The sequence below is a fragment of the Streptomyces aureocirculatus genome, assembly GCF_000720475.1.
Taxonomy (GTDB): Bacteria; Actinomycetota; Actinomycetes; order Streptomycetales; family Streptomycetaceae; genus Streptomyces; species Streptomyces aureocirculatus.
This window is the reverse complement of the sequence record NZ_JOAP01000053.1, coordinates 1-50972: the sequence shown is the minus strand read 5'-3', so window position 1 is coordinate 50972 and position 50972 is coordinate 1. Positions and strand designations below refer to the sequence as shown.

Annotated in this window: 53 protein-coding genes and 1 riboswitch; of the genes, 33 read left to right on the top strand and 20 right to left on the bottom strand. The window is 71.5% G+C overall.

The annotated features are described in order from the left end of the window. The first annotated feature begins 253 nt into the window (after nucleotides 1-253). The 11 genes from clsA to IG78_RS50730 all read left to right on the top strand — a co-directional run bounded on the left by clsA (nucleotide 254) and on the right by IG78_RS50730 (nucleotide 10847). Entirely contained in the window at nucleotides 254-862 is a 609-nt protein-coding gene (gene clsA, locus IG78_RS0134955; RefSeq protein WP_030571517.1) for a cardiolipin synthase ClsA, read from the top strand. A 111-nt stretch (nucleotides 863-973) separates the two neighbouring features. Then, nucleotides 974-3469, top strand: coding sequence for a mannose-1-phosphate guanyltransferase (locus IG78_RS0134950; RefSeq protein WP_030571514.1), 2496 nt, complete (start codon nucleotides 974-976; stop codon nucleotides 3467-3469). An 89-nt stretch (nucleotides 3470-3558) separates the two neighbouring features. After that, nucleotides 3559-4458, top strand: a complete 900-nt coding sequence (locus IG78_RS0134945) for a DUF881 domain-containing protein (protein ID WP_030571511.1) — start codon at nucleotides 3559-3561, stop codon at nucleotides 4456-4458. Next, a complete protein-coding gene (locus IG78_RS0134940) occupies nucleotides 4455-4787 on the top strand; it encodes a small basic family protein (RefSeq protein ID WP_003988855.1) in 333 nt (110 codons plus the stop codon). Before IG78_RS0134945 ends, IG78_RS0134940 begins: the two co-directional genes overlap by 4 nt. 14 nt (nucleotides 4788-4801) lie before the next feature. Further along, a complete protein-coding gene (locus IG78_RS0134935) occupies nucleotides 4802-5683 on the top strand; it encodes a DUF881 domain-containing protein (RefSeq protein WP_030571508.1) in 882 nt (293 codons plus the stop codon). 82 nt (nucleotides 5684-5765) lie between these two features. Continuing rightward, entirely contained in the window at nucleotides 5766-6707 is a 942-nt protein-coding gene (locus tag IG78_RS46750; RefSeq protein WP_078965814.1) for an FHA domain-containing protein, read from the top strand. A 44-nt stretch (nucleotides 6708-6751) separates the two neighbouring features. Continuing rightward, nucleotides 6752-7495, top strand: a complete 744-nt coding sequence (gene ftsR / locus IG78_RS0134925) for a transcriptional regulator FtsR (protein WP_030571502.1) — start codon at nucleotides 6752-6754, stop codon at nucleotides 7493-7495. A 53-nt stretch (nucleotides 7496-7548) separates the two neighbouring features. Continuing rightward, the gene (locus tag IG78_RS0134920) at nucleotides 7549-8022 is read left to right on the top strand and encodes a bifunctional nuclease family protein (protein WP_005475662.1); all 474 of its coding nucleotides are present in this window, start codon (nucleotides 7549-7551) and stop codon (nucleotides 8020-8022) included. A gap of 225 nt (nucleotides 8023-8247) precedes the next feature. Further along, a complete protein-coding gene (locus IG78_RS0134915) occupies nucleotides 8248-8880 on the top strand; it encodes a MerR family transcriptional regulator (protein WP_078965813.1) in 633 nt (210 codons plus the stop codon). Between the two features lie 148 nt (nucleotides 8881-9028). Further along, nucleotides 9029-10525, top strand: a complete 1497-nt coding sequence (locus tag IG78_RS0134910; RefSeq protein ID WP_078965812.1) for a DNA polymerase IV — start codon at nucleotides 9029-9031, stop codon at nucleotides 10523-10525. Beyond that, nucleotides 10515-10847, top strand: coding sequence for a hypothetical protein (locus tag IG78_RS50730; RefSeq protein WP_199813340.1), 333 nt, complete (start codon nucleotides 10515-10517; stop codon nucleotides 10845-10847). Before IG78_RS0134910 ends, IG78_RS50730 begins: the two co-directional genes overlap by 11 nt. Nucleotides 10848-11255: 408 nt before the next feature. On the opposite strand, the gene IG78_RS0134905 is transcribed toward IG78_RS50730, so the two are convergent. Next, the gene (locus tag IG78_RS0134905; RefSeq protein WP_030571490.1) at nucleotides 11256-11630 is read right to left on the bottom strand and encodes a PRC-barrel domain-containing protein; all 375 of its coding nucleotides are present in this window, start codon (nucleotides 11628-11630) and stop codon (nucleotides 11256-11258) included. A 167-nt stretch (nucleotides 11631-11797) separates the two neighbouring features. After that, nucleotides 11798-11895: riboswitch (glycine riboswitch) on the top strand. Between the two features lie 188 nt (nucleotides 11896-12083). Here IG78_RS0134905 and gcvP point away from each other — a divergent pair. Continuing rightward, complete coding sequence (gene gcvP / locus IG78_RS0134900; protein WP_030571487.1) at nucleotides 12084-14972, top strand: aminomethyl-transferring glycine dehydrogenase; 2889 nt, start codon at nucleotides 12084-12086, stop codon at nucleotides 14970-14972. A gap of 112 nt (nucleotides 14973-15084) precedes the next feature. Here the strand turns inward: gcvP and IG78_RS0134895 are convergent, their stop codons facing one another. Beyond that, nucleotides 15085-15291 (bottom strand): DUF5999 family protein, encoded by a 207-nt coding sequence (locus IG78_RS0134895; protein ID WP_030571484.1) that lies wholly within the window; start codon nucleotides 15289-15291, stop codon nucleotides 15085-15087. 378 nt (nucleotides 15292-15669) lie between these two features. After that, nucleotides 15670-16254: a hypothetical protein gene (locus IG78_RS0134890; RefSeq protein ID WP_030571481.1), complete on the bottom strand. Its 585-nt coding sequence runs from the start codon at nucleotides 16252-16254 to the stop codon at nucleotides 15670-15672. A gap of 486 nt (nucleotides 16255-16740) precedes the next feature. On the opposite strand from IG78_RS0134890, the gene IG78_RS0134885 reads away from it, so the two are divergent. Together IG78_RS0134885 and IG78_RS0134875 are read left to right on the top strand one after the other, a co-directional pair. Beyond that, nucleotides 16741-18261: a glutamate-cysteine ligase family protein gene (locus tag IG78_RS0134885; protein ID WP_030571478.1), complete on the top strand. Its 1521-nt coding sequence runs from the start codon at nucleotides 16741-16743 to the stop codon at nucleotides 18259-18261. A 430-nt stretch (nucleotides 18262-18691) separates the two neighbouring features. Then, entirely contained in the window at nucleotides 18692-19492 is an 801-nt protein-coding gene (locus IG78_RS0134875) for a CPBP family intramembrane glutamic endopeptidase (protein WP_030571472.1), read from the top strand. A gap of 13 nt (nucleotides 19493-19505) precedes the next feature. Here the strand turns inward: IG78_RS0134875 and IG78_RS0134870 are convergent, their stop codons facing one another. Next, entirely contained in the window at nucleotides 19506-20345 is an 840-nt protein-coding gene (locus IG78_RS0134870) for a PhzF family phenazine biosynthesis protein (RefSeq protein WP_030571469.1), read from the bottom strand. Nucleotides 20346-20617: 272 nt separating this feature from the next. On the opposite strand from IG78_RS0134870, the gene IG78_RS0134865 reads away from it, so the two are divergent. Further along, nucleotides 20618-21244 (top strand): PadR family transcriptional regulator, encoded by a 627-nt coding sequence (locus IG78_RS0134865; RefSeq protein ID WP_030571466.1) that lies wholly within the window; start codon nucleotides 20618-20620, stop codon nucleotides 21242-21244. Nucleotides 21245-21421: 177 nt separating this feature from the next. Here the strand turns inward: IG78_RS0134865 and IG78_RS0134860 are convergent, their stop codons facing one another. Beyond that, entirely contained in the window at nucleotides 21422-21850 is a 429-nt protein-coding gene (locus IG78_RS0134860) for a type II toxin-antitoxin system Rv0910 family toxin (protein WP_030571464.1), read from the bottom strand. A 184-nt stretch (nucleotides 21851-22034) separates the two neighbouring features. Here IG78_RS0134860 and IG78_RS0134855 point away from each other — a divergent pair, with 184 nt between their 5' ends. Continuing rightward, entirely contained in the window at nucleotides 22035-22829 is a 795-nt protein-coding gene (locus IG78_RS0134855; protein WP_030571461.1) for a putative protein N(5)-glutamine methyltransferase, read from the top strand. Nucleotides 22830-22838: 9 nt separating this feature from the next. Here IG78_RS0134855 and IG78_RS0134850 read toward each other — a convergent pair whose 3' ends face one another. Both IG78_RS0134850 and IG78_RS0134845 read right to left on the bottom strand, forming a co-directional pair. Then, on the bottom strand, nucleotides 22839-23027 hold the full coding sequence (locus IG78_RS0134850; RefSeq protein WP_030571459.1) for a hypothetical protein: 189 nt from the start codon (nucleotides 23025-23027) through the stop codon (nucleotides 22839-22841). Nucleotides 23028-23188: 161 nt separating this feature from the next. Further along, on the bottom strand, nucleotides 23189-23626 hold the full coding sequence (locus IG78_RS0134845; protein ID WP_030571456.1) for a hypothetical protein: 438 nt from the start codon (nucleotides 23624-23626) through the stop codon (nucleotides 23189-23191). Between the two features lie 151 nt (nucleotides 23627-23777). On the opposite strand from IG78_RS0134845, the gene IG78_RS0134840 reads away from it, so the two are divergent. From IG78_RS0134840 to IG78_RS0134820, 5 genes are all read left to right on the top strand, one after another. Further along, complete coding sequence (locus IG78_RS0134840; RefSeq protein ID WP_030571453.1) at nucleotides 23778-25037, top strand: sensor histidine kinase; 1260 nt, start codon at nucleotides 23778-23780, stop codon at nucleotides 25035-25037. Next, entirely contained in the window at nucleotides 25022-25669 is a 648-nt protein-coding gene (locus IG78_RS0134835; protein WP_030571450.1) for a response regulator transcription factor, read from the top strand. Before IG78_RS0134840 ends, IG78_RS0134835 begins: the two co-directional genes overlap by 16 nt. 194 nt (nucleotides 25670-25863) lie before the next feature. Continuing rightward, entirely contained in the window at nucleotides 25864-26418 is a 555-nt protein-coding gene (locus tag IG78_RS0134830) for a Clp protease N-terminal domain-containing protein (RefSeq protein ID WP_051853224.1), read from the top strand. Between the two features lie 75 nt (nucleotides 26419-26493). Next, a complete protein-coding gene (locus IG78_RS0134825; protein WP_051853219.1) occupies nucleotides 26494-27513 on the top strand; it encodes an EamA family transporter in 1020 nt (339 codons plus the stop codon). Between the two features lie 459 nt (nucleotides 27514-27972). After that, the gene (locus IG78_RS0134820; RefSeq protein WP_078965809.1) at nucleotides 27973-29082 is read left to right on the top strand and encodes a DMT family transporter; all 1110 of its coding nucleotides are present in this window, start codon (nucleotides 27973-27975) and stop codon (nucleotides 29080-29082) included. Nucleotides 29083-29230: 148 nt separating this feature from the next. On the opposite strand, the gene IG78_RS0134815 is transcribed toward IG78_RS0134820, so the two are convergent. Beyond that, nucleotides 29231-29875, bottom strand: coding sequence for an FMN-binding negative transcriptional regulator (locus tag IG78_RS0134815; protein ID WP_030571440.1), 645 nt, complete (start codon nucleotides 29873-29875; stop codon nucleotides 29231-29233). A 7-nt stretch (nucleotides 29876-29882) separates the two neighbouring features. Next, nucleotides 29883-30659 (bottom strand): pyridoxamine 5'-phosphate oxidase family protein, encoded by a 777-nt coding sequence (locus IG78_RS0134810; protein WP_030571437.1) that lies wholly within the window; start codon nucleotides 30657-30659, stop codon nucleotides 29883-29885. An 81-nt stretch (nucleotides 30660-30740) separates the two neighbouring features. On the opposite strand from IG78_RS0134810, the gene IG78_RS0134805 reads away from it, so the two are divergent. Next, the gene (locus IG78_RS0134805; protein WP_030571434.1) at nucleotides 30741-32072 is read left to right on the top strand and encodes an aminotransferase class I/II-fold pyridoxal phosphate-dependent enzyme; all 1332 of its coding nucleotides are present in this window, start codon (nucleotides 30741-30743) and stop codon (nucleotides 32070-32072) included. Nucleotides 32073-32076: 4 nt separating this feature from the next. Here the strand turns inward: IG78_RS0134805 and IG78_RS0134800 are convergent, their stop codons facing one another. Further along, a complete protein-coding gene (locus IG78_RS0134800) occupies nucleotides 32077-33078 on the bottom strand; it encodes a DMT family transporter (RefSeq protein ID WP_051853222.1) in 1002 nt (333 codons plus the stop codon). Between the two features lie 74 nt (nucleotides 33079-33152). On the opposite strand from IG78_RS0134800, the gene IG78_RS0134795 reads away from it, so the two are divergent. Next, on the top strand, nucleotides 33153-34055 hold the full coding sequence (locus tag IG78_RS0134795) for a LysR family transcriptional regulator (RefSeq protein ID WP_030571429.1): 903 nt from the start codon (nucleotides 33153-33155) through the stop codon (nucleotides 34053-34055). 62 nt (nucleotides 34056-34117) lie between these two features. On the opposite strand, the gene IG78_RS0134790 is transcribed toward IG78_RS0134795, so the two are convergent. Continuing rightward, complete coding sequence (locus IG78_RS0134790; protein WP_030571427.1) at nucleotides 34118-34585, bottom strand: pyridoxamine 5'-phosphate oxidase family protein; 468 nt, start codon at nucleotides 34583-34585, stop codon at nucleotides 34118-34120. A gap of 138 nt (nucleotides 34586-34723) precedes the next feature. On the opposite strand from IG78_RS0134790, the gene IG78_RS0134785 reads away from it, so the two are divergent. Next, nucleotides 34724-35368 carry a cysteine hydrolase family protein gene (locus IG78_RS0134785; protein WP_030571424.1) on the top strand — a complete coding sequence of 215 codons (645 nt, stop codon included), beginning with the start codon at nucleotides 34724-34726 and terminating at the stop codon, nucleotides 35366-35368. Nucleotides 35369-35458: 90 nt separating this feature from the next. Here the strand turns inward: IG78_RS0134785 and IG78_RS0134780 are convergent, their stop codons facing one another. Continuing rightward, a complete protein-coding gene (locus IG78_RS0134780) occupies nucleotides 35459-35896 on the bottom strand; it encodes a Rieske (2Fe-2S) protein (protein WP_030571421.1) in 438 nt (145 codons plus the stop codon). A gap of 158 nt (nucleotides 35897-36054) precedes the next feature. Next, nucleotides 36055-36189, bottom strand: a complete 135-nt coding sequence (locus IG78_RS52300; protein WP_263972747.1) for a hypothetical protein — start codon at nucleotides 36187-36189, stop codon at nucleotides 36055-36057. Here IG78_RS52300 and IG78_RS0134775 point away from each other — a divergent pair. From IG78_RS0134775 to IG78_RS0134745, 7 genes are all read left to right on the top strand, one after another. Continuing rightward, entirely contained in the window at nucleotides 36182-36958 is a 777-nt protein-coding gene (locus IG78_RS0134775) for a HipA family kinase (protein ID WP_030571418.1), read from the top strand. The two genes, IG78_RS52300 and IG78_RS0134775, sit on opposite strands and share 8 nt — an antisense overlap. Next, complete coding sequence (locus IG78_RS0134770; RefSeq protein WP_030571415.1) at nucleotides 36955-37362, top strand: DUF3037 domain-containing protein; 408 nt, start codon at nucleotides 36955-36957, stop codon at nucleotides 37360-37362. The genes IG78_RS0134775 and IG78_RS0134770 overlap by 4 nt, the downstream gene beginning before the upstream one ends. Nucleotides 37363-37541: 179 nt before the next feature. Then, nucleotides 37542-38303: a 3-oxoacyl-ACP reductase FabG gene (fabG, locus tag IG78_RS0134765; protein WP_030571411.1), complete on the top strand. Its 762-nt coding sequence runs from the start codon at nucleotides 37542-37544 to the stop codon at nucleotides 38301-38303. A gap of 49 nt (nucleotides 38304-38352) precedes the next feature. Beyond that, nucleotides 38353-39108, top strand: a complete 756-nt coding sequence (locus IG78_RS0134760) for an SDR family oxidoreductase (protein ID WP_030571407.1) — start codon at nucleotides 38353-38355, stop codon at nucleotides 39106-39108. Nucleotides 39109-39253: 145 nt separating this feature from the next. After that, the gene (locus IG78_RS0134755) at nucleotides 39254-40846 is read left to right on the top strand and encodes an ABC transporter substrate-binding protein (protein WP_107055068.1); all 1593 of its coding nucleotides are present in this window, start codon (nucleotides 39254-39256) and stop codon (nucleotides 40844-40846) included. 90 nt (nucleotides 40847-40936) lie between these two features. Then, nucleotides 40937-41620, top strand: coding sequence for a uracil-DNA glycosylase (gene ung, locus IG78_RS0134750; protein ID WP_030571402.1), 684 nt, complete (start codon nucleotides 40937-40939; stop codon nucleotides 41618-41620). Nucleotides 41621-42057: 437 nt separating this feature from the next. Next, on the top strand, nucleotides 42058-42555 hold the full coding sequence (locus tag IG78_RS0134745; protein ID WP_030571398.1) for a hypothetical protein: 498 nt from the start codon (nucleotides 42058-42060) through the stop codon (nucleotides 42553-42555). Nucleotides 42556-42566: 11 nt separating this feature from the next. Here the strand turns inward: IG78_RS0134745 and IG78_RS46740 are convergent, their stop codons facing one another. Together IG78_RS46740 and IG78_RS0134740 are read right to left on the bottom strand one after the other, a co-directional pair. Next, nucleotides 42567-43109 (bottom strand): hypothetical protein, encoded by a 543-nt coding sequence (locus IG78_RS46740; RefSeq protein ID WP_225882339.1) that lies wholly within the window; start codon nucleotides 43107-43109, stop codon nucleotides 42567-42569. 655 nt (nucleotides 43110-43764) lie between these two features. Further along, entirely contained in the window at nucleotides 43765-44418 is a 654-nt protein-coding gene (locus IG78_RS0134740) for a TetR/AcrR family transcriptional regulator (protein ID WP_051853217.1), read from the bottom strand. A gap of 117 nt (nucleotides 44419-44535) precedes the next feature. On the opposite strand from IG78_RS0134740, the gene IG78_RS0134735 reads away from it, so the two are divergent. Both IG78_RS0134735 and IG78_RS0134730 read left to right on the top strand, forming a co-directional pair. Further along, nucleotides 44536-45774: an FAD-dependent monooxygenase gene (locus IG78_RS0134735; RefSeq protein ID WP_030571393.1), complete on the top strand. Its 1239-nt coding sequence runs from the start codon at nucleotides 44536-44538 to the stop codon at nucleotides 45772-45774. A 10-nt stretch (nucleotides 45775-45784) separates the two neighbouring features. Continuing rightward, on the top strand, nucleotides 45785-46690 hold the full coding sequence (locus IG78_RS0134730) for a Gfo/Idh/MocA family protein (protein ID WP_030571390.1): 906 nt from the start codon (nucleotides 45785-45787) through the stop codon (nucleotides 46688-46690). Here IG78_RS0134730 and lnt read toward each other — a convergent pair. The 5 genes from lnt to IG78_RS0134705 all read right to left on the bottom strand — a co-directional run. Then, a complete protein-coding gene (lnt, locus tag IG78_RS0134725; protein WP_078965805.1) occupies nucleotides 46614-48275 on the bottom strand; it encodes an apolipoprotein N-acyltransferase in 1662 nt (553 codons plus the stop codon). The two genes, IG78_RS0134730 and lnt, sit on opposite strands and share 77 nt — an antisense overlap. 104 nt (nucleotides 48276-48379) lie before the next feature. Then, on the bottom strand, nucleotides 48380-48910 hold the full coding sequence (locus IG78_RS0134720; RefSeq protein ID WP_030571385.1) for a nuclear transport factor 2 family protein: 531 nt from the start codon (nucleotides 48908-48910) through the stop codon (nucleotides 48380-48382). A gap of 72 nt (nucleotides 48911-48982) precedes the next feature. Further along, nucleotides 48983-49162: a hypothetical protein gene (locus tag IG78_RS46730; RefSeq protein ID WP_078965804.1), complete on the bottom strand. Its 180-nt coding sequence runs from the start codon at nucleotides 49160-49162 to the stop codon at nucleotides 48983-48985. A gap of 182 nt (nucleotides 49163-49344) precedes the next feature. Then, nucleotides 49345-49950 (bottom strand): DUF2165 domain-containing protein, encoded by a 606-nt coding sequence (locus IG78_RS0134710; RefSeq protein WP_030571382.1) that lies wholly within the window; start codon nucleotides 49948-49950, stop codon nucleotides 49345-49347. A 122-nt stretch (nucleotides 49951-50072) separates the two neighbouring features. Next, nucleotides 50073-50972 (bottom strand): MFS transporter (locus tag IG78_RS0134705; protein WP_488356438.1); only part of this gene is annotated, 900 nt, incomplete at its 5' end.

The window sequence follows — 50972 nt, the reverse complement described above, 5'->3', positions numbered from 1 at the left end:
AGCCTCACAGCGCCGATGGTACTGCAGGGGGGACCCTGTGGGAGAGTAGGACGCCGCCGAACTAATTTTGATAAGAAGCCGTACCCCCGAGTTCCGACTCGGGGGTACGGCTTTTTTGCGTTGCACCACCACTAAGCAGCCACGTGCCCCCCATTTCGGGCGGGGAGCCGCGCCACCCCTCTGCACAGTCGTCCGACAACTGACGGTAAGGTCAGGAGGCATCATTGGCTCGTTCCCCACAGGAGGCCCCCGGGTGGAGGTCCAGGAGACTCGCGTCCAGACGGACCGGGTCCTCACCATCCCGAACATCCTCAGCATGGCCCGCCTGGTAGGCGTACCCCTCTTCCTGTGGTTGATCCTCAGGCCCGAGTTCGGCGGGCCCAAGAGCGACGGCTGGGCGCTGCTCGTGCTCGCGCTGAGCGGAGTCAGCGACTACCTCGACGGCAAGCTCGCACGGCGCTGGAACCAGATCAGCAGCCTCGGCCGGCTCCTCGACCCCGCCGCCGACCGGCTGTACATCCTCTCCACCCTGGTAGGCCTCACCTGGCGGGAGATTCTCCCGCTCTGGCTCACCGCGGCACTGCTGCTGCGCGAGCTGGTACTCCTGGTGATGGTCGGGATCCTCCGACGCCACGGCTATCCGCCACCGCAGGTGAACTTCCTCGGCAAGGCGGCCACCTTCAACCTGATGTACGCCTTTCCGCTACTTCTGCTCAGTGACGGAAGTGGCTGGATCCACTCACTCGCTGCTATTTTCGGATGGGCGTTCGCCGGATGGGGTACAACTCTGTATTGGTGGGCAGGGATCCTGTATGTGGTTCAAGTCCGCCGACTTGTCAAGGCGGATGCCATGGCCGATTGAGTCTGCCGATATGACGGCCACCGGACTCGAAGGCCCGTGACTGGTTGAACGGGCCAAACCTGGTGGGCCGAGTCGGACAGACCGTCGTCTATCAAGGAGGACGTTACCGACATGAAGGCCGTCGTGATGGCCGGGGGCGAAGGCACACGCCTGCGCCCCATGACCTCAAGCATGCCCAAGCCACTCCTGCCGGTGGTCAACCGGCCGATCATGGAGCATGTGCTGCGCCTGCTGAAAAGGCATGGGCTCACCGAGACCGTAGTGACCGTTCAGTTTCTGGCGTCACTCGTCAAGAACTACTTCGGCGACGGTGAAGAGCTCGGGATGGAGCTCACGTATGCCAATGAGGAGAAGCCACTCGGCACCGCCGGCAGCGTGAAGAACGCTGAGGAAGCGCTGAAGGACGACGCCTTTCTCGTCATCTCCGGTGACGCTCTGACCGACTTCGACCTCACCGACCTGATCCGCTTCCACAAGGAAAAGGGCGCGCTGGTCACCGTCTGTCTGACGCGCGTCCCCAACCCGCTGGAATTCGGCATCACCATCGTCGACGAAGAAGGCAAGGTCGAGCGCTTCCTGGAGAAGCCGACCTGGGGACAGGTCTTCTCCGACACGGTGAACACCGGCATCTACGTCATGGAGCCCGAAGTCTTCGACTACGTCGAGGCCGACGTACCTGTGGACTGGTCGGGTGACGTCTTCCCCCAGCTCATGAAGGAAGGCAAGCCCATCTACGGGTACATCGCCGAGGGCTACTGGGAGGACGTCGGCACTCACGAAAGCTATGTGAAAGCCCAGGCAGACGTGCTCGAAGGCCAGGTCGACGTCGAACTGGACGGCTTCGAGATCTCCCCCGGGGTATGGGTGGCCGAAGGCGCCGAAGTACACCCCGACGCCGTTCTCCGCGGCCCCCTGTTCGTCGGTGACTACGCCAAGATCGAAGCCGACGCCGAAATCCGCGAACATACCGTGGTGGGCTCGAACGTGGTCGTGAAGAGCGGGGCCTTCCTGCACAAGGCCGTCGTCCACGACAACGTCTACATCGGGCAGCACAGCAACCTGCGCGGCTGCGTCGTCGGCAAGAACACCGACATCATGCGAGCAGCACGCATCGAGGACGGCGCCGTCATCGGTGATGAATGCCTCGTCGGGGAAGAATCGATTATCCAGGGCAATGTGCGGGTCTATCCCTTCAAGACGATCGAGGCCGGCGCGTTCGTCAACACCTCGGTCATCTGGGAGTCCCGGGGCCAGGCGCACCTCTTCGGCGCCCGCGGTGTCTCCGGCATCCTGAACGTGGAGATCACCCCGGAACTCGCGGTGCGCCTCGCCGGCGCGTACGCGACAACGCTGAAGAAGGGCTCCACTGTCACCACGGCCCGCGACCACTCCCGCGGCGCCCGGGCACTGAAGCGAGCGGTGATCTCCGCACTGCAGGCCAGCGCCATCGACGTACGCGACCTGGAGAACGTGCCGCTGCCCGTCGCACGGCAGCAGACGGCGCGAGGCAGCGCCGGCGGCATCATGATCCGTACGACGACGGGTGTGCCGGACTCCGTCGACATCATGTTCTTCGACGGGAACGGGGCGGACCTCTCCCAGGGCAGCCAGCGGAAGCTCGACCGGGTGTACGCGCGTCAGGAATACCGTCGTGCCTTCCCCGGTGAGATCGGTGACCTGCACTTTCCCTCCAGCGTCTACGACTCCTACACGGGCTCGCTGCTGCGCAATGTCGACACGACGGGGATCGCCGAGTCGGAGCTCAAGGTCGTCGTGGACGCCTCCAACGGCAGTGCCGGGCTCGTCCTGCCCAGCCTCCTCGGGAAGCTCGGCGTCGACGCGCTGACGATCAACCCGGGTCTTGACGAGTCACGTCCCACTGAGTCGGCGGACGCGCGCAGGTCCGGTCTCGTGCGACTCGGTGAGATCGTGGCATCGGCGCGAGCGGCCTTCGGTGTGCGCTTCGACCCCGTGGGCGAGCGGCTTTCGCTCGTCGACGAGAAGGGCCGGATCGTCGAGGACGACCGGGCGCTGCTCGTCATGCTGGACCTGGTGGCCGCCGAGCGGCGCAGCGGGCGGGTCGCGCTGCCGGTGACGACGACGCGCATCGCCGAGCAGGTGGCCGCGTACCACGGCACGCAGGTGGATTGGACGACGACGTCGCCGGACGATCTGACGCGGGCCGGACGCGGCGATTCGACGATCTTCGGTGGTGATGGGCGCGGCGGCTTCATCGTGCCCGAGTTCAGCAGCGTCTTCGACGGTACGGCGGCCTTCGTACGGCTGATCGGCCTGGTGGCGCGGACCCAGCTCACGCTGAGCCAGATCGACGCGCGGATCCCGCGCGCCCACGTACAGCGGCGCGACCTGGCCACGCCGTGGGCCGTCAAGGGGCTCGTGATGCGGCGTGTCGTGGAGGCCGCGGGCGAGCGGTCCGTGGACACGACCGACGGCGTACGGGTCGTCGAGGCGGACGGCCGGTGGGTGCTCGTGCTCCCCGACCCCGCCGAAGCCGTCACCCATCTGTGGGCGGAGGGGCCCGACGAGGCCTCGGCCCAGGCCCTGCTCGACGAGTGGGCCGCCGTGGTGGACAGCGCCGGGGACTGATGGCGCAGGTGTGCCGGACAGCACCCGTAAGTGGCGCTGTCCGGCACACCGGTGGGGCCATTCGGAGGTAGCGCCCGCGACGTGCGACGATGTGCGGCATGCCGCAGCAGCCCCCCACACGGAGCGCCGTCTCGCGCCCCAGGCGCCCGGACGCCTCCATGTCGCTGCTCACCACCGTCATGGACCACAGCCTCGACGAGGGGTACGCGGAAGCCGCCGCCCGCAAGGAGGAATCCGGCACCGGCGGTGTCCCCAAGCCGCTGCGGGCAAAGCTCGGACTCGCGGCAGGCCTGGTGCTCGCCGCGCTCGTGGTGACCGTGGGCGCGGCGCAGGCGCGGGTAGAGGCCCCGGTGCTCGCCAAGGAGCGCTCGGAGCTGATCGACCGGGTCGAGTCGGCCACCGCGGACGCGGACGATCTGGAGGACGAGATCGACGACCTCCGCGGCGACGTGAGCGCACGGCAGCGGGCGGCACTGGAGAAACACGGCGGCAGCCGGGCGGAGTTGGTCTCGCTGCTTTCCGGTGCGACGGAGGTGCACGGCCCCGGCGTGAAGCTCGTGGTCGACGACAAGAAGAAGGCCGACCAGGGCGGCGGCGGCCCCCGCGAGAGCGCGGGCTTCTCCGACACCGGCCGGGTGCGCGACCGCGACATGCAGCGGGTCGTCAACGGCCTGTGGGAGTCGGGTGCCGAGGCGATCGCGATCAATGACCAGCGGCTGACCGCACTATCGGCGATCAGGGCGGCCGGTGACGCGATACTGGTCGACAACAGGCCGCTGGTGCCGCCGTATACGGTGCTCGCGGTGGGTGACGGCCAGAAGTTGAGCACCAGGTTCCAGAACAGCCGCGACGGTCAGTATCTGCACTCTCTGCAGGAGAACTTCGGCATTCGGACCAGCATCTCAGCGGTCGACGACGTCCGGCTTCCGGCCGCGCCCAGTGTGACCGTACGTACAGCAGAGCCGAAGGCAGGAAAGGGCACATCGTGATCGCCGTACTGGGCCTCGTCGTGGGAGTCGTGGCCGGACTGCTGGTTCGGCCCGAGGTACCGGCGGTGGTCGAGCCGTATCTTCCGATCGCCGTGGTGGCCGCGCTCGACGCGGTGTTCGGCGGCCTGCGCGCGATGCTCGACGGCATCTTCGACGACAAGGTCTTCGTGGTGTCGTTTTTGTCGAACGTGGTGGTGGCGGCGCTGATCGTGTTCCTCGGCGACAAGCTGGGCGTGGGCGCCCAGCTCTCCACGGGTGTCGTCGTCGTCCTCGGCATCCGGATCTTCTCCAACGCCGCGGCGATCCGTCGGCATGTCTTCCGGGCGTGACGCCGATGAGCTCCATGAACCCCGAGGATCCCATGAACAACGGGGACGCCCCTTCCGGCCACGGCCGACGCAGGGAACTGCCCGCTGAGGTGCCGGTGCCACCCCGGGTGTCAGGCGGCGGCGCGTCGGCCGCGCAGGCGGGTGAGGGCACCGCGCGGGGCGGGGGCTCCTCCCTGACCGGCCGTCAGCGCCTGGTGAAGGGGTTGTGGCCGCCGCGCCTGACCCGTGCTCAACTCATCGTGGCCCTGCTCCTGTTCGTGCTCGGCCTGGGTCTCGCCATCCAGGTGCGGTCCACCAACGACAGCAGCGCGCTGCGCGGAGCACGTCAGGAAGATCTCGTACGCATTCTCGATGAACTGGATGACCGAACTCAGCGTCTGGAAGATGAGAAGCGCAGACTGGAGGAGCAGCGCACCGGTCTGGAGAACAGCTCGGACCAGGCCGAGGAGGCCCGAAAGCAGACGGTCGAGAGGGAACGGCAACTCGGCATTCTGGCGGGCACCGTGGCCGCGCAGGGTCCTGGCATCACGCTGACGATCAACGACAAGAAGGGGACGGTGGAGGCCGACATGCTGCTCGACGCCATCCAGGAGCTCCGTGCCGCCGGTGCGGAGGCCATCCAGGTCAATGACGTCAGGGTGGTGGCCAGTACCCATCTGTCGGATGCGACAGGTGACGGAGTACGTGTGGACGGCCGGAAGGTCGCCGCGCCCTACCGCTTCAAGGTCATCGGCAAGCCGCAGGACCTGGAGCCGGCGCTGAACATCCCCGGCGGGGTGGTGCAGACTCTGGAGAAGGAGCAGGCCACGGTCACTGTCGCACGTACGGAGAAGATCGTCGTGGACGCCTTGCGACCGGCGAAGCGGCCTGACTACGCTCGGTCGTCCTCCCAGTGAGGGGCAGGGGCATGGGGGCCGTTGGTCCAGGGCATGAGGTTGCGGGGGGTCGGCGCACTGTAGACGGGGTGCGTGGTGGAAACTGTTTGGCGGCTACGGACGTTGTGAGGATGTCCGTGGTGCCGCGGTACGACGGTGTGTGCAGTCAGGGTTCGTCCTGCCCCACGGGCGGGTCTGTTTCGGTCAAGGGGAATCGCCCGTGAAGTTGTTTGCGAAGTTGTTCGGCAAGAGCGCACGTGAGGACGCCCGTCACCGTGCGCCGCGCGCTGGAGACGTGCCGGAGACCCAGGTGGGCGAGCGCCCCCTGTTCCGGGACCAGGTAGGCGGAGACATTTCGGGCGGACAGGGCGCGTCATCTGTTGACCCTGCCAGTTCCGGACGCATAGGTTTCGGGGAACCGTCGCCCTCAGGTGCGGGTGCGGGGTACACCCCCGACCCGTACGCGTCCCATGCCCCCGGGGGGCAGCCGCGGCAGGAGGATCCGTCCATGTCGGCCCTGGTGTGTACGAGGTGCGGGAACCGCAACGCGCAGGCGAGCCGGTTCTGCTCCAACTGCGGTGCGCCGCTGCGGGCCGGAGCGGTCGCCGAGCGTCCGTCCGAGACCACTTCGACGATCTCCATCTCCGGTCTTGAGGCGTACGACGCCGAGGTCACGGGGCAGACGCCGTCTCCGGCGCTCTCACCCGAGGCGCAGGCTGCCGTCGACGCACTGCCGCTCGGCTCGGCCCTGCTCGTGGTGCGTCGCGGTCCGAACTCGGGCAGCCGCTTCCTCCTGGACGGCGAGCTGACGACGGCGGGGCGCCACCCGCAGAGCGACATCTTCCTGGACGACGTGACCGTGTCGCGCCGTCATGTGGAGTTCCGTCGTCTCGCGGACGGTTCCTTCACCGTCGCCGACGTGGGCAGCCTCAACGGCACGTATGTGAACCGGGAGCGGATCGACTCCGTCGCGCTGTCCAACGGCGACGAGGTGCAGATCGGCAAGTACCGGCTGGTCTTCTACGCGAGCCAGCGGGGCATCTGACCCATCCCCCGGACCACGTCCGGGGGGACCCCCCAGGAAGGTCCATGCTGGAGACACCGAGGGGCGGTGCCGGAAACGGCACCGCCGCTGCGGACCATCGGCTGATGAGCATCGGCACCGTGCTGAACACGCTGCGCGACGAATTTCCCGAGGTCACGATCTCCAAGATCAGGTTCTTGGAGTCCGAGGGGCTCATCGAGCCGCAGCGCACACCGTCCGGATACCGCAAGTTCAGCCCCGAGGACGTGGAGCGGCTCGGGCACGTGCTGCGGATGCAGCGGGACCACTATCTGCCGCTCAAGGTCATCCGCGACCACCTGGACGCCTCCGAGCGGGGCGAGGGCTCCGTCCTGCCCGTGCAGGCGCCGTCGGCCGATCCGGGCGGCAGCGACCTCCTGGAGGCCGAGGAGGAGCGCACAGTGGCGCGGCTGGGGCGGGACGCCCTGCTCGCGGCCGCCGAGGCCGACGAGCAGCAGCTCGCCGAATGGGAGACGTACGGCCTGGTCGCACCGCTGCCGGACGGCAGCTACGACGCGGATGCCGTAACGGTCGCCGCTCTCGTGGCCGAACTCGGCCGATTCGGTATCGAACCCCGCCATCTGCGGGCCATGAAGGGTGCGGCCGACCGGGAGGCGGGGCTCGTCGACCAGATCGTCGCGCCACTGCGACGGCACCGCAATCCGCAGACCAGAGCCCATGCGGAAGCCCGTACGAAGGAGCTCGCGGGGCTCATCGGAAAGCTGCATGCCGCACTCGTTCACAGTGCGCTCGGCGTCCCGGTGCGCTGACTCGACGGGTGCCCGACTACCCAAACCTGCCGGGCACGTCCTAGGGTTGCTGTGTGAACGAGCTCGACGTCGTAGGTGTCCGGGTGGAAATGCCCTCCAACCAACCGATCGTGCTCCTGCGTGAAGTGGGAGGCGACCGGTACCTCCCCATCTGGATCGGACCAGGGGAGGCGACCGCCATCGCCTTCGCACAGCAGGGCATGGCGCCCGCACGGCCGCTGACCCACGACCTGTTCAAGGACGTGCTGGAGGCTGTCGGCCAGGAGCTCACCGAAGTGCGCATCACCGACCTGCGAGAAGGCGTGTTCTACGCCGAGCTGGTCTTCGCGAGCGGTGTCGAGGTCAGCGCGCGTCCCTCGGACGCCATAGCGCTGGCGCTGCGCACCGGGACGCCCATCTTCGGGAGCGACGGTGTCCTCGATGATGCGGGCATCGCCATCCCGGACGAGCAGGAGGACGAGGTGGAGAAGTTCCGCGAGTTCCTCGACCAGATCTCGCCCGAGGACTTCGGTACCAACAGTCAGTGAGCCGCGGCCGGACGCCGGTTCGGGCCCGAGTGCCGCCGCGTCCGTCGCCCGGTCGGCCCCTCTCAGGAGGCCGCTGCCGGAGCATTCGGCTAGCCTTTCCCCGCAGCGCGGGACGGGAAACCACTCGTAGGGTGATTATCACTCGGCGTGCCGAGTGTGGCGTTCGTTGACGAGCCCCTGGTGACTGCCTACCTTCGAGGGGGCAGGTCAAGGACGGAGGTCGGCGTGAGTAGCAGCGGCGACGGCACAGCGGTGGGTGGTCCGTATCCGCTGCACAGCGGTTCGGCCGAGCACTCTCCGAAACGCCCGGTGGCAGTGCCTGAGGGCACCTCCGGAACGGAAAGTCAGGCTGTGGACCCGGAGCGGGAGCAGGTCGGTTATCGAGGTCCCACGGCGTGTGCCGCCGCGGGCATCACCTACCGCCAGTTGGACTACTGGGCGCGGACCGGGCTCGTAGAGCCCAGCGTGCGTGCGGCAGGCGGATCCGGGACGCAGCGGCTCTACAGCTTCCGCGACGTGGTCGTGCTGAAGATCGTGAAACGGTTCCTCGACACCGGGGTCTCGCTGCAGAACATCCGCACCACGGTGCAGCACCTGCGGGACAGCGGCTTCCGCGATCTGGAGCGCACCACGCTGATGAGCGACGGCGCGACCGTCTACGAGTGCACATCGCCGAACGAGGTCCACGACCTCCTCCAGGGCGGACAGGGTGTCTTCGGGATCGCCGTGGGCGTGGTGTGGCGCGATGTGGAGGCCGCGCTTTCGCAACTTCACGGGGAGCGGATCGACACGGGGGAGACCCTGGTGGGGCACCATCCGGCGGACGAGCTCGCCAGACGGCGGAACCGGGCTGTCTGAGGCGGTTCGCCCGGCCGTCTGAGGCGGTTCGCCGGGCGGTCGCGGTCGGGCCGTCTGGCGGGGTGCCGGTGTTGCCCTGGTCGGTGTGGTGGTGTCGTTGTGCCGTGGAGCACCGGGATTGTCAGTGGCTTAGGGCAGCATCGGAGATGTGAGAAGCGCGCCGACGATTCTGCATCTCGACATGGATGCCTTTTACGCGTCCGCCGAGCAGGCGGCCAAGCCGAGCCTGCGCGGCAAGGCCGTGGTCGTCGGTGGCCTCGGCCCGCGCGGAGTCGTCGCCACCGCCTCCTACGAGGCGCGCCGGTTCGGGGTGCACTCGGCGATGCCCATGGGGCAGGCGCGCCGGCTCGCTCCTAACGCCGCGTATCTCGTGCCGCGGTTCTCGTTCTACCGTGACATCAGCGAGCAGGTCATGCGGTTGCTGCGGGAGCTGTCGCCGCTCGTGGAGCCGCTGAGCCTGGACGAGGCCTTCGTGGACCTGGAGGCGGGCGGTGTGGCCTCGGACGAGGCGTCGGCGCGGGCCGTGGGGGAGCGGCTGCGGGCGGACATCCTGCGGGTGACGGGTCTGACCGGTTCGGTGGGGCTCGCCGTGTGCAAGATGCTGGCGAAGATCGGCTCCGAGCAGGCCAAGCCGGACGGCCTGGTGCTCATACCGGCCGGTACGGAGCGGAAGCTGCTCGAGCCCATGTCCGTGCGGATCCTGCCGGGCGTCGGTCCCGCGACCGGGGACCATCTGCGAAGAGCCGGGATCACCACCGTCGGGGAGCTGGCCGAGGCGGGCGAGGACGAGCTGGTACGGCTTCTGGGCAAGGCGCACGGCGGTGCGCTGTACGCGATGGCGCTGGCGCGCGACGAGCGGCCCGTGGTGGCCGAGCGGGACACCAAGTCGGTCAGTGTCGAGGACACGTACGACGTGGACATCCACGACCGGGTGCGGGTGCGGATGGAAGTGGCCCGCCTCGCCGAACGGTGTGTGCAGCGGTTGCGGGCCGCGGGGCACTCCGGGCGGACGATCGTGCTGAAGGTGCGGCGCTTCGACTTCTCGACGCTGACGCGGTCCGAGACGCTGCGAGGGCCCACGGACGACCCCGGCGTGGTGCGGGAGGCCGCCGCGCGGCTGCTCGAGTCCGTGGACACCACGGGGGGTGTACGGCTGCTCGGCGTCGGCGTCAGCGGGCTCGCCGACTACACGCAGGAGGACCTGTTCGCACAGGCCCAGGCGAAGGCGGAGGCGGAGGCCGCGGAGGCCGCCGGGGCGGATGGTGACCCTGGGGCCGCCCAGGAGGGCGGTGGCGGGCTGCCTGCCGAGGGGGCGGGGGGCGAGAGCGTCGGTGGGGTCGAGCCGGGCCCGGCCGAGTCCGGCGGGGCCGAGCCGGTGCCTCCCGCTGAGCGCAGGTGGCCCTCCGGGCACGACGTACGGCATGCCGTGCACGGGGCCGGGTGGGTCCAGGGGAGCGGCCTGGGGCGGGTGACGGTGCGGTTCGAGACGCCGCAGTCGGTGCCGGGGCGGGTGCGGACGTTCCGTACGGACGATCCGGAACTGGAACCGTCGGATCCGCTCCCGCTTGTCGCAGCCCCCGGTCCGGGGGAGGGGGCGGCGGTCGTGGGCCCGGAGGCGGGGCTGCCTGTGCCGGGTGCGGGGTAGCCTCCGGCTCGGCTTTGGCTCCGGCCTCGGCTTCGGCTTCGGTCTCGGCTCAGGGCCTGGACCCGGCCTCGGCTCCGGCTTCGGCTCCGGCCTCGGCTTCGGTCTCGGCTCCGGGCCTGGGCCCGGCTTCGGCCCCGGACGCGGCTTCGGCCCCGGGCCTGGCCCCGGCCTTGGCTCCGGCTCCGGGTCCGGACCCCGCTCCGGCCCCCGCTCCGGCCCCGGCCCCGGCCTCGGCCCCCGCCCCGGCCCCGGCCTCGGCCCCCGCCCCGGCCCCGGCTCTGCTCCGGTTCTGACGGTTGCGGCGCCGGTGGCCGAGGTGTAGCCCCCGGGGGGGCGGAGCTAGCGGGCGGCTAGGGCTGGGGAAGTTTCTGGGCTGGGAGATGCGCGATGGGAGGTGGTCCTGTCCGGCAGGACGCGCGTCGCTGCCAGGGAGCGCGAGCGGCTGTGCCCCAGCGTGAGGCAGCCACGCCCCGTATCACCGAGGCCGGACGCCCCCGTGGCCCCAGGCGGAGCCCCCCCGTGGCCCCAGGCGGAGCCCCCCGTGGCCCCAGGCGGACGACCTCCGTGGGCCCCAGGCGGGTGCCGAGCGGGGCGGGAGCGGGCCTCGGCGGCCTGGTTCGCCGCGCAGGCCTGGGCGGAAACCTGCTCGTAGGCCCGGCAGGGGGGCAGAGCCGCCCAGCAGAGCCGCCCAGCAAGGCGGACCCGGCAGGGCGGACCCGGCAGCGTGCGCTCAGGTGTCTGTGGCGTTCGCCGTGTGGCCGAAGTCCACGTCCGGTGGCGGAGGAGGCGGGGCCAGGTCGAGGCCGTAGTGGCGGTAGAGCTGGAGTTCCTGTTCGGGGGACAGGTGGCGGCCGACGCCGAAGTCGGGGGCGTCCTTGATGAGGGCGCGCTCGAAGGGGATGCGCAGGGTGCCGTCCTTGACCAGTTCGCTGGGCTCCAGGGGCACGAAGGCGTCCCTGGAGAACAGGCCCGTGCGTATCGCCGCCCACTCCGGGGCACCGGTGGCGTCGTCGAGGTAGACCTCGTCGATCGTGCCGATCTTGGCTCCGTCGCGGTCGAACGCCTTGCGGCCGATCAGGTTGCGCGGATCGATTTCGGTCTGCACGGTCCCTCCAACGGTTCGCAATTCGCTCATGCTCGGGCGTACTGGTCCAAACCTCGTTCGGGGTGCGGTCGGATTTTGTTCGTAATCACTACGAAAGAGCACTTCGGGGCAGGCGGCCACTCGAGGGACCGGCCACGGGCCTCGCTGGTAGGCTGGCAAACGGCTGTTGACCCCGTGCGGGAGAGCTCTTCGGTGGCAGCACCGGAGGCGCCGAAGGAGCAACTCCTCCCCGGAATCTCTCAGGCCCATGTACCGCACGGACGAGGTCACTCTGGAAAGCAGGGCGGGCGTCGGGCGGGCACGTTCGAAACCCTTCCTCACCGACGGTGAAAGCAGTGTCTCCTCGCGGCGGCGCTGTGAAGCTCTCAGGTTGAGATGACAGAGGGGGAGGCCGTCCGGGTACCCGCGCCGTGGTGCCCCTCGCAGGTCGCGTCAGACCAGGAGGCCTCCGCAATGACCGCCACCCCTCGTACGCCGCTTTCGCAGCTCGAACAGGGAATTCCCTTCGAGCAGCGGCACATCGGCCCCGATGCCGAAGCCCGCGCCAAGATGCTCGCCCAGGTCGGCTACGGCTCGCTCGACGAACTCACGGCAGCCGCGGTACCGGACGTGATCAAGAACGCTGAGGCTCTTGAGCTGCCCGGCGCGCGTACCGAGGCCGAGGTGCTCGCCGAGCTGCGCTCGCTCGCGGACCGCAACCAGGTGCTCGACTCCATGATCGGGCTCGGTTACTACGGCACGTTCACGCCGCCCGTGATCCTGCGGAACGTGATGGAGAACCCCGCCTGGTACACGGCCTACACGCCGTACCAGCCGGAGATCTCGCAGGGCCGCCTCGAGGCACTGCTCAACTTCCAGACCGCCGTCGCCGAGCTCACCGGGCTGCCCACCTCCGGCGCCTCGCTGCTCGACGAGGGCACCGCAGCCGCCGAGGCCATGGCGCTCTCGCGGCGCCTTGGCAAGGTCAAGAACGGCGTCTTCCTCATCGACGCCGACGTCCTGCCGCAGACCGTCGCCGTGATCCGGACCCGGGCCGAGCCGACCGGCGTCGAGGTCGTCGTCGCGGACCTGAGCGACGGGATCCCGGCCGACGTCGCCGAGCGCGGAGTGGTGGGGGTGCTCCTCCAGTACCCGGGCGCCTCCGGAGCCGTACGGGACATCAAGCCGCTCATCGACCGGGCCCACGAGCTGGGAGCAATCGTTTCTGTGGCCGCCGACCTGCTGGCGCTCACGCTGCTCACCTCGCCCGGCGAGCTCGGCGCGGACATCGCCGTCGGCACCACCCAGCGCTTCGGCGTGCCGATGGGCTTCGGCGGCCCGCACGCCGGCTACATGGCGGTGCGTGAGAAGTTCGCCCGCAGCCTGCCGGGACGGCTCGTGGGCGTGTCCGTCGACGCCGACGGCAACAAGGCCTACCGGCTCGCGCTGCAGACCCGTGAGCAGCACATCCGCCGCGAGAAGGCGACCAGCAACATCTGTACCGCGCAGGTGCTGCTCGCCGTCATGGCCGGTATGTACGCCGTCTACCACGGCCCCGAGGGCCTGCGCACGATCGCCCGGCGCACCCACCGGTACGCGACGATCCTCGCCGAGGGCCTGAAGGCCGGTGGCGTCGAGGTCGTGCACCAGGCGTACTTCGACACGCTGACGGTCCGGGTCCCGGGGCGGGCCGCCGACGTCGTGAGCGCGGCTCGCGAGGGTGGCGTGAACCTCCACCTCGTGGACGCCGACCAGGTGTCGTTCGCGTGCGACGAGACCACGACGCGGGCGCAGCTCGCCGCGGTGTGGGCGGCGTTCGGCGTCGAGGCCGACGTGGAGGCGCTCGACGCCGCCGCGGCCGACTCGCTGCCCACCGGCCTCCTGCGCACCGACGCGTACCTGACCCACCCGGTGTTCCACCAGTACCGCTCCGAGACCGCGATGCTGCGCTACCTGCGCCGCCTCGCCGACCGCGACTACGCGCTCGACCGCGGCATGATCCCGCTGGGCTCCTGCACCATGAAGCTCAACGCGACCACGGAGATGGAGCCGGTGACCTGGCCGGAGTTCGGCCAGTTGCACCCCTTCGCGCCCGCCGAGCAGGCGCAGGGCTATCTGACGCTGATCCGCGAGCTGGAGGAGCGGCTCGCCGAGGTCACCGGGTACGACAAGGTGTCGCTGCAGCCCAACGCCGGTTCACAGGGCGAGCTCGCCGGACTGCTCGCGGTGCGCGGCTACCACCGCGCCAACGGCGACGACCAGCGGACCGTGTGCCTCATCCCGTCCTCCGCGCACGGCACCAACGCCGCCAGCGCCGTGATGGCGGGCATGAAGGTCGTCGTGGTGAGGACCGCGGACGACGGTGAGATCGACGTCGAGGACCTGCGCGCCAAGATCGAGCAGTACCGCGACCAGCTCGCCGTCCTGATGATCACCTACCCGTCCACGCACGGCGTCTTCGAGGAGCACGTCGCCGACATCTGTGCGTCCGTGCACGACGCGGGCGGCCAGGTGTACGTCGACGGCGCCAACCTCAACGCCCTGGTGGGCCTCGCCAAGCCCGGTCACTTCGGCGGCGACGTCTCGCACCTGAACCTGCACAAGACGTTCTGCATCCCGCACGGCGGCGGCGGTCCCGGTGTCGGCCCGGTGGCCGTGCGCGGGCACCTCGCCCCGTACCTGCCCAACCACCCGTTGCAGCCCGCCGCGGGGCCCGAGACGGGCGTCGGCCCGATCTCCGCCGCCCCGTGGGGCTCGGCCGGAATCCTGCCGATCTCCTGGGCGTACGTACGCCTCATGGGTGGCGAGGGCCTCAAGCGCGCCACGCAGGTCGCCGTGCTCTCGGCGAACTACATCGCCAAGCGCCTGGAGCCGCACTACCCGGTGCTCTACACCGGCCCCGGCGGCCTCGTCGCGCACGAGTGCATCATCGATCTGCGTCCGCTCAGCAAGGCCACGGGCGTCAGTGTCGACGACATCGCCAAGCGCCTCATCGACTATGGCTTCCACGCGCCGACCATGTCCTTCCCGGTCGCGGGCACGCTGATGATCGAGCCGACGGAGAGCGAGGACCTGGACGAGCTGGACCGGTTCTGCGAGGCGATGATCGCCATTCGCGGCGAGATAGAGAAGGTCGCGAGCGGCGCCTGGTCCGCCGACGACAACCCGCTGTGCAACGCCCCGCACACGGCCGCCGCGCTCGGCGGCGACTGGGAGCACGGCTACACCCGCGAGGAGGCCGTCTTCCCGGCCGGAGTGATGGTGGCGGACAAGTACTGGCCGCCGGTGCGCCGTATCGACCAGGCGTACGGTGACCGGAACCTGGTCTGCTCGTGCCCGCCCCTGGACGCGTACGAGGACTGATGCAGCGGCAGCACCCATGACGTGGGCACCGGTCGTGCGGTGCCGGCGGACATGAGTCAGGGCCGGTTCGGACGGAAGTCCGGGCCGGCCCTTTGTGTGCGTGGTGGACGGCTCAGGCGGCCGTCATCACCTGACTGGTGCCCAGCGGTCGGTGCGGGGCGATGATCTCGCCGTTCGGCAGCAGCTCACCGGTGTCCTCGAAGAGCAGGACGCCGTTGCACAGCAGACTCCAGCCCTGCTCGGGATGGTGCGCCGCGAGCAGCGCGGCCTCCCGGTCGGCGGATTCGGCTGTCGGGCAGGGCGGCTGGTGCTGGCACATGGAAGGGTTCTTTCGCTGGGTCGTGATGGTGGGGACGTCTGTCCCACGGCTCGCTGAGGTGTTCATGGCCGTTCCCCCGTTTTCTTCGGTCCGATCCAGTGTTGCCCTACGAGCGTGATTCCGCAGGGATTTTGCTGTAGCGGGCTCCTACTGCTTAATGACGTATCACCCGCCCGGACGGTTCAGCCCAACTTCCCTGTCCCTTTGGGTGGTTCGCCGTAGCCGAAGTGGGCTAGTCCGGTTGGGCAGCAGGGTTCAACAGGGTTCAGGGCAGCACAGTGCAGCACTCGGCAGGACTCGGCAAGGCAAGCGGCTCGAGCTTGGCTCACCGAGACCTGGAGCGCGTGGTGGCGGTGGCGCGGCCGGGGGTGGCCTGAGTCAGGCGGGGGAGCCCAGGAGCGGGACCGGGGTGAGCCGGTGGGTGAGCACGGGCAGCAGGTCGGCGGCGCGGTGCGGGCGGTGGGCCGCGATGCCCGGGGGCGCGGGGGCGAGCGGCACCAGGAGGTCGGTGGGAGCGAGGGACCCCTCGGCGCCGTCGTCCGTGCAGTCGGCGTGCAGCCACAGCATGAGCATGTAGAGCTCCGGCATGGAGAGCAGCCGGGGCTGGTATGCCTTGGGCATGGCCTCGGCGTGGCGCAGGGCCCGCTCGGCCGACGCGATGTACGGGCCTTCGCGGAAGTGTGAGAACGCCCAGCCGTCCGGCGTGAGCATGGTGTCCGCGGCGGCCACCGTGCGTTCGCCGCTGCGGACCAGGAAGCGCCAGCCGGTGAGCTTGGTCGGGGCTGCGCCGGTCGCCGTGACGCGCTCCAACTCGTGCACCGGCAGGGGAAGTTCGGCACTCGTGGGGCCCTTGGCGGCACGCAGGGACGGGGTGCTGGCTTCGCGGACGGCGGTCGGGGAGCCGAGGGCCGTGAGGACACTGCGCAGGGCGGGTGCGGGAGCCGGGGGGACGTACAGGGGCATGGTGGGTCGCCTCTCTCGTTCGACAGGCACGGTGGAGCGGGGGCAGGTGCGGACGACGCTGTCAGCTCTGGGCCAGAGGGGCGGGGCAGGGGGACCGCGCGCGCCAAACTCTCCGCCTCAACCGCGGAGTTTATACGACATATGTTCAGGCATTGTTTCCACTAGCCGCTGTGTACGGCCTCTGCAAGTCGCTATTTGGTCGCGCCTCTGCGGCATTTCGCCCGGTTCCGGATCCCGGTCCCCGGCCCTGACCTCGATATTCCGTGCGGCCGCGGTCGGCTGATTCTCATCGGTTTTTTCACCACAACCGGAGGGTCGAAAACCGTGAACTTCTTCATGCCCCGTGAATGTGCCGTGTGGAAACTCACTCCACCATAGGGGGCCATGGCCCCGCGTGGGGCGTTACGGATCACATCGGCTGGGCATCATCCCCCGTACACAGCAGCGGCCGGGTCGCCGGCAGCCCATCCGAGGAGGGACGCTTCGATGGGGGAGAAGGTCGCGGCAGAAACGTTCGACCTGTCCGATCGCCACCAGTACCGGATCAAGCTGCAGCGGTGCTTGACCGGACTTGGACGACTCCTGGAGGAGCAGCGGTTCGACCGGCCCAAGAATCTGATGGGACTGGAGATCGAGCTGAATCTGGCGGGTCCCGACGGGATGCCGAGAATGATGAATGCTGAAGTTCTCGAGCGCATCGCGAGTCGTGATTTCCAGACGGAGCTCGGAATGTTCAATCTGGAAGTGAACATTGCCCCGCACCGGTTGGGCGGACGCGTTCTCGACCGTCTAGCCGAAGAGCTGCGCACGGGTCTCGGCTATGCCCACAGGAAAGCGATCGAGGTGGACGCCGGTATCGTGATGATCGGCATTCTGCCGACGCTCTCGCGTCAGGACCTGGTCTCCGCGAACCTCTCCGACGCCGAGCGCTACACCCTGCTCAACGATCAGATCGTGGCCGCGCGCGGTGAGAGCTTCTCGCTGGACATCGAGGGCGTGGAGCGGCTGACGTGCACCTTCGCGTCGATCGCGCCCGAGGCGGCGTGTACGTCCGTGCAGTTGCACCTCCAGGTCACGCCGGGCAAGTTCGCCGCCGTGTGGAACGCCGCGCAGGCCGTGGCCGCGGCGCAGGTCGCGGTCGGCGCCAACGCGCCGTTCCTGTTCGGGCGCGAACTGTGGCGCGAGTCGAGGCCGCCGCTGTTCCTGCAGTCCACGGACACCCGGCCGCCCGAGCTCCAGGCGCAGGGGGTGCGGCCGCGCTCCTGGTTCGGCGAGCGGTGGATCACCAGCGCCTACGAGCTCTTCGAGGAGAACCTGCGGTACTTCCCGGCCCTGATCCCGCTGTGCGAGGACGAGGACCCGCTGGCCGTCCTGGACGCGGGCGGCGTACCGGAGCTGAGTGAGCTGGCGCTGCACAACGGCACGGTGTACCGCTGGAACCGGCCGGTGTACGGCATCGCGGACGGCGTGCCGCATCTGCGGGTGGAGAACCGGGTCCTGCCCGCCGGGCCCACGGTCACCGATGTGATCGCCAACGCCGCCTTCTACTACGGGGTGGTCAGGGCGCTCGCCGAGGAGACGCGGCCGGTGTGGTCACGGCTGCCGTTCGAGGCCGCGGCCCGCAACTTCGACACCGCTTGCCGCCACGGCATCGAGGCGCGTCTGGAGTGGCCGCGGCGCGGGCGGTACGGCGGGACGACGCAGGTGGCCGCCGTCGATCTCGTACAGGACGAGCTGCTGCCGCTGGCCGCGTCGGGCCTGGACGCCTGGGGCGTGGAGCCCGCCGACCGAGACCTGTATCTCGGCGTGATCGAGGAGCGGTGCCGCAGGCGGGTCAACGGGGCTTCCTGGCAGACGGCGACCTATCACCGGGCCCTGGAGCGCGGCCTGGAGCGGGACGCGGCACTCGCGGCCACCACCCGGCGCTACTGCGAGCTGATGCACGCGGGCGAACCGGTGCACACCTGGCCGGTGGGGCTGCCGGAACCGGCGCTGCCGGGGCGCTGAGGCCGGTCGGGCGGTTCGGCGGTCCGGCCGTACGGCGGTTCAGCCGCCGCGCCGCCGCGCCGCCGCGTGTTGCCGTCGCCGGGGTCGGCACGCTGGGTCCAGCGCGTGGAGTCGGGCACCCACACGTCGTACGCGGACTCGGATACGTCGGGGCGGAGCTTGTCGGCGACCTTGTACGGCTCCCGCGTACGGCTCCCGCGCGGCGACCGCATCCGCCGAGGGGCAGGAATCCGCCGCGGACCGCGACCGCCGTGCCCGCAGGTGACGCCCAGGGCGAGGGCCACGGTGCGCCCGCGGCCCCGTGAGCGTGGGTCGGCTGCTTCCGTCCTGCGTTCATCGGGCAAGCTGTGACGTCCCACGGCGGTGCTGCCCTCCCCGGTGCGGTGGCACGCGGGCGGGTGGCGGCGGGATTACTCAACTGGAGGCAGGGGTGCAAGCGGAGCCGGGGCCTATGGCCGGTTCTTTTACTGAGGCGGGGCCCTCGCGGCGGTTCCTCCGGGACGAGACGCTGCTCGTCCTCGCGCTCTCGCTGGGCGCGAGCGGAGTGTCCGCGCTGATCAGCTTTATCGGCTCGGTCACACGGCCGGGAGGGCTCAAGGACCAGGCGGCGACCCTCAACTCGTCGGCCGCCCCCGGTCGCCCCTGGCTCGATCTCGCCTGGCAGTTGTTCGGCATCACCACCGCGCTCGTGCCGGTGGCGCTGGTCGCGCACCTCCTGCTGCGCGAGGGCTCCGGGCTGCGGGCCATCGGCTTCGACCGGAGCAGGCCCTGGCCCGACCTCGGCCGGGGGACCGTGGTGGCCGCGGTCATCGGCTCCACCGGCATCGCCTTCTATCTGGCGGCCCGCGGCCTCGGCTTCAACCTCACGGTGGTGCCGGAGGACCTGCCGGACGTCTGGTGGAAGTACCCCGTACTCGTGCTCTCCGCGCTGCAGAACTCCGTACTGGAGGAGGTGATCGTCGTCGGCTATCTGCTGCGCCGCCTCGACCAGTTGGGCTGGACGCCGACGGCGGCGCTGATCGGGAGTTCGGTGCTGCGCGGCTCGTACCACCTGTACCAGGGCATCGGCGGGTTCGTCGGGAACATGGCGATGGGGGTGGTGTTCGTGCTCCTGTACCGGCGGTGGGGCCGGGTCGGGCCGCTCGTGGTGGCCCACTCCCTGCTCGACATCGGGGCGTTCGTGGGATACGCGCTGCTCGCGGGCAAGGTGGGGTGGCTGCCGACGGCCTGACGCGGTAACCGGGTCACGCCAGCAGATCGCCTTCGATGACCGTGACCGCGTTGCCGGTCAGCAGGGTGCGGTCGCCGCGTACGGCGGTAGCGACGAGCCCGGAGCGCGCCGAGGCCTGGAGGCCCGTCAGGTCGCTGCGGCCCAGGCGGGCGCTCCAGAACGGGGCGAGCGCGGTGTGCGCGCTGCCCGTCACCGGGTCCTCGTCGATGCCGACGCCCGGGAAGAAGCCGCGTGAGACGAAGTCGTAGCCCCGGGACGGGTCCTCGGCGGGCGCGGTCGCGATGACTCCGCGCCGGGAGTGCCGGGCGAGGGCCCGGTGGTCCGGCGTGAGCGCGCGGACCGTCTTCTCGTCGGCCAGCTCGATCAGCAGATCACCCAGGTGCGGTCCCGTGTCGTGGACGGAGAGCGGCTCGGCGCCCAGGGTCTCGACGGCCAGCTCCGGGAGCTCGGCCGGGGTGAGGGGCGCGGTCGGGAAGTCGAGCGTGATCGTGCCGTCGGCGTGGGCCGTGGCCAGGAGCACGCCGGCCCGGGTGGCGAAGCGCACGGGGCCGGTGGCGGCGCCCGTGGTGTGCAGGACGTGCGCGGTGGCCAGCGTGGCGTGGCCGCACAGGTCGACCTCGGTGGCGGGCGTGAACCAGCGCAGCGCCCAGTCGGCCGCGCCGCCCGTCGGAAGCCGGTGCGCGAACGCGGTCTCGGCGTGATTGACCTCCGCGGCCACCCGCTGGAGCCAGGTGTCGTCAGGAAAGGCGTCGAGGAGCACGACACCCGCGGGATTGCCGGTGAAGGGGCGGTCGGCGAAGGCGTCCACGACGCGGATCCGGGTCCGTGCGGTACCGGGGGTTTCAGCAGTCATGAGGCGACGCTAAGGGGCCGACCGAGGGTTCGGCCAAGGCCAATTCCGTCCAACTGGCCTGGGTTTCGGCGTGGCGGGGTCATTTTGGTCATGCGTACGAGGTGCAGTCGGAGGCGGTGCTCGGTACGGGGTTGTCAGACGAACAGTCCCGATATATCGTTGAAGCATCGCGACTGATCAAAGATGTTGCTGATCGATATCAGAGGCTGCTGATCGAAGGTGTCGCGGTATCTCCAGATCTCCAGCACGGAACGACGAAAGGGAGGATCGACATGCGTTCCCACGGTTTTGAGCACGAGCACCGGCATGGACACGGACGCGGGCGCGGCTCGTACGGACCCGGCCGCGAGGACCGGGAAGGCTTCGAGGGGCGGCGCGCGGCGTTCGGCCCGTTCGGACCCGGCTTCGGCGGCGGCCCCTGGGGCGGCGGTCGCGGTGGCCGGGGCGGACCCAGGGGCAGGGCGCGGCGCGGTGACGTACGCGCCTCGATCCTGGCCCTCCTCAAGGACCGTTCGATGCACGGTTACGAGATGATCCAGGAGATCGCCGAGCGCAGCGGCGGGGCGTGGAAGCCCAGCCCCGGCTCCGTCTATCCGACCCTCCAGCTCCTGGAGGACGAGGGCCTGATCACCAGCGAGAGCGAGGGTGGCAAGAAGCTCTTCTCGCTCACCGAGGCAGGCCGCGAGGCGGCCGCCGAAGGCCCGGACGCGCCCTGGGAAGAGGCCGGGCGCGGGGTCGACTGGGAGGCCCTGACCGAGATCCGGCAGGCGGGCTTCGGCCTGATGGAAGCGTTCGGCCAGGTCTGGAAGTCCGGTTCCAAAGAGCAGCGCGAGAAGGCGCTCGCCGTCGTCAACGACGCCCGCAAGAAGATGTACTTGATCCTCGCCGATGAGGACTGATCCTTGCCGATGAGGGCTGAGGCTAAGGCTGAGGTGCTGGAGCGGTGCGGGCCGATGTGCGCGTGCGCCCGCACTCCTGCACCGAGGCACCCCGCTGTATTGAGGCGTCCTGCTGTGCCGAGGCACCCCGTGTGGATCGCGCGGGGTGCCTCGCTGTCGTACGGGTCACCTGGCCGGTCAGGTCACAAGGGCGCCCAGTTTCCGCAGTGACTCGTTCAGCGCGGCCGTCGCCGAGTCCTTGAGTCTGCCCGCCATCAGTGACACCGCGGCGCCGGTGAACCGGCCGTCGATGCGGACGGTCGTCGCGTCGCCGTCCGGGGTGAGCGTGTAACGGGTGCCGACGTCGACGCCCATCGGGCCCTGGCCCGTGATCGCGAACGTCCGGGCGGTCTCCAGGTCCTCGATCGTCCAGTTCACCTCGGCCGGAAAGCCCATCAGCTTCAGGTTCTCCGCGAAGGTGCCGCCCACCGCGAGCGTCGTGGGGCCGCCCTTCGGGAAGCTGGTGTGGGTGGTGTTCCACTGCCCGTACGAGGAGAAGTCGGTGAGCTGCGCCCAGACCTTCTCCGCCGGTGCCTCGATGTGTGCTTCCGCGCTGACTTCGGCCAAGGCGGCCACCCCTTCTCGTCGGCTGCTGCGGCAGGCGCAGTCATGGTGTCGCGGAACGTAGCCGGGGCGCCCGGAACATTCAATACTGATGAACCGTCAGGTCTGGCTGCCCGGTAGGGTAGATCTTTTTGCCGCTGGCTTGGTTGCCGTCGGCCTCTTTGCCCGGAACGTGGGAAGGCCCCCGATGCCCCTGACCGTCCACTCCGCCGTCGTCGAGCGACTGCGCGCGGCCGGCTGTGTGTTCGCCGAGGACGAGGCGGACGTGCTGCTCGCCGCGGCGTCGGACGCCGGTGACCTCGATGTCATGGTGGCGCGCCGGGTGAGCGGGCTGCCGCTGGAACACGTGGTGGGGTGGGCCGAGTTCGGGGGGCTGCGGATCGCCGTCGACCCCGGTGTTTTCGTGCCGCGCCGCCGTACGGAATTCCTCGTCCGTGAGGCCGCGTCGCTCGCCGGGCCCGGTGCCGTGGTGGTCGACCTGTGCTGCGGTTCGGGCGCGCTCGGTGCCGCGCTCGCCGCCGCCCTCGGGCGGGTCGAACTGCACGCGGCGGACGTCGACCCGGCCGCGGTGGCGTGCGCGCGCCGCAATGTCGGGGCCGCGCAGGGCCACGTTCACGAGGGCGACCTCTACGCGGCGCTGCCCGAGCGGCTCGCGGGCCGCGTCGACGTGCTGCTGGCGAACGTTCCCTACGTGCCGTCGGACGAGGTGGCGCTGCTGCCGTCCGAGGCTCGGGAGCACGAGGCGCGGGTGGCCCTCGACGGGGGTTCGGACGGGCTCGACGTGCTGCGCCGGGTGACCTTGGACGCGTCGCGGTGGCTGGCGCCGGGCGGGCGGCTGCTCTTCGAGACCAGTGAGCGCCAGGTGTCTGCGGCGGTTACGGCGGTGCGGGCGGCCGGTCTCGCGGCGCGGGTCGTGACGGATGAGGAGCTGTACGCGACGGTGGTGGTGGGGACCGCCGGGCCCGGGGCGCACGGCAACTGACGCCTCGTACTATCCGACGTGCTGTATCACCGCCGCGTCGAACAGGTCCAGGGCGCGGGGGAACGGTCCCTCGTCGTGGCAGTGCCAGGCTTCCCAGAACAGGTCCGCGAGCAGCGCGTCCGCGGGGGCGTACACCCGGTACACGTACTGTCTGCCGTCCACGGCCGGCAGGGTGACCAACCAGCACCTGCTCTCCATGTGTGTCACGACGAGTGCCGGTGCGCGGTGGTTGCGTAACGGCGCCGTGTTGGTCACGGCAGGCGAAGGTGTACGCGCCCCGGATGCGTCGGACGATGCCGTTGGTGCAGTCGGGAAGCACGCAGGAGCAGTCGGGAAGCACGCAGGAGCTAGGGGTGGGGTCAGCGTGACTTGGGGAAGGTGGCGCGCAGTGCGGAGCCGCGGGTGATGAACGCGACTCGGACGACGGGCAGTATGCAGACGGCCTGCGTCACGGCGTACCACGGCGGGCAGACACCCGGGACCAGGTCCACACCGATGATCGCGATCGGCATGATGACGGCGAGGGCGCTCACGCGCTCGAAGGCCCGCTGGGATCCCCGGGAAGCGGAGACGGTCATCCGGTGGAGCAGCACGGCGACTACAGGCAGCAGGACAGCCCGGACCCACATGAACGTGTTCACCATATGACCGCTGGTCGACACCACGACGACCGCCAGGAGGGCGACGGCGCCGAGTGCGCCGTAGACCTTGACGCTGTTGTTCGCCGTGGCGAAGGCCTCTTGGGCGCGGGGGCTGTCGAGGAGTGCCGCCTCAGTCGTGTGCTTGTTGGTTTCCATGCTCACCGACGCTAAAAAGCGCCGGGCCGACGCGGTATCCGTCCAGACCCACGGGTGGGTGGGGATAGCCCTACTCCCCGGCTGACCAGGACGGTAGCGGGCTCCGTGCGGTGCACAGTGGGAGCACCGAACGGAAAGCGGAGGAAGAGTCATGAGACTGCTGGGTTCGTGGCCGGCGCGCGTCGGTGTGGGGTTCGTACGGGCGTGCGTCGTGACGGTCGTCACCATGTTGGTCCCGGCCGTGTGGGCCGCCGCCGTGGCGCTGGGGATCTGGTGGGGAGCGGGAAACCCGTGGTCGTGGGTCGCACCGGTCGTGCTGGTGTGCGGGAGCACGCTCGTCCTGTCCCGCCCGGTCTGCCGGATGGTCCGCTTCCTCGTCGCGAGGTGGACGGCCACCGTCATCCCCGCCGGATACCGGCAGGCCGGGCCGGTGACGCGGATGTCCACCGGGTACTGGTGGAACGGTTTCAGCTACGAGCGCACCCGCCGCGACGCCCTCTTGGACCAGAAGTGGCGGGTCCGGTGGAGCGACCCCGCCAACTGGCGCGACCTGCGGTTCACGGTGATCGCGCCGCTCACCGCGGGCCTGGTCGCATCCCTGCCGCCAACGGGTGTGGCCGTGGCGATCCTCGGGCTCGGCCGGCCGGGGCCCGCCGCGCGCGTCGTCGGCGCGCTCGGCCTGGTCGTGGCTGTCGCCGGCGCCCCGTACGCCTGGCGGTGTGTCGAGCCGGTGGCCGTCCGCTTCCTGCGCCCGTCACCCGCGATGGCGCTGGCGGACCGGGTGGACGAGCTGACTGCTCAGCGCGCGGACGCGACGGTCGCCCAGGCCGCCGAGATCCGCCGGATCGAGCGGGACCTGCACGACGGGGCGCAGGCCCGCCTGGTCGGGCTCGGGCTCTCCTTGGCGACTGCCGAGAAGCTGCTGGAAACCGACCCTGACCAGGCCAGGACGCTGATGCGGGAAGCGCGGGCCGGTGCCACCGCGTCGCTGACCGAACTCCGCGAACTGGTCCAGGGGATCAACCCGCCCGTGCTGAACGACCGCGGGCTCATCGATGCCGTTCGCGCCCTTGCCCTGGACAGCCCGCTCGAAGCGGCTGTCAGCGCGGACCTGCGACTCAGCCTGGACCCGTCGATCGAGTCCGCTCTGTACTTCGCCATCGCCGAACTGCTGACCAACTCCGTCAAGCACGCCGGTGCGACCCGGGCCCGGATCTCCATCACCCAGGACGACACCGGCATCGTCATCGATGTCGAAGACGACGGCCGCGGCGGAGCCGTCCTGCGAGCCGACGGCGGACTCGCGGGGCTGTGCCGCCGCCTCGCGGTCTTCGACGGCACCCTGGAGATCACCAGCCCCGAAGGCGGCCCCACGCGGGTGAGGATGATGGTGCCGTGCGAATCGTTGTAGCCGAAGACCTCTACCTCCTGCGTGACGGGATGGTTCGCCTCATCGAGGCATATGGACACCAGGTGGTGGCGACCGCAGCCACCGGACCCGAGACGCTGGACGCGCTGTTGACGTGGCGGCCGGATATCGCCGTCGTCGACGTCCGCATGCCACCGACCCAGTCGGACGAGGGCCTGCGGGTGGCTCTTGCCGCCCGCAGCGAACTGCCCGGACTGCCGGTGCTCATCCTTTCCCAGTACGTCGAGCAGTTGTACGCCCGCGAACTCCTGGCCGACGGCGCTGGTGGCATCGGCTACTTCCTCAAAGAGAGCGTCTTCGACGGCGACCAGTTCATCGACGCACTGGAACGCGTCGCCGCCGGCGGGACCGCCATGGACCCGGCCGTCATCGCCAAACTACTGTCCAGCGGATCCTCGTACCGAAGGCTCGAACGGCTCACCGAACGCGAACACTCCGTGCTCGGCCTCATGGCCGAAGGACTGTCCAACCAGGCCATCGGCCGGCGGCTCTTCCTCAGCGAAAGCGCCATCAGCAAATACACCACCTCCCTGTTCGGCAAACTCGGCATCACCGATGACGACAACAACAACCGCCGCGTCCTCGCCGTGCTCACCTACCTGAACAACCCCTGACACCTGACCAACTCCTGACGCACCTCGGCCCCACCGCAAGTCGGTGCACGACGGCGCGCGCCCCACCTGCGGGAACGGTGAGATGTCATCCGTAAGGAGGACAACCCGGTCGCCCATACCCACCCTGTGTCGGACGGCGAAATGCTTCCCGCCGCCGATGCCCGGTGCGCCGGAGGGCTGATGGGGTGGGAGGTGTGCAAAGCCGTACCCCCCAGGGCGCCGAACCCGGCCCGACCCCCGCAGACATCGAAACCGGCCTGAGCGCGGCGTTGACCTCGGTGACGGCCGGCGCGCGCCGGCGTGCCCTGCGCGACGGGGACCGGCAGATCGACACGGCTCACCTGCTGCACTCGCTCCTTGAGTACGAACCACGGGTACGGGCCGTCTTCGACGGCGGGCCGCAGATCGCGCGCCTGCTCGGCTATCTCGTCCAGCGCAGCATCGGGTACGGACTGCAGTGGCAGGGCACCGTGGAGGACTCGGGCGCCGTGCCCCTGGTGGCCTCGGCGAAAGAAACGGTTCTCTCGCCCGCTGCCGCGGGAGCCATGGAAGCCGCGCTTGAGCGTGCCGTGCTGCGCGGCGAACCGCAGGCCGACGGCGTCGACCTGCTCGTGGCCCTGGCCGCCGACACCGAGTGCCGCGCGGTCGAGGTGCTGCGCCGCGCCGGGGTCGACGTACCGGAACTGCTGCGGCGGATCGACGCGGAGGACGAGTGCGGGCACGATTCCGGGGCGGGCTTCCGGGCGTGAGTCTGTGGTCGTCCGCCCACCGAGACAGGGGTCATCAAGGGTGACGGTCATGACCTCGGCTGCCATCATGTGCCGATGCTCGGGTCTCGGAAGAAGTCACAGGGCGGTGCGCCCGGCCAGGTGGAGCGCGGCAGAGGGCTCGGCCTCGGCCTCGCCCTGCTGTCGGCGCTCGCGTTCGGCGGCTCGGGCGTCGCGGCGAAACCGCTGATCGAGGCGGGCCTCGACTCGCTGCACGTGGTGTGGCTGCGGGTGGCGGGCGCCGCCCTGGTGATGCTGCCGGTCGCCTGGCGCCACCGTGCGCTCGTCAGGCAGCGGCCCGCGCTGCTCGCGGGCTTCGGCCTGCTCGCCGTCGCCGGTGTGCAGGCCTGCTACTTCGCCGCGATCTCGCGCATCCCCGTCGGCGTCGCCCTGCTCGTCGAGTACCTCGCTCCCGCGCTGGTCCTCGGCTGGGTGCGGTTCGTCCAGCGCAGGCCCGTCACCAGGGCCGCGGCCCTCGGTGTGGTCCTCGCCGTGGGCGGTCTCGCCTGCGTCGTCGAGGTGTGGTCGGGCCTCGGCTTCGACGCGGTCGGCCTGCTGCTCGCGCTCGGCGCAGCGTGCTGCCAGGTCGGCTACTTCGTCCTGTCCGACCAGGGCAGCGACGCGGGGGACGAGGCGCCGGACCCGCTCGGGGTCATCGCGTACGGGCTGCTCGTCGGCACCGTCGTACTCACACTGATCGCGCGCCCCTGGGGCATGGACTGGGAGGTGCTCGGCGGCAGCGCGGCGATGGACGGCACGATGGTCCCCGCCTGGCTCCTCATCTGCTGGATCGTGCTCCTCGCGACCGTAGTCGCCTACGTCACCGGGGTGGTGGCCGTCCGCAGGCTGTCGCCGCCGGTGGCAGGTGTCGTGGCGTGCCTCGAAGCGGTCATAGCGACCGTCCTGGCCTGGGTGATGCTCGGCGAACGCCTGTCGGCGCCCCAACTCGTCGGCGGCGCCGTCGTCCTGGCGGGCGCGTTCGTCGCCCAGTCGTCGACACCGGCGAAGCCGCAGCCCCCGGCGGGCCCCGTCCCGGGCTGCGAAGAAGAGTTGTCCCGCAGCGGCAGCGCCGCCTAGGGTGACGATCATGCACGCACGCGCACTCGTTCTTCCGCCCCCGGCCGCCTAGGCCTGTCTGACAGTTCCTGTCTGCCACGCGACGCCATGCACGCCCTCTCCGTCGTACCGGACGCAGACGCAAGTACGTCCAGTACGAGGGCCCGCGCCCGGCACGCCGACAGCACGCACCTGACGCCGCGTGGCCGCCCTCCGGGCGACGACGGGAATTGCCAGACAGGCCCTAGCGCGGGCCTCCCACGGATCACGCCCGGCCACCGGCCGGGCGGAACGGTGCTGCCCGCAGACGTCCTCCCAGGACCGGCGTCACCGGGTCCCGCGCCCGCTCGTGTCCCCACGCCCCGTACGTACGCCGTACGGATGTGCACGCACGTGCGCACGTTCGCGCGCCCGTGACGCGGTCTCCTTCCTGAACTTCTGCGGAGAATCCACGTGTCGAGCGTGTCGAGTGTGTCAAGCATGTCGTCGGGTGCGTCGAGCACGCACCTGCCCGCCCGATTGTCCGTCGGGCGCGGCCTCCTCTTTCTCGCCGTCGCCGGTGTCGCCTGGGGCACCGCGGGTGCTGCCGCGTCGCTGGTCTTCTCGGCCGGCGACATGGGGCCCGTCGCTCTCTCCTTCTGGCGCTGCGCTGGCGGGTTCCTGCTGCTGCTCGCGGCACGACCGGCGCGAATGGCGCGGCGGCGGCGTGCCGTTCGCGCCGGGCGCTCCGAGCAGGCCGGTTGCTCCGGGCGCCCCGAGCACCCCGGGCGCCCCGGCGACAGCGTGCCGCGGCGGAGCAGGGTGCTGCGGATCGTCGTCACCGGCGTGACCCTGGCGGTCTTCCAGACCGCCTACTTCGCCGCCGTGCAGGCAACGGGGCTTGCCGTCGGCACCGTCGTCACGCTGGGCGCGGGCCCCGTCCTCATCGCGCTCGGCGCCCGCCTCGCCCTGGGGGAGCGGCTCGGGCTCGGCGGGGCCTGTGCGGTGGGTGGCGCGCTCGCCGGACTCGGGGTGCTGTTCCTGGGCGGTGGGGACGCCGCGGTCCGCCCGTGGGGCGTCGCGTTCGCGCTGCTCTCGGCCGCCGGTTACGCCGCCATGACGCTGCTGACCCGGTGGTGGGGGCGTGACGGCGGGGCGGACTCCTCGGACACGACGGTGTGGGCCTTCGCCGTGGTGTCGCTGTGCCTGCTGCCCCTCGCCGCGGTCGAAGGGCTCGTGCCGCACACCGCCGAACCCGTGCGTGTCCTGGGCCTGCTGTTCTACATCGCGGCCGTGCCGACTGCGTTCGCGTACGCGTTGTACTTCGCCGGGGCGGCGGTCGTCCGCTCCGCGACCGTCTCCGTGATCATGCTTCTGGAGCCGGTGAGCGCGGCCGTCATCGCCGTCACCCTGCTCGGCGAGGAGCTGAACGCGGCGACCGTCGGGGGCACGTGCCTGATGCTCGCGGCGGTCACGGGGCTCGCGGCGGCCGAGGCGCGGGGGGCCGCTCGGACGCGGCGGGGGCGGGGTGCGGAGGGGGATCCGGGTACGGAGGGGGATTCGGGTACGGAGGGGGATTCGGGTACGGAGGCGGGCGCGGTGACGGGCTGAATGGGCGCGGGTGCAGCGGGGCGCGGGCGCTGTGACCGGCTGAAGGGGGGCGCGGCGCTGTGGCCGGGTGAGGGGGCGGGAGTGGGGCCGTTCGGTACGGGGAGCCGGGGGCGAGGGGGAGTCCACGCCCCGGCCCGCCCCCGCCCGGCTACTCCGTCCCGCGCCCGCGCAACTGGTGGACCAGCGCCGCACCGTCGCGCGGGCCGCCCCGCTCCCGGAGGCCCGCGGCGATGCGGTCCTGCACCTCCGTCGGCTTGTGGTGGGCGTACTTGAACTTCGCCTGTACGTCGACGACGTCCAGGCACACGCCCCGGATGCCGGAGAGCAGCCGCCCGAACGGTGCCTCGCCCACCGCCGTCGGTGCCGAACCGCCGTCCGGCTGGAAGTGCCCGACCTGGCGGTTCAGGAGCTCGGCCTTCTCGGCGGGGTCGTCCACGATCCGGGCGGTGCAGCGCAGTTGCACAGCGGCGTAGAAGCTGGTCGGCACGCCGTGCTCGGGCGGGGACTCCGGGGCCGCGGCCCACGGTCCCGGCACGAAGACGTAGTCGTCGACCACGCTCAGGACCACCTCCGGGTCCGCATCGAGGGCGCTCCACAGGGGGTTGGGGCGTGCCAGGTGGAGCAGGACGCGGCCACGCGGGCCCGCGTCGGCGTCGTACACGAAGTGCGTGGGCTGGATGTGGGGCGGTTCGCCCGGCAGGCCGTTCACGGCGAGCTGGCCGAAGTCGTGGTCGGCGAGCCAGGTCCGCCACTCGGTGTCGTCGGCCGGTGCGTCCCAGGGGTGGACGAGCATCATCACGTCAGACCTGGGTCAGATAGTCGGGGACCTCGATGCCCGGGGCGAGGTCGGCCGACGGGATGAGGGGGTCGTAGCCCTTGCGCAGGGGCACGACGCCGGACCAGTGGGGGAGGTCCATGTCCTCCGGCTCGTCGTCCGGTCCGCCCGTGCGCATCTTCGCCGACACCTCGTCGAGGTCGAGGCTGAGCACGGCGGTGGCGGCGAGCTCCTTGGCGTTGGCGCGGCGGGAGTCGGCGGACCTGCCCGGCACGACGTGGTCGACGAGGGCGTCGAGGGCGGTGCGCTTCTCGTCGGGGTCCGTGACCTGCCGGGCGATGCCGTGCACCATCACGGAGCGGTAGTTGATGGAGTGGTGGAAGGCTGAGCGTGCCAGGACGAGCCCGTCGACATGCGTGACGGTCAGACACACCGGAAGACCCGGGTCCGACGCACCCTCCGAAGCCACGCCCTCCGAAGCCCCGCCCTCCGAAGGCCCACTCTCCGAAGCCGCACCCTCCGGAGCCGTGCCCTCGGGCGCGGCACCCGCCATCCGCAGCGGTCGTGAGCCCGTGGACCCGTGCACGTACAGCCGCTCGCCGACCCGGCCGTACAGCGTCGGCAGCACGATGGGCGCGCCGTCGCGCACGAAGCCGAGGTGGCAGACGTACGACGCGTCGAGTATCGCGTGCACCGCCGCGCGGTCGTATGTGGCGCGGTCGCGGGAGCGGGTGGGGACGGTGCGGTCGGTCGGTGCGTAGGAGGCGCTCTCCGGCGTGCCCGGCTGCGTCGTCGTCTCCATGGCCTTCTCCCTCACTTCACAGGGCGCTCTTCACGGGGCGCCCGGTTGGTGTCAGAATTGCACTAGTGCATAATGTGCTTTGTGCTAGGAGAGTATCCGATCGAAGGCCGCCGCGCAGCCGAGATCGCGGCGAGCGTGGAGCGCGCGGTGGGCCGCGGCGAGCTTGAGCCGGAGCAATCGCTGCCTCCCATGCGGGAGTTGGCGGGCCACCTCGGCGTGAATCCCAATACGGTCGCGGCGGCGTACCGCACCCTGCGGGAGCGCGGTGTGATCGAGACGGCAGGGCGGCGCGGCAGCCGCGTGCGCAGCAAGCCGGCCACGACGGCCCGTGAGTACAGCCGCCTCGACGTGCCGCCGGGAGTTCGGGACGTCGCCAGCGGTAACCCGGACGTGGCCCTGCTGCCGCCGCTGACCGAGGCGTTCACGGCGGCCGCGGCCCTGGCCGACCGGACTCCGGCGCTGTACGGCGAGGCTCCCGTCGTCCCGGAGCTCGGGTGGTACGCGCGTGCCGCCCTCGACCGGGACGGGGTGCCGGACGGGCCCGTCGCCGTCACCTCCGGGGCGCTCGACGCCATCGAGCGGGTTCTTGCCGTGCGCCTCAAGGTGGGGGACGCCGTAGCCGTCGAGGACCCCGGTTGGGGCAGTCTGCTCGACCTCGTGTCGGGGCTCGGCCTTCGGGCGGTTCCGGTCCGCGTGGACGACGAAGGGCCGCTGCCCGACGATGTGGAACGGGCTCTGAAGTCCGGCGCGCGGGCCCTCGTCGTCACCAGTCGCGCGCAGAACCCGACCGGTGCCGCCATCGGTGCCGCACGCGCGCGTGCCGTGCGCGAGGTGCTCGCCGTGCACAAGGAGACGCTGGTCGTCGAGGACGACCACGGCCACGGCATCGTCGACCTGCCGCTGCACACGCTGTCGGGCGTCACGCACGCGTGGGCCTTCGTCCGCTCGACCGCCAAGGCGTACGGGCCCGACCTGCGGCTCGCCGTCCTCACCGGGGACCCGGAGACCGTCGACCATGTGCAGGGCCGGGTCAGGTTCGGACCCGGGTGGGTCAGCAAGGTGCTGCAGCGGGCCGTCCTGAACCTGTGGGAGAGCGGCGCCGTGGACGCGCGGGAGGTCGCGGCGGCGTACGGGCGCAGACGGGACGCGCTCATCTCCGCGCTCGCCCCGCGAGGTGTCGTCGCGTACGGCCGCAGCGGCATGAACGTGTGGGTGCCGGTGCCGGACGAGACCGGCGTGGTCGCCCGGCTGCTGCACGCGGGCTGGGCGGTGGCGCCGGGGGCGCGGTACCGGCTCGGCGCGCCGCCCGGCATCCGGATCACCGTGTCCGGGCTGTCCGGCGACGACATCGAGGAGGTGGCCGGGGCGGTGGCCGCGGCGGTGGGCCCCGCGCCTGCGCGGCGCTACGGGTGAGGAGTCACCGGGGTGCCCGGGGCCTGCGGGGGCGCGGTGTGGACTGGGTGAGCGCCGCCCCGGCGAGGACGACGGCGGCGCCGACCGGTGTGGTCCAGGTCAGCGACTCGCCGAGCACCGCGACACCGGCCGCCGTCGCGATGACGGGGATGAAGTACGTGACCATCTGCGCCGTGGTGGGGCCGACCTCGGCGACGATGCCGTACTGGGTCAGGAGCGCTATCCCCGTGCCGAGCGCGCCCAGGGCCACCACCGCGAACAGCGGGCCCATCGGGAAGTGCGTGGGCATCGTCGTGAACAGCGGTGTCACCACGGCCAGTTCGATCGTCGCCACGAGCAACTGCGCACCCGTGAGGGAGAGGTTCGAGTGCCCCGAGCCCGCCAGCGTACGACGTACGTAGATCCAGCCGATCGGATAGCTCAGCGAGGCGAGCAGCGCCATGGCCGTGCCCCGGGGCTCCAGGTCGCTGAAGCCCTGCCAGACGCCGAGCACCGTGAGGACGCCGGCGAAGCCGAGTACGAGTCCCGCGACCCGGCGCCGCGTCGGCCGGTCCTCGGAGAGCGCGACCAGGGCCAGCAGCATGCCCCACAGCGGTGACGTCGCGTTGCAGATCCCGGCCAGGGTCGAGGGGATCGTCAGCTCCGCGTAGGCGAAGAGCGAGAACGGCAGCGCGTTGAGCAGCAGGGCGGCCACCGAGAGATGCGCCCACACGCGCGGGGACCGCGGCAGCCGCTCGCGCTTGGCGATCAGGAACGCCGCGACCACCGCCGTGCCGAAGAACAGCCGCCCCAGCGTCACCTGGAACGGTGCGTACCCCTGCGTCCCGACCTTGATCAGGAGGAAGCTGAACCCCCAGATCAGGGACAGGACGGCGAAACGGATCCGCCAGTCAAGGGCGCGCCGCCCCGCGGTGGCCGGGGGCGGCAGGTGAACGGGGGCTGCCGTGCCGGGCGTAGCGGCAACGGGTGTGGTGGCCGGTGCGGGAGGGGCCGCGGGGGTGCTCATGCACGCCACGATGAGGCATCCCACATCTTAGTACAAGCGAAATTTATTGCCGAGTATCGCGTAGCATTGCTTATATGTTGAACTTGGAGCGCCTGCGGACCCTCGACGCCCTCGCCCGGCACGGATCGGTGAGCGGTGCCGCGGCGGGACTGCATGTGACGACGTCCGCCGTGTCCCAGCAGATGACCAAGCTGGAGCGGGAGGTGGGCCAGCAACTGCTCGCGAAGAACGGCAGAGGCGTGCGCCTCACCGACGCCGGACGCCTGCTCGCCGACCACGCGGCGCGCATCCTCTCCCAGGTCGAGCTGGCCCAGTCGGACCTGGAGCAGCAGCGCGGCAAGGCGGTGGGGGAGCTGCGGATCGCCGCGTTCCCGACCGCGATGCGCGGCCTGCTGCCCGCGGCCCTTTCGTCCCTGCGCGTCGGGCACCCGGGCCTGCGCGTCAACGCCCAGGAGCTGGAGCCGCAGCAGGGCGTCAGCGGTGTGGTGCGCGGCGACCTGGACGTGGCGGTGGTCCTCGACTGGTACAACAAGCCGTTGCCCGTGCCCGAAGGCCTCATGAAGGCACCGCTCCTCGACGACCCCGCGGACGTCGCGATGCCGGCGGCCCACCCGATGGCCGACCGTCCCGAAGTCGATCTGGACGACTTCGCCGAGGACGAGTGGATCACCTGGGCGGAGGGCGAGTTCTGCCACGAGTGGCTGATGTTCACGCTCCGCGCCAAGGGCTTCGAACCGCGCATCGCCCACCGCGCGGAGGAGCATCACACGCAGCTCGCCCTGGTCGCGGCGGGGCTCGGAGTGTGCGTGGCGCCGCGCCTGGGGCGCGATCCGATGCCGACGGGCGTGCGGACGGTGCCGGTGCGGCACCGGGTGCGGCGCCATGTGTACGTGGTGTGGCGCGCGGACGCCGACCGCCGCCCGTCGATCCGGGCGGCGGTGGAGGCGCTGCGGGTGGCGGGGGCCGGTCTTGGGTGAGGTGCCGGGCCCGGAAGCGGCCGGGCGACGGCACGGCAAGTCCGCGGTCCCGGCGTCCGTGGCTACGGCTGTGCCAGCTTGCGGAAGTCCCAGGAGGTGATCGCCTCCGGAGTTAGCCGCAGCCACGCGTGCCGCCCGTCGTGGACCATCTCGTCCAGGCCGAAGTTCTTGCGGGCGAAGAGCCGTTCCGGCACGTCCAGTTCGCGGCACGGCGCACCGGTGCGCGGTATCTCGCCGACGAACTCGGCGGTGCCGGTCAGCTCCACGCCGCGCAGTTCCCCGTAGTCCTCGCCCGTGTCGACGACCACGGCAAGCCGCGGGTCGCGGCGCAGCTCGGCCCACCGCCTGCTCCGCGTGATCGAGTACAACCACAGCGAGGTGCCGTCCCACGCGAACCACAACGCGCTGACGTGCGGGGCGCCGTCGGCGGACACCGTCGCGACCCGGCAGGTGCGCTCGGCGGTGAGGAAGGCGTCCACCTCTTCCGGTGTCATCATGATCCGGCGACCGCGCCGCTGTGTCTCGGCCATGTGTCATCCTTCCCTTGCTGGTACGGGAACCTGCCCACTGCTTCCCGTAACTGACCAGGCGTCAGGAAAGCATGGAGTGTCTTCCGTCGCGAGGCAATGCCGGTTAGCCTCCCGCGCACCGCGACCCAGAGGGGAGCCATGCCGTCCTTCGAACAGCTCCGGGAGATCCTCGACCCCGCCACCAGCGTGCTGCTGACCGTCGAGTGCCAGCAGGGCGTCGTCGGCACCGAGAGCGCGCTGCCCGAACTCGCCGAGGAGGCACGCGCGTCCGGTGCGCTCGCCAACGTCGCGAGGATGGTGGCCGCGGCGCACCTCGCCGGTGTCCAGGTCCTGCACGCCGTGGCCGAGCGGCGCCCCGACGGCCGCGGCGCCAACCGCAACGCCCGGCTCTTCCGCGCCGCCGAGCGGCTGCCCGTGCAGCAACTGTCCGGGACCACGGCCGTGCGGATCGCGGCGCCGATCGAGGTCGCCGAGGAGGACTTCGTCGTACGCCGACTGCACGGCCTCTCGCCGCTCGCGGGCACCGGAGTCGACCCGCTGCTGCGCAATCTGGGCTGCCGCACCCTGATCGTGACCGGGGTCTCCGCCAACGTGGCGATCCCGAACGCCGTCTTCGACGCGGTGAACCTCGGCTACACCGCCGTCGTGCCCGCCGATGCCATCGCAGGCGTTCCCGCCGACTACACCCCCGCCCTGGTGCGCCACACCCTGGCCCTGGTCGCCACCGTCACGACGACGAAGGACGTCCTCGGCGCGTGGAAGAGGCCGCGCCGCACCGGGTGAGCCTCCCGGTGCGGCACGACCCGAGGGCCTGTCGTGGGACAGACCCTGGACCTGACGCGCGCTGAGCACACGCGGGGACGGCGCGGTGCGTCAGGCCAGCTTGATCGAGTCGCCCTCGACGGTGATCTCCTTGGCGGGCAGCGGCCTCGGTGCCGGTTTCTGCTGCACGCTGCCGTCGTTGATGTCGAACTTGCTGCCGTGGCACGGGCAGTTGATGGTGCCGCCCTCGACGCTCGTCACCGGGCACTGCTTGTGCGTACAGAGGTGGGAGAAGGCCTTGAACCGGCCCTTCGTCGGCTGGGTGACCACCACGCCCTCGTCCTTGAAGATCTTGCCGCCGCCCACGGGAATGTCCGCGGTCATGGCGAGCACGGCGCCCCCGCCCCCGCCCTCCTCTTTCTCCGAGGCCTCCGTGGCCGGCTCCGAGGGGTCGTCGTCCGACCCGCAGGCGGCGAGCGCGGCGGCCAGGCCCGCGGCGCCCACCGCCGTGACGACCGTGCGGCGCGTGGGGTCGGGGCGGGACGCCACGGGCGCGGCGGCTCCGGCTGGTTCGGCGGGGCCGACGCGGGCGGCGGAGTCGGCCGAGGGGAGTGCGAAGGGGCAGTCGACCGTGCGCAGGAGCGATGCGTCCTGCTCTTCCCTGGAAGCAGTCATGCCGGATGGTACGGACGGCGTCGCCGAGATGTTCAGCCGTTCAAGGACTTTCTCGTGAAGTAGGGCTCCAGGTTCAGCGGATCGGCCGTACCGCCGAGCCCGCCCTCGACGCCGGGAGGAGCGGGCGGTGACGCCGGACCACGGCAGTAACCTGGGGCGATGCTCACCGAAGTCACCGCCGTCCGCTATGTGACGCCCCTGCGCGAGGGCGGTTCGCTGCCCGGACTCGTCGAGACCGACGACGGCCACGGGACGTACGAGACGTACGTCATGAAGTTCGCCGGCGCGGGCCAGGGCCGCAAGACGCTCGTCGCCGAAGTGATCTGCGGGCAGCTCGCGCGCCGTCTCGGCCTGCGCGTGCCGGAGCTCACGGCGATCCGGCTCGACCCGGTCCTCGGCCTCGGGGAGCCCGACCAGGAGGTGCAGCAGCTCCTGAAGTCCAGCGGCGGCCTCAACCTGGGCATGGCGTATCTGTCGGGGGCCCTCGGCTTCGACCCGCTGGCCTTCGCGGTGGACCCGGTCGAGGCGGGGCGCGTCATCTGGTTCGACGCGCTGATCAACAACGTCGACCGCTCCTGGCGCAACCCGAACCTCCTGGTGCGGCACGGCGACGTCTGGCTCATCGACCACGGCGCGAGCATGATCTGGCACCACAACTGGCCCACGGCACCGGCCGCGGCGGCACGCCCGTACCACGCCGGTGACCACGTACTCGCCTCCTTCCGGCCGGATGTCGCCGCGGCCGCCGCGGAACTCGCCCCGCGGGTCACCGAGAAGCTGCTCGCCGAGGTCACGGCCGACGTGCCCGACGCCTGGCTGGCCGACGAGCCCGGATTCGACGACGCGGACGCGGTGCGGCGGGCGTACGCGGACGTGCTGCTCCCGCGCGCGGCGAGCATCCACGAACGGATCACCCTGGAAGGCGCGGGAAAGTGAACGACACCACCACCCACGGGGCCCCCACCCGGCATGTCTTCGAGTACGCGCTGCTGCGCGTGGTGCCGCGGATCGAGCGCGGCGAACAGATCAACGCGGGCGTCCTGCTCTACTGCCGCGCCCGGTCCTTCGTGGCGGCCCGCACCCACCTCGACGAGGCCAGGCTGCGGGCCCTGGACCCCGACGCCGACGTGGCAGGCGTGCGCGCGGCGCTGCGGGCCGTCGAGGGGGTCTGCGCGGGCGGCGACGCGGCCGGACAGGCGGCGACGGACGACGCGGGGCGGCGCTTCCGCTGGCTGATCGCGCCGCGCTCCACCGTCGTGCAGTCGAGCCCGGTGCACACCGGCCTCACCGTGGACCCCGCGGCGGAGGTGGAGCGACTCGTGGGGCTCCTGGTGCGCTGAGCTGTCCGGAGGGTGCTCGGGGCGGGCGTGTTCAGTGCGCCCTGGAGACGTAATGAGTCACAGTGCGGCTGTGGGCCGTTGACACCGGGTGCCAGGGCTTCTAGCGTCTCGTCTGCTGAAGGTACTAAGCGGTCGCTCACCGGGTGGCGGACCGCATCCCGAGGGCGAGGAGAGCCAGCATGTCCACCACAGAGCAGCGCGTAGCGGTAGTGACCGGAGCGGCGCGAGGCATCGGCGCGGCGACCGCCGTCAGGCTCGCCGCCGAGGGGCGTGCCGTCGCCGTGCTCGACCTCGACGAGGCCGCGTGCAAGGACACCGTCGAGCAGATCACCGCCGCCGGCGGCAAGGCCGTCGCCATCGGCTGCGACGTGTCCGACGAGGCTCAGGTCGAGGCCGCCGTCGCCCGGATCGCGGCCGAGCTCGGCGCGCCCACGATCCTGGTGAACAACGCGGGCGTGCTGCGCGACAACCTGCTGTTCAAGATGAGCGCGAACGACTGGGACACGGTCATGAACGTGCATCTGCGGGGCGCCTTCCTGATGGCCCGCGCCTGTCAGAAGCACATGGTGGACGCGGGCTTCGGCCGCATCGTCAACCTCTCCAGCTCCTCCGCCCTCGGCAACCGCGGCCAGGTGAACTACGCGGCGGCCAAGGCCGGCATGCAGGGCTTCACCAAGACCCTCGCCAAGGAGCTGGGCAAGTTCGGCATCACCGCCAACTCCGTGGCGCCGGGCTTCATCGCGACCGAGATGACCAAGGCCACCGCGGAGCGCGTCGGCATGGGCTTCGAGGACTTCCAGGCCGCCGCCGCCACGCAGATCCCGGTGCAGCGCGTGGGCACGCCGGAGGACATCGCCAACGCCATCGCCTTCTTCACCGGCGACGCGGCGGGCTTCGTGTCCGGCCAGGTCATGTACGTGGCGGGCGGCCCGCTCAACTAGGGCTCCGCCCGCCCACCAAGGACCAGCTCTTTCGCAAAGGACGGCACAGATGGCAGTGCAGGACAGCGGCAAGGCGGCTCTCGTCACCGGTGCGAGCCGCGGCATCGGCTACGGCATCGCGGAGGCCCTCGTCGCCCGCGGTGACCGCGTGTGCATCACCGGACGCAACGAGGACGCGCTCAAGGAGGCCGTGGAACGGCTCGGTGCGGACCGCGTCATCGGCGTCGCGGGCAAGGCCCACGACGAGGCGCACCAGGTGGTCGCCGTGGAGCGCGCCATGGAGGCGTTCGGCCGCGTCGACTTCCTGATCAACAACGCCGGCACGAACCCGGTGTTCGGCCCGATGGCCGACCTGGACCTGAACGTGGCCCGCAAGGTCTTCGAGACCAATGTGATCTCCGCGCTCGGCTTCGCCCAGTTGACGTGGAAGGCCTGGCAGGGCGAGCACGGTGGCGCGATCGTGAACATCGCCTCCATCGCCGGGGTGGCGCCGTCGCCGTTCATCGGGGCGTACGGCATCAGCAAGGCCGCCATGGTCAATCTGACCCTTCAGCTCGCGCACGAGTTCGCGCCGAAGGTGCGGGTCAACGCGATCGCCCCGGCCGTGGTCAAGACCAAGTTCGCGCAGGCGCTCTACGAGGGCCGCGAGGAGGAGGCCGCGGCCGCCTACCCGCTCGGCCGCCTCGGTGTGCCGTCCGACATCGGGGGCGCGGCGGCGTTCCTGACCTCGGCGCAGTCCGACTGGATCACCGGCCAGACGCTCCAGGTCGACGGGGGCATGTTCCTCAACGCGGGCGTCGGATGACGGATCGGGGCGAAGTACGGCAAAGGCCGGGCTGTCGTCCGTAAGCGATGTTTCCGCGCATGAAGTGCCCCGTCGGGCAACGGAGTTGGTACGGCGGGGCACTGCGGTATGGTCTGCCGATCCATGGCACGGCAGACCGAGGAGCGTGCGCGTGTTCACAAGAGTTCACCTGCGGTGCCTGCGGCCGGTCACGCTGCTGGCGTCCGTGTCCCTGGTCGCGGGATGCGGAGTGCTGTCCTCCGAGGGATCGGACGACGACGACGTCATCACCGTCGGCACGACGAGCGCGCCGAGCACGCTCGATCCCGCGGTCGCCTACGACGGTTCCTGGGAGCTGTACCGCAACATCTTCCAGACGCTCCTGAGCTTCCCCGAGGGTGCCACCGAGCCGCAGCCCGACGCCGCCGAGCGATGTCGGTTCACGGACGGCTCCAGCATGGTCTACACGTGTACGTTGCGGGCGGGGCTGAAGTTCTCCGACGGTCACGAGCTGGACGCGAAGGCCGTGAAGTTCTCCTTCGACCGGATGCGCCGCATAGCCGTCAAGGGCGGCCCGGCCGGGCTGCTCGGCTCCCTGCGCGAGGTCGAGACGCGGGGTGAGCGGACGGTGGTCTTCCGGCTCCGCAAGCCCGACGCCACCTTCCCCTTCGTGCTCACCACGCCCGCCATGTCGATCGTCGACCCGGGCGAGTACCCGGCGGACAAGCCGCGCGAGGGCGCCGAGGTCAGCGGCTCGGGACCGTACGCGCTGAAGACCTACCGCGTCGGCGAACGCGCCGAACTCGTCGAGAACGACCACTACGAAGGCGTGGCCGACCGCAAGAACGACGCCGTGACCATCCGCTACTTCCGTGACTCCGAGGCCATGGTCGACGCCCTGCGCGCCAAGGAGATCGACCTGACCTTCCGCGGACTCGCGGCCCGGGACGTGGTGGCACAGCAGGGAGCGGGCAAGGAGAGCGCGATCCGGCTCGTCGAGGGCGCGGGCACCGAGATCCGCTACCTGGTGTTCAACCCCGAGGACCCGTGGGCGCGCAAACCCGCGGTGCGCAAGGCCTTCGCCCAGGTGATCGACCGCGGCGCCATCGCCCACAAGATCTACAAGGACACCGTGGAGCCGCTGTACTCGATGGTCCCGCGCGGGGTCACCGGGCACGGCACGGCCTTCTTCGACCGGTACGGCAACCCGAGCGCGGTCAAGGCCAGGCGGATCCTCCAGGCGGCGGGCATCACCGAGCCCGTCCCGCTCACGCTCTGGTACACCACCGACCGCTACGGCTCCGCCACCGGGCCGGAGTTCGCCGAGATCAAGCGGCAGCTCGAGGACTCGGGCCTGTTCGAGATCACGATCAAGGGCAGGCCGTGGCAGGAGTTCGACAAGGGCTACAAGAGCGGTGAGTACCCCGTCTTCGGGCGCGGCTGGTTCCCCGACTTCCCTGACGCGGACAACTTCATCGCGCCCTTCGTGGGCCGCGACAACAGCCTGAACATTCCCTACGAGGTGCCGCGGATCACGGACGAGGTGCTGCCGCGCTCCCGCCGCGAGGCGGACCGCAGCAATGTCGTGGACCAGTTCCAGGAGGCGCAGCGCATCCTGGTCGACGACGTACGGCTGTTGCCGCTGTGGCAGGGCAAGCAGTACGTCATGGCGAGCGAGGAGATCTCCGGCGCGGAGCGGGCCATGGACCCGTCGGCGATCATGATGATGTGGCAGCTCGGGCGGAAGACGAGCTGGTAGGGCCGCTCGGACGGCGGTGCCGGTCGGATTGTCAGTGGGCGCCGGTAGGTTCTGTGGTGCAGAACTGAACGCACCCCGGAGGTTGTTGCCGTGACCGACATCGCCATGCTGCCCGCTTCCTGGCGCGGAGTCCTCGGCGAGGAGCTGCAGAAGCCCTACTTCAAGGAGCTCACCGAGTTCGTCGAGGAGGAGCGGGCGAAGGGGCCGGTCTTCCCGCCGCGCGAGGAGGTCTTCGCCGCCCTGGACGCGACGCCGTACGACCGGGTGAAGGTCCTCATCCTCGGCCAGGACCCCTATCACGGTGCGGGGCAGGGCCACGGCCTGTGCTTCTCGGTCCGCCCCGGAGTGCGGACGCCGCCCTCGCTCCGGAACATCTACAAGGAGATGAAGGAGGAGCTCGGCCACCCCGTGCCGGACAACGGCTATCTGATGCCCTGGGCCCAGCAGGGCGTCCTGCTCCTGAACGCCGTCCTGACGGTCCGCTCCGGCGAGGCCAACTCCCACAAGGGCAAGGGCTGGGAGAAGTTCACGGACGCGGTGATCCGCGCCGTCGCGGACCGCCCCGACCCGGCGGTCTTCGTTCTGTGGGGCAACTACGCCCAGAAGAAGCTGCCCCTCATCGACACCGAGCGGCACGTCGTCGTGAAGGGCGCGCACCCCTCGCCGCTGTCCGCGAAGAAGTTCTTCGGCTCCCGCCCCTTCACGCAGATCGACGCGGCGGTGGCCGCCCAGGGCCACGAGCCCATCGACTGGCGCATTCCCGACCTGGGCTGAGCAGGCCCCGTCCCCGCCGGGGCGACCGGGGCCCGGGCCGAGCAGGTCCGTCTCCGGCCCGGGCAGCCGGGGCCCGGGCTGAGCAGGCGCATCCCTGGGCCGGGCAGGCGGGACCTCGGCCGGGCAGGCCGCCCTGTGCTGCACAGCCGTCCTGTGCTGCACAGCCGTCCTGTGCTGCACAGCCGTCCTGTGCTGCACAGCCGCCCTGGGCTGAGCAGGCGGGAGCGCCTCGCCCCGCACCGCGCCTGACCGGGATTGTCAGTGGTGGCCGCTAGCGTCGGGAGCGTCCGTGGGACTCCAGGCCGGTGGCGGCCCAACTGCCGCGGACGACGGACGACCGGCGGCTGGGCACCGGCAGCAGCCGACGGACTGGCGAGGGACGTTCCGCGGGCCGGCCAAGGCCCGCGGTCCGTCCGGCGGACGCGGAGGGCGACGCGGTGACGGAGCGGCAGGAACAGACGGCGGCGGACGGCGAGGGCGCCGTGATGACCCGGATCGGGCAGGCGGTCATGCTGCAGCACGCGGGTGACCGCGAGGAGGCGAGGACCCGGTTCCTCGCCCTCTGGGCGGAGATCGGCGAGGGCGGCGACCCCCTGCACCGCTGCACCCTCGCGCACTACATGGCCGATACGCAGGACGACCCCGCGGACGAACTGGCCTGGGACCTGAGGGCCCTGTCGGCCGCGCACGAACTGACCGACGAGCGGGTCAGCGCCCACGACAAGTCTCTGGCGGTGCGCGGGTTCTACCCCTCGCTGCATCTGAACCTGGCCGCCGACTATGTGAAGCTCTCCCGCCCCGCCGCGGCCCGCAGCCACCTGCGCCTCGCCCGCGGCGCGGTGGGCGCCCTGGGCGACGACGGCTACGGCGATGGCATCCGGGCGGCCCTGGACCGCCTGGAGGCGCAGGTGGGGGAGGGGGCCGTCGGGGAGTAGGCGCCCCCGGCTCAACGCCCGTACGCCTCGCGGCAGATGACCGCTTCCGGACTGTCCGGCTTCCAACCCGCGTGGACCTTGCCCAGCGCGCAGAGGTCGACGGCGGGACGGGTGGGCTCGGGGCGCGGGGGCGCCGCCGGTGCGGTGCGCGGGGGAGGGCCGTGGGGGTGGCCATGGCCGTGGCCGCGCGCGGGCGGTCCCGGGGGTTCGCGGTGCGCGGGACGGTCGCGGCCGGTGGTGGCTTTCGGCCCGGCGGCGGGCGATCCGGGCGGTGTCGACGGCGGCGGGCGGCGGGGGGTGCTCGTGGCGAGCGGGGGCGAGCTGCGCGGCGGCACCGCGGGGCCCATGCGTTGCAGCGTGTCGTGGGCCGGGGCCTGCACCGCGCGGGGCGGTCGGCTCGGCGGGGCGCCGGGAGTCGTGGCCGGTCCCGCCGACACGGCTGACCCGGCTGACGTGGCGCTCCGCCCGGCGGGCCGCTCCACGCCCGTACAGCCGGACAGCGCCAGCACGGCCGTGGGCACCAGAACCACCGCGGTGAACGTAGATCGCTGCACCCACGCCACTCTGCTGCCCCCGGCACGCCCCCGGGAGGCGAACGCCTGGGCATGCCCCCGCACGGGTGACACGGTCCCGCGCGACGACGCGGGGGTGTACGTGTCCCGGCATGGGCCGGGGTGTACGTGTCCCGGCATGGGCCGGGGTGTACGTGTCCCGGCATGGGCCGGGGTGTACGTGTCCCGGCATGGCCCAGGGGGTGTACGCGTCCCGGCATGGCCCCGGGGTTGTACGCGTCCGGGCGTGGCCCCCCGGGGCTTGTACGCGTGCAGGCGCGACCCCCGGGGTTGTGCGCATCCCAGCACGGCCCCGGGGTTGTGCGCGTGCGGGCGTGCCTTCCGGGGGTTGTACGCGTGCGGGCGTGGCCCCCCGGGGGTTGTGCGCGTGCGGGCGTGCCCTCCGGGGGTTGTGCGCGTCCGGGCGCGACCCCCAGGGGTTGTACGCCTCCCGGCACGGCCCCGGGGCTGTACGCGTCCGGGCGTGCCCCCCGGGGGTCGCGTCCGGACGCGACCCCCGGGGGCTGTACGTCTCCCGGCACGACCCCGGAGCTGTACGTCTCCCGGTGCGACCCCGGAGCTGTACGCGTCCCGGCACGACCCCGGGGCTGTCCGCGTCCCGGCCCGCCGGAGCCAAGCTGCGACCAGCCCCCGGCCCTCACACCTCCTGATGCCCCCCGCCCCGCGCACCGCTCCGCGTGCCGCCCGCCGCGGCACCCCCGTCGAGCATCCCGTGCAGCAACTCCCTGAACCCGGACCGCAGTTCGTCCCACGTCGGTGTCGTCGCGTGGTAGGACCCCGCGGCGCACGAGAACAGCAGACCGTCGCTCCACGCCACCAGGGACAGGGTGTGCCGGGCGGGGTCGTCGGAGCCCGCCGCGGCCATCATCCGGGTCAGCGGCTCGCGGAACTGGGCGCCCGCCGCGTCGTAGTAGGCCCGCAGCTCGGGGCGCCGGGTCGCCTCCAGGGCCAGTTCGTAGCGGGAGACGAGCAGATCGCGGTGGTCGTCGCCGCTGAGGTAGCGGTGCAGGGTCAGGGCGAGGCCGTCGGCCAGGGAGTCGCGGCTGCCGGCCGCGTCGGGGAGTTCGGCCGGGGTGAGGATTTCGCTCTCGCGCTCGGCCTGGCGGCGCACGGCGGCTTCCAGGAGGGCGAGCCGGGTGCGGGCGTGGTTCGACGTCGACCCCAGCGGCAGGCCCGCGGCCTCGTCGACGGCCCGGTGCGTGAGGCCACGCATTCCGCGCTGGGCGAGCAGGGCCAGAGCGGTGTCGGCGATGAGTTCGGTGCGGGCCGAGCCCGTGACGCGTGCAGGCATGGGCTCACCCTACCGCTGACACTACGCATGTAGTACCTTCGTGTCCTGTCGGAACTACACATGTAGTCGGATGTGGTCGAACCGGTGACGTGGGCGAGTGCGAGCGAAGGAGAGATCATGGCTGGAACAGCGAGGCGTCAGGTGCCGCACGCCGTGGTGGCGGGCGGTGGCATCGGCGGTCTGACCGCCGCCATCGCCCTGCACAGGTCCGGCTGGCGCGTCACCGTCCTTGAGCGCGCCGGGTCCCTGGAACCGGTGGGCGCGGGCATCGGGCTCGCGCCCAACTCCCAGCGCGCCCTGGACGTCCTGGGCCTCGGGGACCAGGTGCGCGGGCTCTCCGCATGGCAGGGGGCGGGCGGTGTGCGCGCCCGGAACGGCCGCTGGCTCGTGCGTACCAGCACCGCCGCGACGGAGCGGGAGTTCGGCGGCGGGCTCGTCAGCCTGCACCGCGCCACCCTCGTCGATCTGCTCGTCGGGGCCCTGCCCGCCGACTGCCTGCGCCTCGGGACCGACGCCCGCCTCGTCGACCACGGCGGCCCCGGCCACAGGGCCGTCGTCGCGACCGGCGACGGCGACATCGAAGCCGACCTCGTCGTCGGCGCCGACGGCATCGACTCCCGCGTCCGGTCGGCCCTGTTCCCCGCCCACCCCGGGCCCCGGTACACCGGCTTCACCGCCTGGCGACTCGTCGTACCCGCGCCGAAGAGCCCTTTCGAGCCGCACGAGACCTGGGGCCGCGGCGGCGTCTGGGGCACGCACCCGCTCAAGGACGGCCGGGTGTACGCGTACGCCACCGCCCTCGTCCCGCAGGGCGGTCGCGCGCCCGACGGCGAGAAGGCCGAACTGGAGCGCAGGTTCGCGCGCTGGCACGACCCGATCCCCGAGATCATCGCCGGTGCGGGGCCCGAGGACATCCTGCGCAACGACGTACGCCACCTGATCGAGCCGCTGCCCGCCTACCACCGCGGCCGCGCCGCCCTCCTCGGCGACGCCGCGCACGCCATGGCGCCCACCCTCGGCCAGGGCGGCAACCAGGCCATCGAGGACGCCGTGGTCCTCGCCCACCATGTGGCCCCGGACACCGACCTCTTCGCCGGACTCGCCGCCTACAGCGCCGCCCGCGTGCCCCGGACCACAGCGATCGTGCGGCAGTCCGCACGCACCGCGCGCCTGAACCACCTCACCAACGGCACGCTCCTGACCGTACGCGACACCGTGCTGCGGACCGCCTGCAGGATCGGCCCGAACATGATCATGCGGGGCTTCGCCGCCATCGCCGACTGGCAGCCGCCGGGGCCCCCGTATGCTGCGGGAACGGACGCGGGGGCGCAGGAGAGTGCATCCGCACGACGGTAGGGAGACAGTGGTGAAGGTCGGCTGCATCGGACTCGGCGACATCGCGACGAAGGCGTACCTCCCCGTGTTCGCCGCGCAGCCCGGAGTCGAGCTGCACCTGCAGACCCGTACGCCCGCCACCCTGGAGCGCGTCGCGGCCGCCCACTCGATTCCCGCGGCGCGCTGCCACACCGACCTGGACTCGCTGCTCGCCCAGGGCCTGGACGCGGCGTTCGTGCACGCGCCGACCGCCGCCCACCCGGAGATCGTCACGCGCCTTCTCGACGCGGGCGTGGCGACGTACGTGGACAAGCCGATCGCGTACGAACTCGCGGACTCCGAACGCCTCGTGCGCCTGGCGGAGGAGCGCGGTGTGAGCCTCACGGTCGGCTTCAACCGCCGCTTCGCCCCCGGCTACGCCCAGTGCGCCGAGCACCCGCGCGACCTGATCCTGATGCAGAAGAACCGCGTGGGCCTTCCGGAGGACCCGCGCACGATGATTCTCGACGACTTCATCCACGTGGTGGACACGCTGCGGTTCCTGGTGCCGGGTCCGGTCGACCACGTGAGCGTGCGCGGCCGGACGAACGACGGCCTCCTGGAGCACGTGGTGCTCCAGCTCGCGGGCGACGGGTTCACCGCGATCGGCGTGATGAACCGGCTGAGCGGGTCCACGGAGGAGATCCTCGAGGTGTCGGGGCAGGACACCAAGCGGCAGGTGCTCAACCTCGCGGAGGTCGTGGACCACAAGGGCCAGCCGACCGTGCGGCGGCGCGGCGACTGGGTGCCGGTGGCGCGGCAGCGCGGGATCGAGCAGGTCGTGCTCGCCTTCCTGGACGCCGTGCGCGCGGGCAAGGTGGTCAGCGCCCGGGACGCGCTGGCGACCCATGAGCTGTGTGAGCGGGTGGTGCGGGCCGTCCGGGAGCAGACCTCCTGAACGCCCTGGCGCCCTCGGCCACGCCGAGGAGGGCGAGGACGCCGAGCGCCGCGTGCACCGGCCAGTCGCCGAACCGCACATAGGGGGTGGTGCCCGTGGCCAGCGGTATCTCGTACTCCGCGGTGTCCGACGCGGACGTGCCGAGCCAGGGGCCGAGGCGCTCGCCGCTCGGGCCGTAGGCCGCCGAGACGCCGGTGAGCGTGGCGTGCACCATGGGGCGGCCGGTCTCGGCGGCCCGCACCGCGGCCAGCGAGGCGTGCTGTTCGGGCGCCCAGCTCCGCTGGAACGTCGACGTGGAGGACTGGGCGAGCAGCAGTCGCGCGCCCTCGCGGGTCAGATGGCGGCTCATGTCGGGGAACGCCGACTCGAAGCACACAAGGGGTCCCACCCGCAGCCCGTGCCCGACGTCCATCACGACGGTCCGCTCGCCCCGCCTGCGGTCCTCGCCCGCGGCCTTGCCGACGGAGGTCGCCCAGTTGAGCAGCGAGCGGGCGGGCACGTACTCGCCGAAGGGGACGAGGCGCATCTTGTCGTAGCGGTCGCCGGTCGGCCCCTCGGGGCCCACGAGCACCGAGCTCTTGAATATCCCGGGGCGGTCCGAGCGGCGGGCGTCGACGTTCACGAGGATGTCCGCGCCTAGTTGCCGGGACAGCGCGGTGATCCTGGCGGCGAGGTCGGTCCTGTCGGCCAGGTCGTGCCCGACGCTGCTCTCGCCCCACACCACCAGGTCCAGGTCGCGGCCCGCGAGCGCGCGGGTCAGCTCCTCCTCGCGGGCGAAGCGCTTGTCGGCGCCGCCGAGGCCGTTCATGACGCCGGGCTGTACGACGGCGACACGGACGCTGCCCGCGGCATCCGGGCGCGGGGACCAGACCCAGACCGCGGACGAGGCGGCGGCCACGGCGACCAGACCGGCGAGCGCGGGAACACGGGCGGCACGGTGGGCGGCGAGCACGGCGACGCTCGTGTTCACGGCGACCACCAGGAAGCTGACCAGCCACACCCCGCCGACCGACGCGAGCCGCAGGGCCGGCTCCACCTGCCACTGGCTGGAGCCGAGCAGCCCCCAGGGCCCGCCGAGCCCCTCCCAGGACCGCACCAGCTCCACCGTGAGCCAGCCGGACGGCAGCACGAGCAGCGCGGTGGCGACCCGGCCGGGCGAGGGCACGCCGCCCAGGAGATGGCGTACGAGCCAGCCCCACGGCGCCCACAGGAGCCCGAGGAGCGCGGCGAGGACCAGTGTGAACACATGCAGGCTCGGCAGCAGCCAGTGGTGCACCGCGATCATGAAGCCGAGCCCGCCGAGCCAGCCGTCCAGGGCCGCGCGGCGTCCTGTCGGCGCCGAGCGGGCGAGCAGCAGCCACGGCACGAGTGCGACATGGGCGAACCACCACCACGACGGCGCCGGGAAGGCCAGGGCGGGCAGCGCACCGCACAGCGCGGCCAGGGCGCCGCGCCACCACGATGACGCGAGGAGCGCACGCCCGCGCGCCGGATCGAGCACGGGTCCCGGGCGCCGCCACCACGGCGCCGTGACCTGCCCCGACGCCACTGGCCGGGGCCGCCGGATGCCGCCGAGTACGTCCATGCAGCGCGCCTCCCTGGCCCGGCTTCGACACCGCCGTGCCTTCCAGTGTGGGCGCCCGCGACGATCCAGGACAGGGGGCGCCCGATGTGCCGCACCGCGCGGGTTCAGGCCTGTCCGCCACGTCCGTGCTGTCTGCGCCACTTCTCCTGTACGACGACCTGGCGCAGCCGCCAGCCGCTGTGGGTGCGCACGGCGGTGAACTCGTAGCGGCCGCCGCACTCGAAGTCCGGTGCGGTGTCGGGGGGCGGGGCGTCGGCGGGCGCGGCCGGGTCCGCCGGGGCGAAGGGGTCCGCGTCGCCGGATGCGGTGGCGAACCGCATGGGGTTGGTGTAGTCCGCCTGTATCCGCGCGCTGTCGCCGATGTCCTGCTCGCGGAGGCCGAAGCGGATCCTGCGGTTGACGACGAGGTGCTGGCGCATTTCGAAGACACGCAGGGTCTTCGCCAGCCAGTCGGAGATCTCGGCGACGGATCCTTCGATGCCGCCGGCCGAGCGGTAGTCGGCCCGTCCGCCCGGCGCGAACAACTGGCGGTAGCCGTCCCAGTCACCGTCGTCGACGGCGATGGCGTAATCGGTGATGAGGGAGTCGATGGCCAACCGGTCAAGGACTGCGGCGAGTTCCACGCGCTGCGTCATCGGCTCAGTCTTGGGTACCGGAGGTGCGGAGCCAAGAGGCAGGGCGAAAGGCGTCGTCCCGGCGGTGGCGGTCTATGCGGCCTGGACGATCTCGGCGCGCACCGCCTCGGCCCACTCGGTCACCAACTGCTCGTACTCCCGCCGCTGCTCGACGGAGAGACGGCCGCCGGCACGCAGCCACAGGCCTCGGATCCGCTCGTTCAACTCGGCCGACGACCGCACGGAACCACGGGGTTGGGGGGTTAAGGGCATGGCGTCAAGCCTAGGGGATGGCTCCGACAATCGGAACTGTCAGCTACCGCACACCTGCGGCATGTGATCGGGGCGCAGGCGCCGCAGGAAGTGCGCGCCCCGCGCGAGTTGTTCCGTGCGCGCTGGTCAGCGGGGTGGGGGGCGGCTCGTGTGACGGGGCGGGTTCGATCCGGCGGCCGCTGTCAGTGACGGACGGCACGATCCGGAATGTCGTCCGGAGCCTCGTCCGGGGCCCCGGGGCGGCCGCGTCCGGTGCAGGGCAGGTGGATGAACAGGAGGACGATGCCGGTAAGGGTGAACACCCGGGTGGCGGCGTCGAGTCCGTTCCAGCTCTTGGACTGCCACATGGCGAACCACTCGCCGCCGATACCGATGAAACCGCCGCCGAACAGGAGCATCAGCATCAGCAGGCCCACCGTGCTCAGGCGCCGGGCGCGGTCCTGGGAGCCGTCGCCGCGGCGGACCGCCAGAGCCCACCTCACCGTGGCGGTGATGAGGACGAGGGCGGCAAGGGTCTCCCAGGCGATGATGGCGACGTACGCGGTGTCCTGCAGCGCACGCGACTCGACCGCGCGCCACATCAGGTCGTCGTCCTTGAAGGTGGTGTCCATGGCCAGGACGTGCCGTACGAACTGTTGGTTGGTGCCGAAGTCGGTGATGTTGCCGAACGCCACGAGCGCGATGTAGAGGGCGACGACACCGGTCAGTACGGTGGCAGCCACGGCCGGTGCCCCCAGGGGGGTGCCCCGGTCGTGCGGCTGCTTGCGGTTGGCTGGCGTGAGGCGCATGCCGTGCTCCCTGTGTGCGCGAGTGAGGGCCCATGATCTCAGGGGGCGCACGGGGTGCGCAGGAGAGTGCGGCTGTTGCGTGCGGTCGCACTCCCCGCATGCGGCCGCACTCCCCGTGTGCGTCAGACGGCGGCGGGCCTGATGCGGCGGGCCGTCAGGACTCCGATGGCGGCCAGGGCCGCGGTCAGGGCGAAGGTCGCCGTCAGGGCCGTGGACACCGAGCCGCCGTGGGCCGTGGAGAGGGAGACGGCCGCGCCGCCGAGCCCGCTCACGACGGCGACGGCGAGGGTCTGAGCGAGTTGCATCGCGCCACTGGCCGCGCCCTGGCGGTCCGCCGACGCCTGCTCCATGGCGTCGGTGGTCGCGGCGTTGAAGGCCACGCCCATGCCCGCGCCCGCGACGGCCCAGCCCGCCACCGCTGTCAGCGCGGGCACCTCGTCCACGAGGACGCCGAGAGCCATCACGGCGATGCCGAGGAGCAGTACCGCGAACCCGGCCGCGACCGGCGCGGCACGCGAGCGCCCGCTCCAGCGGCTGTCCGCCCGGCCCTGCCACGCCGCCCCGAGCACCCAGGTGATGGCGCCCGCGGACAACCCCAATCCCGCCTCCGAGGCGCTCAGTTCGCGCAGCCTGACCAGGCCGAGGGGCAGGAACGCCTCGCTGCCGAAGTAGGCGCCGCACAGCAGGAAACGCAGGACGACGCCCGCGGGTACGCCCGGACGTGCCGTAAGGGTGCCCGCGGGCGTGACCCGGCGCAGGGCGACGACGGCCGTGGCGGCGCCCACCGCCACCAGCGGCAGCAGGAGGGCGAGTTGGCGGAGCTGGAGCCCTGCGAGCAGGAGGCCGGTGCCCGCCGCGAGCAGGACGCTCCGGGCGACCGGTGTGGACCACCACCGGTTCTCGCCGGTGGCGGTGGCGGTGGCGGTGGCGGCGGTGGTCGGCGCCGACGCCCCGCCCCCGGCCCCGCCCCCGGCCGCGCCCCCGGCCCCGCCCCCGGCCCCGCCCCCGGCCCCGCCCCCGGC

What these genes read in the sequence shown, in the direction of transcription:
- IG78_RS0134950 (WP_030571514.1), top strand. Translation starts at nt 974, where the DNA reads ATGAAGGCCGTCGTGATGGCCGGGGGCGAAGGCACACGCCTGCGCCCC.
- IG78_RS0134945 (WP_030571511.1), top strand. Translation starts at nt 3,559, where the DNA reads ATGTGCGGCATGCCGCAGCAGCCCCCCACACGGAGCGCCGTCTCGCGC.
- IG78_RS0134935 (WP_030571508.1), top strand. Translation starts at nt 4,802, where the DNA reads ATGAACCCCGAGGATCCCATGAACAACGGGGACGCCCCTTCCGGCCAC.
- ftsR (WP_030571502.1), top strand. Translation starts at nt 6,752, where the DNA reads ATGCTGGAGACACCGAGGGGCGGTGCCGGAAACGGCACCGCCGCTGCG.
- gcvP (WP_030571487.1), top strand. Translation starts at nt 12,084, where the DNA reads ATGACCGCCACCCCTCGTACGCCGCTTTCGCAGCTCGAACAGGGAATT.
- IG78_RS0134895 (WP_030571484.1), bottom strand. Translation starts at nt 15,291, where the DNA reads ATGTGCCAGCACCAGCCGCCCTGCCCGACAGCCGAATCCGCCGACCGG.
- IG78_RS0134890 (WP_030571481.1), bottom strand. Translation starts at nt 16,254, where the DNA reads ATGCCCCTGTACGTCCCCCCGGCTCCCGCACCCGCCCTGCGCAGTGTC.
- IG78_RS0134885 (WP_030571478.1), top strand. Translation starts at nt 16,741, where the DNA reads ATGGGGGAGAAGGTCGCGGCAGAAACGTTCGACCTGTCCGATCGCCAC.
- IG78_RS0134870 (WP_030571469.1), bottom strand. Translation starts at nt 20,345, where the DNA reads ATGACTGCTGAAACCCCCGGTACCGCACGGACCCGGATCCGCGTCGTG.
- IG78_RS0134865 (WP_030571466.1), top strand. Translation starts at nt 20,618, where the DNA reads ATGCGTTCCCACGGTTTTGAGCACGAGCACCGGCATGGACACGGACGC.
- IG78_RS0134855 (WP_030571461.1), top strand. Translation starts at nt 22,035, where the DNA reads ATGCCCCTGACCGTCCACTCCGCCGTCGTCGAGCGACTGCGCGCGGCC.
- IG78_RS0134850 (WP_030571459.1), bottom strand. Translation starts at nt 23,027, where the DNA reads ATGGAGAGCAGGTGCTGGTTGGTCACCCTGCCGGCCGTGGACGGCAGA.
- IG78_RS0134845 (WP_030571456.1), bottom strand. Translation starts at nt 23,626, where the DNA reads ATGGAAACCAACAAGCACACGACTGAGGCGGCACTCCTCGACAGCCCC.
- IG78_RS0134840 (WP_030571453.1), top strand. Translation starts at nt 23,778, where the DNA reads ATGAGACTGCTGGGTTCGTGGCCGGCGCGCGTCGGTGTGGGGTTCGTA.
- IG78_RS0134825 (WP_051853219.1), top strand. Translation starts at nt 26,494, where the DNA reads ATGCTCGGGTCTCGGAAGAAGTCACAGGGCGGTGCGCCCGGCCAGGTG.
- IG78_RS0134820 (WP_078965809.1), top strand. Translation starts at nt 27,973, where the DNA reads ATGTCGTCGGGTGCGTCGAGCACGCACCTGCCCGCCCGATTGTCCGTC.
- IG78_RS0134815 (WP_030571440.1), bottom strand. Translation starts at nt 29,875, where the DNA reads ATGCTCGTCCACCCCTGGGACGCACCGGCCGACGACACCGAGTGGCGG.
- IG78_RS0134810 (WP_030571437.1), bottom strand. Translation starts at nt 30,659, where the DNA reads ATGGAGACGACGACGCAGCCGGGCACGCCGGAGAGCGCCTCCTACGCA.
- IG78_RS0134800 (WP_051853222.1), bottom strand. Translation starts at nt 33,078, where the DNA reads ATGAGCACCCCCGCGGCCCCTCCCGCACCGGCCACCACACCCGTTGCC.
- IG78_RS0134795 (WP_030571429.1), top strand. Translation starts at nt 33,153, where the DNA reads ATGTTGAACTTGGAGCGCCTGCGGACCCTCGACGCCCTCGCCCGGCAC.
- IG78_RS0134790 (WP_030571427.1), bottom strand. Translation starts at nt 34,585, where the DNA reads ATGGCCGAGACACAGCGGCGCGGTCGCCGGATCATGATGACACCGGAA.
- IG78_RS0134785 (WP_030571424.1), top strand. Translation starts at nt 34,724, where the DNA reads ATGCCGTCCTTCGAACAGCTCCGGGAGATCCTCGACCCCGCCACCAGC.
- IG78_RS0134775 (WP_030571418.1), top strand. Translation starts at nt 36,182, where the DNA reads ATGCTCACCGAAGTCACCGCCGTCCGCTATGTGACGCCCCTGCGCGAG.
- fabG (WP_030571411.1), top strand. Translation starts at nt 37,542, where the DNA reads ATGTCCACCACAGAGCAGCGCGTAGCGGTAGTGACCGGAGCGGCGCGA.
- IG78_RS0134760 (WP_030571407.1), top strand. Translation starts at nt 38,353, where the DNA reads ATGGCAGTGCAGGACAGCGGCAAGGCGGCTCTCGTCACCGGTGCGAGC.
- IG78_RS0134740 (WP_051853217.1), bottom strand. Translation starts at nt 44,418, where the DNA reads ATGCCTGCACGCGTCACGGGCTCGGCCCGCACCGAACTCATCGCCGAC.
- IG78_RS0134735 (WP_030571393.1), top strand. Translation starts at nt 44,536, where the DNA reads ATGGCTGGAACAGCGAGGCGTCAGGTGCCGCACGCCGTGGTGGCGGGC.
- lnt (WP_078965805.1), bottom strand. Translation starts at nt 48,275, where the DNA reads ATGGACGTACTCGGCGGCATCCGGCGGCCCCGGCCAGTGGCGTCGGGG.
- IG78_RS0134720 (WP_030571385.1), bottom strand. Translation starts at nt 48,910, where the DNA reads ATGACGCAGCGCGTGGAACTCGCCGCAGTCCTTGACCGGTTGGCCATC.
- IG78_RS46730 (WP_078965804.1), bottom strand. Translation starts at nt 49,162, where the DNA reads ATGCCCTTAACCCCCCAACCCCGTGGTTCCGTGCGGTCGTCGGCCGAG.
- IG78_RS0134710 (WP_030571382.1), bottom strand. Translation starts at nt 49,950, where the DNA reads ATGCGCCTCACGCCAGCCAACCGCAAGCAGCCGCACGACCGGGGCACC.